The organism is Helicobacter bilis (assembly GCF_001999985.1).
Classification (GTDB): Bacteria; Campylobacterota; Campylobacteria; order Campylobacterales; family Helicobacteraceae; genus Helicobacter_A; species Helicobacter_A rappini.
Genome location: NZ_CP019645.1, coordinates 1,036,595 through 1,094,265, shown reverse-complemented (window position 1 = coordinate 1,094,265; position 57,671 = coordinate 1,036,595). Strand labels below are relative to the sequence as shown.

Sequence of the window (57,671 nt, the reverse complement as noted above, 5' to 3'; positions counted from 1 at the left end):
TGCGGAAATGTCAGCCCTTTTAGGCAGGATTCCATCTGCGGTTGGTTATCAACCTACACTTGCAAGTGAAATGGGTAAATTACAAGAGCGTATCACTTCAACAAAGAATGGCTCTATTACTTCAGTGCAGGCTGTTTATGTCCCAGCAGATGACCTTACTGACCCAGCACCTGCGTCTGTTTTCTCTCACCTTGATGCTAAAACCGTTCTTAATAGAAAGATCGCTGAAAAGGGTATTTATCCTGCTGTGGATCCACTTGATTCTAGCTCTAGAATCCTTGATCCACAAGTTGTTGGCGAAGAGCATTATAAGATTGCAACAGGTATTCAGCAGGTGTTGCAAAAGTATAAAGATTTGCAAGATATTATCGCCTTGCTTGGTATGGACGAGCTATCAGAAGAAGACAAACGAACTGTGGAGAGAGCAAGAAAGATTGAGAAATTCCTATCTCAACCATTCTTTGTTGCTGAAGTATTTACAGGCAGTCCGGGCAAATATGTAAGCTTACAAGAAACGCTTGAGGGCTTTAAAGGCATTTTAGAGGGCAAATACGATCATATACCAGAAAATGCGTTTTATATGGTTGGCAATATCCAAGAAGTGCTTCAAAAAGCAGAGGATATGAAACAAGCAAAATAATAAGGAGCATTCATGCAGGATTTTCAACTCGATATTGTTACTCCTTATGGTGAGATTTTTAATGGCAAGGTAAATTCTGTCTATTTGCCGGGTAAAGAGGGTGAGTTTGGCGTTCTGCCCGGACATTGCGATATGTTAGCGCTTTTACAAACAGGCGTGATTGACATTCGTTCAGAATCAAGTCATGATCTTGTAGCAATAAACTGGGGACATGTTTCCATCAGTAATAATAAAGTGAGCGTATTAGCCGATGGTGCAGTGTGCGTTCGTGGTGGTGATAGTAAGCTATCAAAGGCGCTAGAACAAGCTAAAAAACTGCTTGAAGATGCTTCAAGTGATACTTCTATGATTGCTGGGGCATTGCGTAAGCTTGAAGAGACAAAGTAAGGTAGTAGTTGGCTATCCTTTTGGCTAACCACTCTAGCCATACATTTGTGTAATCAAAAGATTATGTCTCTTATCTTTCCCTATAAATTTCTCTTAGTCTAGAGTCTTTTAGATTTTAATAAATGTTATATTGAGTGCAACATGGATTCTAATTAGAGAGATTTTACCTAACATCTCTCATAATCTACAAAGATTTTGCAGGGTTAAATTTAGTGCTTTCCGCTAAATGCCTATATCTACAAACAATAAAAAGCCTTGCAAGTCTCACGCATATTTAATTTACAAGGATTTTCATGACAAACACAACTACAAAAACACTAAGCTACACTACACTTTTTCAAACATTATTGTTTATTATAATTTTGCTTATAATTTGTTCTTCTGCTAGGGCTATTATGGTGGCACATTTTATCCCCGAAGAACTCTTTACGCATAAAGATTTTTATGCAATGTGGATTATGGGCTTTAAGCTTGATATGCGTAGTATTGGCATTGCGATGCTTGTTTTTGTTGGACTAAAACTTATTGCTTTTATTATAGAATCTATTCTTAAAATATCTGTGAAATTAAGCGGGGGGGGGGGGGTAATCTCTAGAGTCTTTGTAGCTTTAAACTCTTTTTTCTCTTCTTTTAGTCGCTTTTTCTTTTCATTTTACGCATTTTTACTTGGCTTTATTTTTATGGTGGCAGCCTTTGTAAATTTCTATTACTTCCAAACCTATGGCAATAAGATTGATATTTTCATTTTTGGATTAAAAGATGATGATACTTTAGCCGTTCTCTCTATTATGTGGCATGACTATCCGCTTGTGTGGGGGATCTTAATGTCTTTGCTGTGCGGGATAATCACCCTTTTTGCCTACAAGATTCCATTAAGATACAATGCAATAAAAGAAAGACTAAACACCACATTTAATGCTATCAAGCTTTTTATTTATGGGACTATTCATTTTTGCTTAATTATTCTACTTATCATCGCAGCGCGTGGGACTTTAGGGACTTTCCCTATAAAAGCAGATAATTTTCATATTTCTACATTACCTATTTTTAATCATATCGCCACAAATCCACTTATGGCATTTGAATGGGCGTTAAAAGATTATAGAAATAATGCGACCTTTGAAGAGCCAAATATCGAAAGAGGCAAGGAATTGCAAGAGAGACTTTTCCCACTTTTTCATACCACAGCAAATTCTAACTTTCTAAAAGATAACCCACCGCATGTTGTCTTAAATGTTATGGAGAGCTTTGGTATAAATGCATTAGTGCATGATAGAAAGGATACAAATGATTTGCTTGGGAGTTTAAGAAAGCATTTTGGGAGTGATTTTGTATTTTATCGCTTTTTGAGTGCTGCAGATGGCACAGCCCCATCATTTGTAGCCCTTTTCTTTGAGAGTCCAAATGAGCAAATCACGCTTGGTTCATATAAGAATATAAAGCTTCCCTACAATCCATTCTCAATATATGCAGATTCTGGATACGAAGTCTTTTATATCACTTCGGGCTATGGGCAGTGGCAGGGACTAGAAGACTACACAAAGACACAAGGGGCGCATAAAGTCTATGATGCCCTTACGCTGATGGAGAAGTATCCAGAAAGTAAGCAAGATTCTAACTCATGGGGTGTGCCTGATGAGTATGTATATAGACTTGCGTTTGAGATTCTAAGTAGTGCTACAAAGCCAACCTTTATTGCTATCCTTACCACAAGCAATCATCCGCCTCATCTATTACCGCACACTTTTTCGCCTATGCCACTTTCATTTCCTAGCGAATTGGCAGATAAACTAACACAAAAAGAGCAAGACAATCTCATATTGCCGATAAAACTATATCAATATGCTAATAATGCCTTTGGGGATTTTATGGATAGAATCAAGCAATCAAATCTCGCAAAAAATACAATTATAAGTGCAACAGGCGATCATCGCTTAAGAAATCTTGGACCAAATCCAAGCACCGATAAAGCCCTAAACTTCAGTGTGCCTTTTTATATCTATATCCCACAAGCCTATCAAATAAACCTGCATTATAATCCATCTCGTGTGGGTTCGCACAAAGACATACTGCCTACACTCTATGCTTTGAGCCTATCAAATGCGACATATATGAGTGTGGGCGGACGCAATATGCTAGGCAAGGTGGATAAAAAGCAATATGAGTTTGGATTCAATAGATCAGTATGGATTGATGATAATGGGATTTATCCCACACAAGCAGGGGTTGGGTATCTATGGAAAGATAAAGAGATAAACACAGATTCTAAAAAAGCCTTTGGCTTACATGCATTAGATGAAAGCTTTCTGCTACAAGACAATAAAGACTTTGAGAATCTGTATCGAGAACTCTTTAATTACTCCATATCATGGAGAATATATAATGCTAAATGATTGGATTTTTCTTCTAAGATTCTATAAAAGCAAAAAGCTGTGTTTGTGTTATAGAAGCCCTAATTCATGAGTTAATTTATATGATAATTTGTTAGAACACCACAAGACTAAATCACACTAACACAGCTATTAATCGTTATGCTTCCAATTTTTAGTTATAAAACTCGACTTCTTGTTGCATTTGAGATGGCTGCAAAGGAAATAGAGATTTAGCCTTATCGAATCTAATTTTTTTAAATGATTGGACTTCAAGCATCGTTTTTAATTGATACTAAATTTTAGAATCTACTTGGTAAGAAGTGGTGGATACAAAAATTCTGACTGCATTACACTATAAAAAAGGTAATGCAGCTAGAAAGCCAACCTTGTGAGAGAACTTAAAGAAAATATGTTTATTTTGCTTTGAAAGTAGCTGCTCGTCCTGTAACTCTTATGATATTTTTACCAAAAGTTTTTGATACGACTTCATAGCGAGGTAAAAGTATCGTATCGCATTTGTTATCGACAATAGCTTTATTAAGCACCATAGCAGCTATATTTGGATTTTTAGCATCATAGGGCATTTCCGCACTTACAACATCGCCAACATTAAAATCATTGCCATTAAACTGCACTAAATAGCCTACATTAGAATCCATCTTTGTAGCAACAGTTGATGAACAACCGCGTTTTTGAATGTCTTTGTGATTCCAAAAAGATTCCAAAGAAAAGTTTGAATCTTTTTCAAGTTCTTTAAAGAGATTCCCTAAAGGCATAGTGTCTGCATGGAAAGTGCAACATGGTAAGACATTGCCTTCAGCCGTGATTACAAGCAATTGATTGGGATAGGCACAATGAAATGTTTTCATTTTGGTTGTAGTGTGGCTTTTAAGGTCTCGCGCGGTTTTTATCTTTATCATCTCTTGTGCGCCAATCATATCGACTTTATCACGCCAAAAGGCTATGAAGTCATCTAATTCATGTTCGTTAATTTCCGTCCTTACGAAATTTACGCGAATAAGCGGAGTTATGCTTTGCATTTGCTTTTTTAGCTCAATGAGTTGTAATACATGCTCTTTTACTTTTGTATAATTGCTACCCGGTCGCATTTCTTTATAAATAGATTCTGAAAAAGCATCAAGTGAAATTTGGATTCTATCTAGTCCAGATTCTATAAGTGATTTTGCTCTTTGTTGTGTAAGAAGTAAGCCATTTGTGGAAAGATAAATATCTAAAATTCCTTTGCGTTTCGCATATACAATAAATTCTTCTAAATCATTGCGTAATAGTGGCTCATTGACATGATTTAGCCGTATTGCTTTTAAACCTTTACTTACGCCTTCATCAATGACTTTTTTATAAATCTCAAATGGAAAAACAAATTGCTTTTTATCGCTATTAGATTCTAGCGATATGGGACACATGGGGCATTTTAAGTTGCAAGTTGCATTTAACTCAAAATTTATTTGCAATGGAAATGTAGGCTCTATCTCAAAGCGTGCGGATTTACTCCATGCACTTCTGTATTCATGCCAAGGGTTGCCCCCCCCCCCCCATATTAGCAAATTTTAATTCACCAAGTTTATCAAAGCTTTCACTACCTAAAACACCGGTAAAAGATGTCATGTCGCGTTTAATTTCTGTCATACAATATCCTTTTTGTCAAGTTGTTTCAATCTCTCATAGTCCCGTGGTGTTCCGCAAAACACTACTTCGCTAAGATTGATTGTGAAAAATCGTATATCCATGCCCCATTCTATCAATATATTATAGAGTGGGGCAATGTAGTATTCATTCTTTGTTGTTATGTTGTTTTGCATGGAAAACTTCAAGGCTTCTTTAAAGTCTCTAGTGCGTTTAAAATAGTATAAACCACTACTACATAATGATGAGATTCTATCTTTTTCACTTGTTTTTAAGACTTTATTGCTATTTTTATCAGGTAAAACAAAACTCCATTCATTCCCTTCAGCGTGAAAGACTTCTAAATAGCCATCAATCTCGCTAAAATCAGTTGTTATGGGTAGAGAAAAATTTGGTCTAAAGGTATCTATGTTAAAAATGAGTAAAGATTCTGTGTCTTTAGTCTCACTTTTTTCTAAGCCTAGCAGCGTAGTATGGGCTTGTCCCATCGTTTCTTTTTCGAGTGTTATTGTTTCATAGAATTGCAATCCTAACTTCTTGCATTCACCATCGATAAATGCCTTTGTATTGCAAATATCACGGCATACAAATAGAATCTTTTCCTTGTTAAAATATGCTTTAAAGCTATGTATCGCATGATAAAACACGCTTTTATCCCATAAGGAAAGCATATATTTTGGCTCATTGTAGCCGCTTTGTTTGAATCTGGAGCTAAGTCCTGCCATTGGGATAACAATTATCATATCTTGCCCCTTTTGTCCGTATTGAGTGAATTGGGATAGAGTGTTTTAAACTGCTTGTAAAGGCGAAAAGCATTTGCAAATAAAGCGTCTTGTCTTTTTGGATTATCAGCATGCAGCGGGAGTGCGGATAAAAAGAGATGGATTGTGATCGCATAGATTTCTGCGGCATTTTGTGGGCAAAAAGATTCAATAAAATATTGTTGCAAACTTGAAACTATGCTAGGTTCTTGTATGTTAAAGTAAATGTGTGATTCAGCAATTTCACATTTATAAAAACCAGCAATGATAAAATCATACAACCCAACAAGCGAATGAAATATCTTTGCATAATCATATCTTTTGTCGCCATAAGGAGTTATTGTGTCGCTAAAATCAATACCTCGTGGATCATAGGTTTTAATGCGATTTGAGCGGAAGTCAAACATAATATTGCTAAAACAAAAATCACCATGTATAAAACAAACATGAGAAGATGGGGTAATATATGTGTCAATATCTGCAAGCATGTCTTGCAAAGTAACGCTAAATGCGGCAGTGCTAAATAGAGGCATATCGCCCCCCCCCCCCCCATAGTTGTTGATAGAGTTGTCGATAGGGGTGTTTTGGCATTGCTATCAACAAAACAAAAAGGCTGTGTGAATGAAAAATTGCGTTCTTTGCAAAAATCTTTTAATCTTTCAAATGTTTTTTGCGTATAATTAAAATTTGTTTGGCTAGTAGAAGTTTTTGCATGGAGTTTAGAGAGAAAAGAATGCAGGGAATTAAGGATATTTTTCCACACAATTATACTTAATCGCCCAAATACAAAAAGCTCTGCCAAAGTATTTAAATACAAATACTCAACCTTATAGCTATTTTTATCTAACTGCATAAATAGTGGAATATGCAGGGATAAGTCTTTTGGAAACTCTAAAAACCAGTTAATCTCGCCTTGCAGTTTTTTATGCAATGATGATGTTTTGAGATAAAAGCCATCTTGAAAGACTAATTGATTAAACGCTCTTTGTGTGGTAATAATCTGTTTGGCATGCAAATAACTTGAAAGCAGCCCAAAGTCCTGCCAACCATTTTGCTCCACAACACGAAATGGATATGCTTGTGAATATAGCTTTAAACCGCTGATATAGTCATACTTGCTACACACTATTGATTGTATCAGCGTGTAAGGATTTTGTATATGAAAGTAACCACTTAGAGCAAGCTGATCGCCACATGATTGCTTAGAATCACAAGCAATACGATAATCACTGCTTAAATATTCCCACTCATAATTATTATCCACATGCATAACGCCGATGGCATTTTCTGTGCTATCTATCTTTTCTAAGTAAATATCGCCATGTAGAATATGTAAAGACTGATTAAGGGGCAATTTCATGTTCAACGCATAGACAATAGATTCACCCAAACCTAAATTATCAGGGACAAATAGAATCTCTATATTATGTTTTGCTAGATTTGCAATATCAAAGCTATGGAGTGTAAAACTTTCAGGTAATGTTAAAACAATAGGTTCATTATAGGCATGAAAAAGCCGTGCGTAATACTCATAGAATCTTTTTTGCCCAAGCGGCAGAAATGCAGGTGGCAGTTTTCCAAACTCAATTTGAAATTCTGCAACCAAATATTGTGCCGATGTAATAAGTATCACTGCTTATCCCTTTAGCTATTTTTGCTTTTATCGCATATTATTTGTTTATAAGCTACTTCTTGTGATAGCATATCTTGTATTTCTGTATAACTCTTTTGCACAAATTCAGATGGGCGAATTGCCTTATCATCAATGTAGAATCCATCAAAGCCACACCAAGCCTTACCCACCATAATAGAATCATAGGGGATATTATGCTTATTTAACCACTCTACAATATCTGGCAACACCTTAGCGTTAATTTTGCCTATATCACCATTATAAGTTCTCATGCCCCTACTTGTTGAAATGATAATATTAAAGCCCATTGCCTTATATTCTTTTAGTTTTTTCACAACCTCAACTCGCACAGGCTTATCACTATATTCTACATCTATATCTTCTGTAAGTGTTCCATCAAGGTCAATAACGATATTTTTCATTTATTCTTATCTTTATGTGTTATTTAGGGTAGAGATTATAACAAAATAATTGCAAACTATAAATTCTTTATGTAAATAGAACAAAATAAATAACCATGCAAACTAAACTTTGACAAGGTTTATATTTTTACACAAGACAGAAGCTAGATTTTTAAGTAAAAATTAAGCTTTTATTAGATAGAATCCTGCTTTTATTTCTGTTTGAAAATTGTTTTTTGGCAGACTTGTTTTTATTGGAAATCTACAACAAGGACAGGTGGGTGAGTTGGCTGAAACCACATCCCTGCTAAGGATGCGTAGTCGCAAGATTACCGAGGGTTCGAATCCCTCCCTGTCCGCCACTCTATGAATAAATTTTTGTTATGTTGATTATTTGTTTGTATAAGGCACTCATTCATAGACTTTATTGAATCTAAGATCTCGTTAATGTGTTGCATTCAAGAATAAAGCTTGCTTGGTTGCTTTAGTTATTCACTCAATATGCTTAGAATTGATACTGACTTTAGAATCTAGCTCAATTAGATTTTTAGCGGAGTATAGCGCAGCCTGATAGCGCGCACCCTTGGGGTGGGTGAGGTCGTGGGTTTGAATCCCGCTACTCCGACCATTACTTTTTATCTACCTTATCTACTTAATTTTTGATATATTTTTATTTATTTGTTTTATAGAATATTGTAGGGCTTTATAAAGATTCTATAAAAGCCAAAAATAATTGTAGAATCTCGACCAAATTTATGTTGGCTTAAGCATTAGGGCACAAATACTTAGAGCTGTTTCTATGTAGTGTCGTATCGAGCCTTTGAAAAGGCAAAATATCTTTCTTACATTCTGAGTTGTTAGGTATTTTACTATCTCAACATGACAAGTTGTTTTAGTGTTTAGATTTGTGCTTTTTGTGCCACAAGCCATGCATTCCAATCATAAGACAGAGAATCTTAACTTCTAAAACACTTAATAAAGCTTAAAATAAAACAAGATTTCCTCTCATTTTATGTAAAATTATTACTAAATCCCATAAAAATGTTACATTTTTTCCATTGAAATGCAGAAAAATCGTTTTTTTTTTTTTTGTAGTTTGCGATTTGTTTGTTTTTATTAAAATTTTAAATCCTTTGAGCTTTTTATCAAAGTTAAAGGAAATTTAAATTATTTTAAAGGATAAACAATGAGAAAAACTCTTAGTATAATGGCTGCAAGCACATTACTTGCAATAGGGCTTGGTAATACTGCCTTAGCAGATGAGGGCGGAGAGAAAAGCGGTCTATTTGTAGGTGTGCATGGCGGTGTTTCACTTTTTGGTGTGGGAATATATGATGAAACAGGTAAAAAAGCAACCGACAGGGAATTAAAGGATAATTTTGGTGTAAATGCCTCAACTACTTCATTTAATGTTGGCTTAAAAGCTGGTTATCAATACTTCTTTATGCCGATAGTGGGCGTGAGAGGCTATCTAGGTTATGACTTTAATGGTAGTAGAGCGCTTATGAAGCTTGGAATGGGAATGAAAGATGTGAATGTATCATTCCAAAATATTACATTAAACGCTGATGTAATGGTGAATTTCTTAAATACAGATAGCTTCACGCTTGGTGCGTATGTAGGCTTTGGGCTTGGCTATGGTATCACTGGATTAACTGGTGAAAAAACGATCGTTGATACTTTGAATAAAGGACAGGATTATAATGGATTCAATATCCCTATAAATGTAGGTATCGCAGCAACTTTTGCAGGATCTCATAAAGTAGAAATCGGTGCAAAAATCCAAGCCCTATCAGCTGGATATAGCTCAAAGACTAAGAATGATAAAAGCGAAATACTAATGAATACACATGTGATTAATGTAGGTTATTCTTACATTTTCTAATGTTTTATAGGGCATAACCTTTATTTATTCTGCCCTACTTTGTTTCAACCTATTTGTTCAGTCTTACAACCTTACATTATTAAAATTCCATTCCCACTTTTAAAGTGGGAATCTTTTGTATTTCACAGATATATTTTTGTATGTATCTTAGATAAAAAACGCTTCGTATTTTTACAGAATATATATACGAAATAAATCAAAATCCATTTACATAAGCACAAAGTTTAGTGCGTGAATGAAGAAATTTTAACTCCACAGATTCTATATCCACGCAATTTTATAGAATCTAGCTTCAAGATATGCTTGTCATTTTGCCTTGCGTAATGCTTTGATATATTGTTTTATAATTGCGATTTTGAAACCAAGAAAAATCTCATTATAATCGCATTCACATAAAAAACGCTATGAAATAAAAACTAAGCGCGTTTAAGATTGATCGCTTCTTTAATCAAGTCATCAGAAGTTGTAAAGGCTTTTGCATTCATAGAATAGCCTCTTTGCATTAAGATAAGATTAGTTAAAGCATCTGCTACATCAACATTGCTTGTCTCAACATAGCCTTGCAATACTTTCCCTTGCTTAAGGTTAGAATCTTCCCCCCACACAAGCTTTGGATTCCCACTAAGTTGCGTTACTTCGCCATTAATCGTACTAGGATTTAGGGCAAAAAGATTCCCGCCGACCTTTTTTAACCCTTGATCGTTTGCAAACATAGCAAGTCCCACACGACCGATCGCTTCTGTCTGCCCATTTGTGAAAGCAACAGAGATAATGCCCTCATTATTGATTCTAATATTAGACATTTCGCCGCGATTTTTACCATCTTGCTCTGTATCATTCACACCAGAATCTTTATATACTTTATTCGTGCTTCTTGATAGCGTTAGCTTAACACTTTTTTTGCCTAAGAATGGAATCTCCATATCATCAGCTTCTGCCTTACCGCTTGGGTCAAAGAAAATTTTGCCCTCTTTTACTTCGCTACTAATAAGCATGCGATTGCCTGAAAATTCATGTATATAGCTACGCACATTCCAAGTCTCTGGCATTTTCTGTGTGCCTTCAGAATCTCCCGCATTTACAAGGAAGTATTCATTATGCATAGCATATTTTTTACCACCTTCATCAAAGATTTCAGTTGTATTTGTAAAACTTGGCACACTAAGATTTGTGCCTGCTAGATAGTCGTTTTTACCCATATTCTCCATTTCACCGCTTAAATGCAGTCGCTCAAAGAAATTCCCGCTCAATTTAACTTTTACTGGCGTATTTGTATTATTTTTTAGCACAAGCACACCTTTTGGATCGATTGATCCATTTGGATTTCTATTTAATTCTAAATCAAGTCCTGTATCTCTTTTGATAAGATATTGCAACTGCCCTATTGTGTGGAATTTACCCTGCGATGAAGTCCCATCACCATATTCATAATGTGCGATTTGCACCGTGCCATCTGGCATTGTTACTTCAATATCTGCTTTTGGAAAAGTATTAGGGCGTATCATATCGCCGTCTCTGTTTGCAAGGGCATTAAAGTCTTGGTTAAAGAAGCTTGCTTCATTAAAGACTCCATTGCTTGTGTGTGCTAACACTACATTTTTAAGCTCACCTGTGCGATTTAGATTCACGCTTAAATCCACTTTTGTTGTCTCTACGGGCTGATAGCTAATTTGTGGTGGTATAGAGATTGGCTTCATTACACCTTTCGCGAGTTCTTTATAATCTTTTTCTGGGTCTTGTGAAGCTTTGAAATTATTTCCATTGATTTTTCCAAGATTTACGCCATAGAGATAATACCCTTCAGAATTTACCAAATATCCATCAGAATCTATCGTAAAATCCCCGTTTTTTGTAAAGTAGTTTTCATCGCTGACATCAAAATTATCTTCGCCTATTTCAAACTGCCCCTCTTTATTTTTCCCAACGACAAACCAGCCCTTGCCTGTATAAGCCACGCTTGTATCACTATCTGCTTTTTTGAGATTCCCCATTTTTGTAATCACATTGTTACTAGCTCCAGTTACACCATAGCTGAAGTCATTGTTTGTAACCGTCGAAGCATTCATAGAATCCATACTGCGAGAAAATAGTGTCTTAAACTCTGGATCATTTGCCTTGTAGCCTAGCGTATTAACATTGGCGATATTGTTTGAGATACTATCAAGCCCAAACTGATGCGTTTTAATCCCGCTCACAGCGTTTAACATCGTGTCATTCATTCTATGCCTCCTGCACTTTTATGGAATCTTTTGATAAATATAGCCTTTAATCCTAATGTAATACGGCTTTTTGATATTTTTAATATGTAGTTTTTAGCAAATTCTGTGCCATTTGGGCATTTTGTGTGTGAATAAATATGGGCTATAGAATCTTTGAAATAACAAAAGTTACAAATCAGTTTCTAAAATTCTTTATTCATCATGCAAAATCTTTCTTCTTAATAAAAATATGCTAGAATACTTTCTTTGCTGTTATCACAGAACGAGTGGGGTTGTATGAGATTCTTAAAATTCAAGTTGCGACCAAAAAGCTTTATAGTGTTTGTCTTAGCAATAGCTTTTATTTTTGCAAGTCAGTATTTTACTATACGAAATGTTGCTAAAAGCCATGATGAAGATTCTGCAAAAAAGCTTGATATGTTAGCCAAACAATGTAGGGAGGGGGATCAAAAATCATGCGATGATTACCAAACATTGCTAGATAGAGAATTGCCTATTAAAACAAAATAGATCGTTATTTTATTTTAGGATTTTATATAGGCGTATTAAAGCCGATAATTTTATGTTAAGCTATTTTTTAGGATATTTGCAGTTGCAAATATTTAGCCAAAACTTGTAAAGGAGAAAGTATGACAGAAGAAAAAGAAGTGCATACCACTTTAAGCAATCATTTAGAAGATAGAAGTATCGCACAGGATATTAATTTTAGATTATCTGGTGAGCTTATGGGATTGGGACATAATATCTCACAAGTGCGATTTGCACCAACTGAAGATATGTGTGTAGATTCTAGACTTATTCATAGTGGCTTTATTTTCAGTGCGGCTTCACATTGTGCTTTAACTGCTTTAAATAAGAAAAATAGCCTTGTTATCGGTGCGGATATTAAGTTTCTTGCACCTATAGAGCTGGGGCATGAAATTATCTTTAAAGCAGAAGCCCTGCAAGATGATACAAAAAAATGTGAAGTAAAGGTTGAGGGCTTTTTGCTTGATATTAAAATCTTTTATGGCATGTTCTATATCGCCGTGTTTGATAAAAAAATCTTTAAGCTAAAGTTTGATTGATGGTTATCGTCTTTGTTGTTGATAGTTATAAAAATAGAAGTAATGGCACTTCTATGACAGCCTTTCGCTTTGCAAGAGAGCTTATCAAAAAAGGACATGAAGTCCGCATAGTAGCTACCAATATCACTGATGATAAAGGGGAGATGGCAAGGGGAGCAATAGGAGAAGAGGGTGAGAGACTATATGGGGTAAAAGAGCGGTATATCCCGCTTGTTACAGAAGTGTCTAAACGACAGCACATGATATTTGGAGCGGCAAATACAGCGGTATTGGAAGAAGCATTTAGCGGTGCAGATATCGTGCATTTATATATGCCTTTTCGCCTTGAGATTGTATCATTGCATCTTTGCAGAAAAATGCGTATCCCCTATATCACCGCATTTCATGTGCAACCACAGCATATAAGCTATAATATGAATATGGATTTTGAATGGTTTAATCACTATCTCTACAAGCGTTTTTATCGTGCATTTTATCGCTATTCACACCACATTCATTGCCCAAGTAAGCTTATGGAATCTGAGCTTAATCGTGTCGGTTATGGTGGTAAAAAGTATGTAATAAGCAATGGCTTTAAATTTAAGCAAACATCGGCAATAGAAGAGAAATTTAATGACTCTTATTTTCATATCGCATCTGTTGGTAGGCTATCAAAAGAAAAGCGGCAAGATATACTCATTAAAGCGATTGCAAAAAGCAAGTATAAAGATTCTATAAAATTGCACTTGCATGGATTAGGACCTAGAGAATCTTATCTTAAAGGGCTTTGTGAAAAGCTACTAAAAACTCCTTATGAGTTTGGATATATTGAAAATAGTTTATTAATGGAAAATATTGCTAAAATGGATTTATACATACACCCCGCTCAAGTTGAGAGTGAAGCGATCTCTTGTCTTGAGGCGATTTCATTTGGGATTGTGCCTGTGATAGCTGATTCTAAAATCTCTGCTACAAATCAATTTGCCCTTGATGAAAGAAGCCTATTTCAAACAAATAATATTGATGATTTGTGTGCTAAGATTGAATACTGGATTGAACATAAAGATGAACGCCTAGCTATGCGTGATAAATACAAAGAATCTGCAAAACAATATGCCCTAGATTTAAGCATAGAAAAGATTGAAAAAGTATATGAAGAAGCGATAAAAGACTTTAAAGATAGCCCTATGCTTTTTACACAGATTAATCCACTAAAGCAATCTTAGATTTTATTAAAAAACACCCTATTAATGATTGTATAGACATAAATGCTAAAATAATGGGGAAAAAGGCACAAGCTGGATTAAAATCGACACAGAGTATTGTTTGTATAAATAGCCCAACTCTCTATATGCTGCAAAAACAACGCGCAGTAAAACAAAATAAAAAGCAAAAAAGCTTAGATATTTCAAAGTGTTCTTTATTGGTATTAAAAAGTGGGAAAAAAGTTAGATTCTATTCTTTAAAGTAACTTATTAATGAAAGATAACAAGAAATATATGTGCAGAGAAAGTGGCGGAACGGACGGGGCTCGAACCCGCGACCCCCTGCGTGACAGGCAGGTATTCTAACCAACTGAACTACCGCTCCAAAATGGTGGTCGCTACAAGACTCGAACTTGTGACATCCACCTTGTAAGGGTGGCGCTCTACCAACTGAGCTAAGCGACCTAAAGAAATTATTATGTAGTGTAGAAAATATCGTAAAGCTTGGTGACCCCTAGGGGATTCGAACCCCTGTAGCCACCGTGAAAGGGTGGTATCCTAACCGTTAGATGAAGGGGCCACAGCTTAGACTAAATGGTGACCCGTGTTGGATTCGAACCAACGGCCCATTCCTTAAAAGGGAATTGCTCTACCAGCTGAGCTAACGGGTCTTTTAAAGCTAATCAAAAATAAAGACATAATCATATCTTTTTTTTTCTGTAAAGTCAATATATTTTTACATTTTTTCTTATTTTTGTATAAAATATGTAAAATACATATCGCTTTAATAATTTTGTATGACTAAAATCTACAAATCTATTTTAAAATAGACTGCCTACATAGCCTTTAAGATAGAAAGCAAATTTAGAATCTATCTTTAATTTAAGGCGTATTTGCCCTAAATCGTAAAAGAAGCTAAATATAACCTATTTAATATCCGTATAATATTTGTCAAGGTTATTTAGAATCTCATCAAGTGGCTTTTTCATTTCGCACGAAACTAGGTCGTAGTCTTTAATTTTACATTTATCGCTTACTACACAACCATCTTCTATAAGTTTAGTCCTAAAAGTGTAGAGTTTTTGCTGCCAAGATTCAAAATCTTTTTTTATTGCACTAGCTAAAGCCTCTGACTTTTTCATATACTCAAACTTCTCTACTTCTTTTAATCCATCACGCAAAGAAAATTCACGCAAATCACCATCACTTGGCACTATTTCATAAAACTTTCTCCAATTACCACTAATTATTGTACTAATATCCTTATAACAATAATGTGTTATACTCTTACCTGCATTATCATCATAATACGCCTTATACAACTCATCTCCACCCACCTCAACAGCATACGCATTTGAGATAAATGCACCAAGCACCAACGCTATTAAACCTTTTTTCATATTGCAACCTTTTGTAAAATATTTGCTTTTTACTGCCCTAAATCTTAGAATCTACATAAAATCTTATTATGCAATATCCTAAAATCTCACATAAAGCATTCAAAAGCCTATGCGTAATTTACAAAAAAAACAAAGTCAAGGCTAAAAAGCTATTTTCTGCCCCTTTGCTTTATTTCATATCATGTTATAAACCAAAACAACCCACCAAACATTCCCATATTTTCTTAAACATGCTAGAATCTCATTCTCATATCAACACAAGGCTATCAATGGAACAACAACTCATGTCGCTTGCCATACAAACCTATAAAATCACGCTATTTTTATCCCTGCCTGTCTTGCTTGTCGCGCTCATCATGGGTCTTTTGATTAGCATTTTTCAAGCTACAACGCAGATTAATGAAATGACACTTGCGTTTGTCCCAAAGATTCTAGCCGTTGTTGCTATGATTATTTTCACTATGCCGTGGATGCTAAACATGCTTATGGACTTCACTAAAATGGTGATTAATATGATACCTACTATTATCTCCTAAATATGCAAGAAATACTTATTGACTTTCAAAAATACTCAAGCCTAAAGATTGGCACAAAGCTACCTGTAAAAGTCTTTGATATAGCTGATGTGGGGGCGTATTTTAGCAATAAAGATTCTAAGATAACAAGTAAAAAAATCACATTTTTTGAAAATACAACACTGCAATTTAGCACGCCTCTCACTCACACAAAACGCACATTTTTAGAGCTAGATTCTAAACAATGGCATATCATTGGCAAGGCAAATAATCTGCTTGTATCCCCAAACGCAAAGAATCTTGCGATACTGGGTGATAGCTTTAAGTATATCGCATTGAATGAGGACTGCGTTGAAATGGGCGCGAGTGTGTCAAGTTTGCAAGCATTTTTATTCTTTAAAAAGCATGATTTAAGTGGGCTTGAATTTCTTAAGAATCTGCCCGGAAATATCGGTGCATTATGTAATATGAATGCAGGTATGAAGCAATATGAGATAGCACAGATTTTGCAAAGCTTAAATATCAATGGCGAGTGGATTGATGTGGAAAAAGCAGGGCTTTTATATAGGACAAGGGAGAGTAGTGGCGTGATATTTGCGGCAAGATTCCATAAAATACCGGGCTTTCGATATGATTTATTGCCGCTTTTTACACAAATGAGAAGCACTCATCCGCATGACCCAAGCTGTGGGAGCTGCTTTAAGAATCCACCAAATGACTATGCAGGCAGACTGCTAGAACTTGCTGGTATGAAAGGCTTTTATATCAATAATGTGGGCTTTAGCGATAAACATGCAAATTTTTTAGTAAATCTAGGTGGTGCAAGGTTTGAAGACGCGATAGAAGTTATAGAGCTAGCTAGACAAAAAGTCTATGAGATAAGTGGCATAAGGCTTGAATGCGAGGTGCAAATATGCGAGTAGAATGCGATGATAGCTTTTTTCTACTAAAGCCTTGTAAAAATTTATGGAATCACTTTAAGACAACGCATATTTTCCCATATATGCAAGAGAAAATGAGGGGGCTTAATCATGAAAGATTGTTAGATTCTAGTAATTGTCATGTTGAGCGAAGTGAAACATCTCAAAGTCTAGATTCTGTGTCAAATCTGGGTGAAGCACAAGACTTAGGGCATAACCTATGGAATCTAGATTCTATAAAAATGCACCCTAAACCCTGCACCCACCCAGATTTGGTGGAGAATCTAGATTCTAATCAAAACGCAATGGATAAACTCCCCTACACAGAGATTCTAAAAGCATGGCAGGATTTAAAGCAAGATTCTAAAAATGATTTAAACGCAGATTTAACACAAGATTCTAGCATAGAGATAAATGGCTATATAGAGTTTTTAGCTGATTTTATCATGCAAACAATACGACTAGATTCTATAAAAAAAGACTTAAAACTACAAGAAAGTATCTATAAATATATAGAATCTTTAGATAAACAAAATCTCTATATAGAATTAATCTTTGTAGATAGTGAATCTATGCAAGAGCTAAATAAGCAATACATGGCAAAAGATTATCCCACAGATGTGCTAAGCTTTCCTTTAGAGATACAGGATATAGAATCTAGCGATATGCCTCAATGCTTAGGCGGTATCATCATAAATATCTATGAAGTATGCGATAAAGCTGCGTTATATAAGCATAATCCCTATGCGGAGTTTTCATTACTTTTTATCCACGCATTTTTGCATTTATTGGGCTTTGATCATGAGAGAGACAATGGCGAACAAAGGGCAGTGGAACAAGCAATTATAGAATCTTTAGGTTTGCCAGATAGTCTCATTGTGCGGGTAGATTCTAAAAACAAGTTTAATTAGATTATATTTCTAAAATACTTTTAGTTAAAAATACTGGACTTTTATGATACAATGACGACTTATCAAAATAAAAGGGAATATATGTCCGGTCAAAAATGTCCAAAATGTGCTAAATTGACTTTCTTTATAAAAGGCGTTGAGGGAAAATGTAATGAATGCGGCTACAAAATGAGTGTCCCCCCAAATGATGGAAAAGGTGGAAAGGGTGGTAAATGCCCGTTTTGTGGCAAATATAGAGTGTTTAGTGGAATATGTAGTGAATGCGGAGCAAAATAAAATTTCATAAAAAAATAGCTTTTTTTAATTGTTGCAAAGAGATTATTAACTTTACTTTTACACCGCGATTTCACGCATGTCGCCAAATTCCATAAACGCCTTAAATACAAGTGTGATTAAGCCAATGCGATTTTGCTTTAACTCTGCATTATCAGTCATTATTAAGACATTATCAAATACAGAATCTAAATCGCTTTTGAGTGCAAATAAGCTCTCTATCTGTGCTAAATACGATTCAGAATCTAGAGTATTGTTTGTAATTTCTGTTTTCTTGCTTTTTGTATATGCCATGAGATTATTATAAAGTTTTGTCTCACTCTCTTCAAATAGGCTTGTGTTTAGCGTTATGTCCTTAGTAAGATTTGCATTATCTAAAATATTTGCTACTCGCTTGAAAGTGCCTATCACAGATTTGATATCCACGCTTTCAAAATATGATGCAAGTGCTAGAATCTTATCAAAGCTTTGTGTGATACCAAATCCCATAAGTAGCACACAACGCACAATGCTAGGATTTACGCCCGGAAAGATTCCATATATTCTCTCCATCATAAAGTCTATAAGCATATTTTGCTTTGCGTTGCTATAATCTTTACTTGCTAGATCACATATCTCTTTTATGCTTAAGTCAAAGCCAAATTGATGTGCTATTTTTAGAATCGCCGTAGCTTGTCGTCTTAGTGCAAAGGGGTCTTTTGAGCCACTTGGAATCTTATTAATATTAAAGAGTGTGAAAATGGTATCAAGCTTATTTGCCATATTTACAAGTGCGCTGATTTTGCTGCTAGGAAGTGTTGCTTGTATGCCATTTGGTAGATACTGCTCTCTTATTGCAAGGCAGACTTCAGATTCCATGCCACAATCTTTTGCAAAGTATGATCCCATAATGCCTTGTAACTCGGGGAATTCCCCTACACTTTGGGATAATAAATCGCATTTTGCATATTTCAAAGCTTGTATTACAAGGGCTTTTTCATTTTCACTGCATTCTATTTGCTTTGCGTTAAGCAAGGCTATAAGGCTATTTGCCATGTTTTGCTCTCGTGCAATCTTATCTGCAAGGCTTCCCGCCCCCTCCATAAAGCTAATAGAATCTAGACTTCCAAACTGCATTTTAGAATCTATATCTTGTGTGTAGAAAAACATAGCATCTTCAAGCCTTGCTCTTAATACCTTTTCATTCCCCTTTGTAATGAGAGAGAAATCACCGCCAAAAGAATTACTCACAACTACAAAGCCATGAAAAAGTTCTGAATCTTTATATACCGCAAAATATCTTTGATTCTCTTTCATAGAGGTTATAATCATTTCTTTTGGAATCTTTAGAAACTTCTCATCAAAGATTCCTAGCATTGCATGTGGATATTCTGTAATCGCTACTATCTCTTGCAATAAGTCTGTATCAATCTCTACTTTTATATTATGTTTATTTTCAAGCTCTTTTATCTCTTGTAGTATTAAGTCTTTACGCCTCTCTTGGTCTAGTATCACGCCATTTTGTGAGAGAAAATCAAGGTAAGATTCTATGCTTGTAGCATAATGGCTTTTTTGCTCTCCATTTGTATCTTTTGCTTGTCTGTGTGCAAAAATAAGATTGTTTCCTTGAATATTATAAGCATTGCAAGGGATATTTTTATTATCTAGCATAATGCAAATATTTCGTATTGGTCGTATAAAGCTATCCTTGCAATCACCCCAACGCATACTTTTACCAAAATGCAGTGAATGAAGCAGAGTAATCACCATAGATTCTAAAAGCTTACTTGATTCTATCCCTTTTACTTCTTTTTCATAAAATAGCACTTCCTTATTATCTTTAATCGCTGTTTTTACCATATCTTTAGTGATATTATTTTTTTGCAGAAAGCTTTGCATTGCCTTTGTGGGGTTATTATTAGAATCATAGGCAATAGCAAGTGGTGGTCCATAGGATTGTGTCTTTGTGTCAGGTTGTTTTAATGCAAAATCTCTATGGATAAAGCTTAGTCTTCGTGGTGTGTAGAAAAAGTCAAAAGGGGCGTCAAGATGATTATCTTTTAATATCTTTTTCCAATTTTCTTTGATATTACTTAGATTTTTTAAAAGTGGAATTGCGGGTAATTCTTCTGTGAAAATTTCAATAAATAATTCTGCCATTATACTCATGCCTTTTTAAATTGATTGTATAATTTTAGCAAATAAAAGTGAAAAAGGCTAAAAGGTGCAAAGAATATTTATCACTACGATTTGGTGCTATGCTATCTCTGTGCTGCTATGTCAGAATCTAGTAGCCCAAGAAAAAATCACTATAAAGATAGAAGGCACTTGCGTAGCATTGCAAGACTTTACTAAAGACCAAAAAGATGTATTAATGTATGCTTATTATTATGGTAGAGATCATGGCTTTGGCTATCTCATGGCAGCAATCGCATGGAAAGAATCGTGTGCAGGGGAGTATTTGTTGAATTTCTCTGATCCATCTGCTGGGATTTATCACGCACATATTCCTAATGTGATTAGAAAATATACAAGCTATCAAGATTCTTCATTTTTGCGTAATGTTGTAGGGCAAATGCTTATTTCTGATCCTATGTTTGCATCATCTATCGCACTAGATAATCTTAGATATTGGCATAAAGTCCATAAGGGCGACTTACACAAAATCATAAAGTCTTATAACAAAGGCTTTGCGTGGAGAAATAGAGAGAATGTAAATAGACAAGCCCAAGCCTATTATATAGATATTATGCGGAAGATAAATGAGCTTGAAGTCTTTATCCCGCAATATATTCATACTTATAAATTGCAAGCACCTTATAGAGATTTTAAGGTAAAGTTTGATGAGAAAAAAGGTAAAGAAACACAAGCTAAGTAGTTTGAAGGAAAATATATGCGATTTAGCCAAGCAAATAATTCACAACCGCAAACACCACTATCACCGCCGATAAATCACACATTAGCAAAAGATAGTATAAGCACAGATTCTACACAAAATATAGATTCTGCTTGTCATGTTGAGCGAAGCGAAACATCAAAGATTCTAGAATCTATACGACTCTCTATCTCTGGTATGCGTTGTGCGAGTTGCTCTGCAAGTATTGAAAATGAGTTAAGAAAAAAAGAGGGTATAAAAGAAGCAAATGTATATATCCTAAATAATACAGCAATAATAAAATTTGATAAAGAAACTTGCGATATAGATTCCATAATAGCATGTATAGAATCTTTAGGCTTTAAAGCAAAACTTGCCCCAAATTCTAGCTTTACTTTAGCAAATAACAAAAATCAAGCAAATACAAACTTTAGTCTAAAACCATTACATACAACTTCTAGCCCCACTTTCAATATGCTAAAAGATTCTAATCCGCTTGAGTGTGCCACTGAATCTAAAACACAAAAAATAGAGAATACAAAACCTACACAAAACAACACAATAGAATCTAATCCCCACGATACTAAAAAACATGAAGTAACTTGTATAGAATCTGAATCTAAAAGCACAGATTTTGTCTGTCATGTTGAGCGAAGTGAAACATCTAAAACAATGGATAATTTAGATTCTACAATTCATACAAATAACGATATAGAATCTAGTAAAGATATTTCGCCTTTTTCAAAGGCTCAATATGACAAGATTCTAGATTCTATAAATTTTGCACCCTTAAACCCTGCACCCACCCAAATGGATAAGATTCTAGATTCTAAAAACTCCAAAATACAAACTGCGGAAGTATCTTGCAATGATTTTGTGGGTTATCAAGGTGAGGGCGAAGGGAGTGTATATAAAATACATGACCAAGCCCTCGCCGCAGATTCCCGCAAAAGCATGCAAGAGACACCGCAGCAAAACATTCTACAAAAATTAAATCACTACATAGAACACACCCTTTTAAACGATAAAAGGCGATTAATCTTTAGTATTATCTTATCTCTAGTGATAGTGTATATAAGCATGCTACATGATATGTTTAGCCTTCCCTTGCCACAAATTTTGCATAATCCTATCTATAATGGCTTGACACAGCTTTTCATCACGCTTTGTGTTATGCACTTTGGGCGGAGTATATATTTTCATGGATTAAAAGCGTTGTTTGCCTTGCGACCTAATATGGATTCACTTGTGAGTGTGGGGAGTTTATCAGGCTTTTTATATAGCTGCTTTAGCTTAGCACAAATGCTAAAAGGCATAGAGAATCATTTATATTTTGAGAGTGTTTGCGTGATTCTAAGCTTTATTATGCTTGGCAAATTTATAGAAGAAAACGCAAAAAATAAAGCTATAAATAACGCAAAATCTCTCTTGCAAAGACAAAGTGAGATTGCCCTAAAAATCATAAATCCACACGATATAGCCGCCCTAAAGACTGAAGAAATCTCACCCTATAATCTTCAAATAGGCGATTATATACACATACTTCCACACAGCTTTATCCCCATAGATTCTATACTTTATTCAAATGAATCTCATATCGATGAGAGTATGTTAAGCGGTGAGAGTATCCCTATCAAAAAGGAAAAGGGCATGCAGCTTTTTGCAGGGACGCTAAACCTTGATACGCCTTTAATTGCTCGTGTTAGCCATACCTTAAGTGATTCTAAAATCAGCAAAATGCAAAGCTTATTAGAGCAAACCCTTGAGAGCAAGGCACAAATAGCAAAACTTGCGGATAGAATCTCACTCATTTTTGTCCCGCTTGTCATGTTTCTTGCTACTTGTAGTGGAATCTTTTGGTTTATATATGAAAACTTAGAGAGTGCTATGCTATATTTTTCTAGCACACTTCTTATCTCTTGCCCTTGTGCCTTAGGACTTGCCACGCCAATGGCAATACTCTTTGCAAACGCTAGGGCAAATCACTTTGGAATCTTTTTTAAAAACGCACAAAGCCTTGAAAGTCTAAGCAAAACAGATTATGTAGTCTTTGATAAAACAGGCACTTTAACAAAAAGGGATTTTAGTCTGCATAGCATATTCTTACAGGAAAATATAAATGAAAACGAGCTATTACGCATTGCTTCTTCTATTGAAATTTCAAGCAATCATATTATCGCTAAGGCAATTTGTGAGAGTTTTCATAATGAATCTAGTGATACACAACTCTATAAACAGCTAGATTCTAAACACTACATGAACGCAGGGATAGAATCTAAACTGCTTATAGATTCTAAAGAAAGAGTGTTTTTAATCGGGAATGCGAAACTTTTAAAGGATAGGGCAGGGCTATCTGTTGAGACAAATTCTATAAAGGGTTGTGTTTGTGTGTATATCGCTGAGGTTATGCAGGATAGGGCGATTTTACTAGGGCGTATATATCTAGCAGAAGCATTAAAACCATACGCACAAGAGATGATAGCTATGCTTAAAACAGGCGGTTTTCAATGTGAGATTCTAAGCGGGGATATGAAAGAAAATGTGAGCTATATCGCTGATATTTTAGGCATTCCTTACAAGGCAGAATGTCTGCCAGAAGATAAAATGCGATATATAGAATCTCTGCAAGAAAAAGGGCATAAAGTGATTATGATAGGCGATGGGGCAAATGACTCTATTGCGATAGCAAAGGCTGATCTTTCACTCGTTATGGCAAGTGGGAGTGAAGTAAGTATTGAGTATGGCAATATTATCTATTTTAGAGATGATTTGCTAGGCATTGTGGAAGCACTGCATTTGGGTAGAAAAACACTACATAATATCAAACAGAATCTAGGCTTTGCATTTTTATACAATATCATTTGCATACCCATTGCTATGGGAATATTTAGTCCTTTTGGAGTTATGCTAAACCCAATGCTTGCAAGCCTTGCTATGAGCCTTAGCTCTATTAGCGTTGTGGGCAATGCAAGTAGATTGTATGGGGTTTGGAGATCGTAGAATCTATTTTTAGATTAATATAGTATAATTTTATTTACTATTATTTAATTATTGTTTAAGGGAGATTCTATGTTTCATAAGTTTTATTCAATGCGTAAGCACACAAAGATACTTGATCGCTCACCTTAATGCCTTAGGTATTGGCTCTGGTGGAGAAGTCTTTGATAGCGGGGAAGAGATAGCTTTTAATATCTTGCTTAAAAATTCATATTTTAGCAATAAGATCTCATTTTGTATTTTTGATGTAGGTGCAAATGTGGGCAAATACACAACATTATGTTTGCGACATATGGGGGGGGGGGGGCAAACCTCTCAAAATAAGAATACGCTAGATTTTAAAATCCATTGTTTTGAGCCATCACGCTACACTTTTGAAAAACTCTTACAAACACATAGCAATAACGAAAAAGTAATTCTTAATAATTTTGGTTTATCAAATGCTGAAACCAAAGCAACCCTATATTCAAATGCCGATGGTTCAGGACTTGCAAGTCTTACAAAAAGACGACTCGATCATTTTAATATTGACTTTAACAAAACAGAGCAAATTCAACTTAGCACACTTGATACATATTGCAAAGCACAAAGCATCTCGCACATAGATTTATTGAAGCTTGATGTGGAGGGACACGAGCTTGATGTATTAGATGGTGCGAAAGTTATGTTTGCAAACAAAGCTATTGATATGGTTACTTTTGAGTTTGGTGGTTGCAATATTGACACACGCACATTTTTTCAGGATTTTTGGTATTTCTTTAGTAAAAATGATATGGCAATTTATAGAATCTTGCCTAATGCGACTTTATATCACATTGATAGTTACAGGGAAACCGATGAGCAGTTTATCACTACAAACTATATTGCAATTACAAAGAAATGCAAGATTGATAAAGACATGTTGGTAAGATAGCATAATAGACATTTAAGATTCTCATTACTGAAATATCAATAAACTATCTTAGCATATAATAGAATCTTTCCTTGCTTAACATTATTACTTAAGCAAAGCAATTGCATAAAAGATTCCTAAAAACTATCTATATTCTTCTTTTTTCATAGAATCTATTTCTTGCTCTTTTTGAAACTCTTCTTTATACCACACAGGGATTTGCTGCATACCAGAGCGATATAACATTTTTGTTTTATTTTTTACCTTGCTGATATTCCACATGCTTATATCTTGATTAAAGGACTTTGCATTATGAAACATATCACGCATGGTTAGCACCTTTTGCGTGTCCCATCTATCTAGCGGTTGATTAAAACTACTTGCCCCAGCAAACATACTTCCCATACCCTCTACATTGCTGACATTCCATGAGTTTAGCGGCTGATTAAATGCCTTTGCATTGAAAAACACGCCAAACATAAAACGCACTTTAGACACATTCCACTTATCTAGTGGCTGATTAAAACTACTTGCTTCATAAAACATGCCACTCATACTGACTACACTACTGACATTCCAGTCATTAATATTGTGATTAAAAAACTTCGCATGAGAGAACATATAGCTCATATCCACCACATTAGACACATTCCAAGATTCTATACCGCTAAAATCCTTGCGAGTCGTATTCTCAAAAAGTCTGCTCATATCTGTAATATTACTTGTATCAATCGCACTTAAAGGAATGCTTGGGTCTTTCAATAAACGAATAAGATATTCTTTTGTCTTTGGGGCATATATCTCTTGTGCCACTGCCAAATGACCACACATAAAACATAACAGATAAGCACACATTATAACCATAATATTTTTTCTCATATCACACCTTTAAATAATCTAAAACTACATTATAGCAGAAGCTAATAAAATCTAATCACATGAATATGGCGATTTGTTAAGATGAGATTTTAAGTTTTAAAACTACCTATGGAATACTTCTTGCATGTGTTATTATGAAAATCTTTAACAATTGTGATTTTGGAGTTTCTTTTATGGCGTAGCGTGGATTTCTATGACGATAGCGTTTGTTTCTGGTGATAAATTTATTAATTTTTTGCTAGAATCTTGCTTTCGGTAGAATCTTGCAATAATGAAGAACAATAGGAAATTTAATTTGATGAATACACCCTTTTTAGGCAAGGCAAGGAAGTCGAATGATTGAAAATCAGGCAAAACAGCTAGAAACCATGATGAGAAACAAAGCGAATACAAAATATGTCGCTATTACTTCAGGTAAGGGTGGCGTAGGCAAATCCACTCTTAGCGCAAACCTTGCCTATAAACTCAATAAGCTAGGCTTTAAAGTCGGCGTGTTTGACGCAGATATTGGACTAGCAAATCTTGATCTTATCTTTGGCATTAAAACTGATAAAAACATTCTTCACGCGATGAAGGGCGAGGTAAGTATCGATGAGGTCGTGTATGAAATAGAGCCAAATCTCTATCTCATACCCGGCGATAGCGGCGAAGAGATTCTAAAATATGCGGGGAATAATCTCAACATTGTGGAGAATTTCATACATGAGAGTAATATCCTTGATACGCTTGACTTTTTGCTAATTGACACGGGGGCGGGTATCGGTCCGCTCAATCAATCTACACTGCAAGCATGCGAGCATATTATCGTGGTTACCATGCCAGATCCTTCAGCCATTACAGATGCGTATGCGACTATCAAGCTAAACGCACATACAAAGAAGCAGATCTTTATGGTGATAAACATGTGTAAAAGTCAAAAGGAAGCCCTTGCGGTGTTTGATCGCATGGAGAGCATTACAAAAAAGCATATACCACATCTCACGCTAAAGTTTCTAGGTGGGCTTGAGCTAAACGCTGCGGTGAACAAGGCTACAAGAAATCGTGCGTTAATTACAAAAGTAGAGCCATTTAATAGCGTATCGGTAGGCATAGGTGATATTGCAGCACTTTTAGCGCATGAGATTACAGACATGGAGCATAATATGCTTTTAGAATCTAAGGGCTTTAAGAGTTTCTTTAAGCGTATGCTTGGGTATTTATAGGCTTAAAGAAAATAATTGATGAATATAGGATTCTACCGAGCAGGATTAATCGGTGATAACATAGTAGTGCTACATGCTATATATGCCCTGCGACATTTATATAGAGATTCTAAAATCATCGTTTATACTAATTCTTGCGGGGGGGGGGGGGTAACTTTATACGCACAATTTGAATTTATAGATTCCATAATCAATATAGAATCTATGGATAACGAAAGTCTCATTAAAGATATCAATGCGAATAATTTTGATATATTCGTTCTCACACAGCCAAATAGAGCTAAATGCAAACTTCTAGCACAGACGACATGCAAACGCATAATTACTTTTATGACTTTTGCGAATGCCCTGCATTTCCGCTTTGAGAGCGTGTTTATTCCAAAGCATTTAAACCACACTCCACAATATCAACGCATGTTGCAACTTGTTAGAAAAATTAACCCCAAGCATTATGATAAAAATATAGCTACGATAGACTACTCTTATATTAGATTCAAAAGTAGCGACAAAAATAAGGCAAAGGTTAAAGAATTTATAGAATCTAGACACATACAACAAAAAATCGTGGTAGTTAATCCATTTGTGCGTAGCACATTTTGCAATCTCACCTTGTGCGGATATGAAAAACTTCTATATAAACTATCAGGGCTATATCCAAACCTGCATTTTGTTATACCAACATATAAAGGCAATGAAGCGGGCAATACAGAATTATTAAAACTTCAATCTTTACATAATGTATCTATATTTTATAATGATGATGATTTAATAAACCTTGTGGCTTTACTGGAGCAAAGCATAGCCCTTATTAGCCCTAGCACAGCAATTAGTCATCTTGCAAATAATCTTAATACACCTTTAATATGGCTATGCAGCAAGAGAGATAGCTATCTTTGGTCTGGTGATAATATGGATTCTAAATATTTTGTGATTTTGTATAAAACAACGCAAAATATGAATGAAACTGATGAGATTGTAGCCATCAATGAAATTATAGAAAAGTTACAAGATATAGTGAGTCGAAAATAGCCTTGTAAAGTTTTGGTGAATATTGTATTCCCAACCAATGTTTCACTCAAATTTAATACAACAACTAACTTTTTAATAATATCAAAGCGTAGAAAAGCATTAGAAGTTACACAATAGCCTTATATTGCTAAATTTGCTCGATAAAGACAAGCAAATTGCTTACAAGCAGATATGACAAAAAACATAGAATCTAAACACAATAAATCTTGTTTTAGATTCAAATAGCCATTGTTGATAGCCAAGTTTACAACACAATAAACTATTATGCCACTTATCTTAGAGTATTTGTCGCTTTCACATTCGATACCCTTTGTGCTATTGCAAACTAGCTATCTTTGCTTTCTTTTTTACTTGCTTTAGAATCATTTACAGAAGAAGCTCCTATTGGCTGTCCTTTTGCAATTATACATTGTCTGCCAAAAATAATAATATTCCAAGAGCTTGAACGAATATCCACATTTACAAGCGCGTCGTTTGGTTGTCCTTTCTTCGTCGCCATATCTAACGCCTTGCCAACAGCATTACTTACCCTATTATTCCTATTGCCAAATGGGATTCCAAAAACTCTAGTAATACAATCCTTGCCCTCAACGGTTGTGCCTTTTTGTAAATTTGATGGCATATTCATATTACCTGTCGTTGCAACTGAAAACTTTGCGATATTCTGTGAACAACCGGAAATAAAAAACGCACCACCTAAAAATGTGCCTACAATCAAAGATTTTGATAATCTCATGTTTATCCTTTCATAAAAAATAGAAAGCCGATTTTACAAAAAAAACGAGTCAAGTGCATTTTAAGAAGTGATTAAATGTTGAATTAAAATAGAAAAATAGAAAGATATTTTGTTGTTGTAAATATAGAATTGCGAATTATGGCGAATAACATTTATGTTTTTGTAAACTAATTGTTGTGCGGGTATGAAGCATAAGATTATAAAATTTGTTGGGGTTCAACTCATTCATTTTCATATCCAAAGATTAAATCCAATATCACTCTCTCTAACTTATATATTCCAATAATCAAATGTTTATCCCATAAACTTCTTTCCCTCAATCTCCCTAGCAAGTTCCTTTGTGCTTTTTAGATCTACTTTACCACTGCCAAGTATTGGAATCTTATCTACGATAAAATATTCGCTTGGCTTTTTAAGCGGGATAATATCAGATTTTTTAATACTCTCAATTGCTATGGCACAATGCTCTTGTGGGGATTCTATAAGTAATACTACTTTTTCGCCTTTTTTGCTATCTTCGAGTGCTACTGCACAAAACTTTACTTCACTTGAAATCTCTTTATGTTTAAAGACTTTTGCAATCTCTTCTTCAACGCTTGATAAGCTAATCATCTCACCGCCAATTTTTGCAAAGCGAGAATATCTGTCTGTAATATGTAAGAAACCATCAGAATCTAGATAGCCTTTATCCCCGCTTTTATACCAGCGGATTCCATGTAAATCGATAATCACTTCATTTGTTTTTTCTTCATCATTGAGATAGCCTACCATGATTTGATGTCCGCCTATAAGGATTAGTCCATGCTCTCCTAATGGCAGCTCTTCTAGCGTGTCATAATCTACGATTCTAATAGCAGTCCCAGGAAGTGGCATACCTACACTGCCCTCTTTATTTGCTCTGTGAATCTGCCAGAATGTAACATCAAATTCATCAGGTAGATTCACACTTGCAACAGGCGTGGTTTCAGTCGCACCATAGCCTTCATAAATGGGCTTATTAAACTTCATCGTGTAAGCCTCACGCACTTCTTTTTTTAGCTTTTCAGCCCCTGCCACAGTTAAACGAATGCTATCAAACATTACTCTATCAATCTTTGGATTTCTCGCATAGATTCCAAGTAGGGTAGAAGTCGCACACATGATTGTTACATTATTTTGTGCTATTGCCCTTGCGATACCTAATGCGTCTGTTGGATCAGCATGTGAGATGACAAGCATATTTTCAATAAGTGGCATAAGCGTTGTAACGGTTAAGCCAAAAGCATGGAATGGTGGCAGAGAAGACAGCATGGTCTCATCATTTCTTGCATGGATTACATCAGCGATTTGTGCGATATTACTCATAATGTTTAAATGACTAAGCATAACACCCTTTGGCACGCCCTCACTCCCGCTACTAAAGAGAATGGCACATACAGATTCTATCTTGCTTTCCTTTGCAAACAAAAGCTTTAAAAGCCAAGTAGGTGCAAGTGTGATAAAAGAAATATTGAGTATAAAGGCTACTTTTTGCTTACGAATCTGTGCGACAATATCTTCCATAAAATGCAGGGTAACACCGCTAAAATCAATCTCTATGCCTTTGTCTTTTAGCTTTTCTAAAAACTTTTTTGAAGTATAGATATGTGAGATATTAGAAGACACTATTGCGCTTTTAATCGCCTTTGGTCCGGCAGTAAAGTTGAGATTGACAACGATTTTTCCAGCCATCATACTTGAGAAATTACATAACACACTTGCTAAAGAAGCAGGCAGCATAACACCTATGCAATCATTTGGAAGAGAACAGCTATTTGTCCTTTTTGGTAGTGGCTTATAGCTTAACTCTTTCATATCTTGACTAAGCATAACACAAAGTGTAAGCAATTTACGATAAGACATACTGCCTGTTTGTGTATCAATGATAGCAATATCGCCTCCACCGCGTTTGCAAGATTCTATAAAAGCAGCAGGGATAGTTGGCGAGTTTTGACACTGATGTTCCCATGCTTTAAAACTCATCTCAAATACTTTTGCTTTAATCTTTTCTTTTTGTGTATGAAGTGGCAGGGGCATACCAAAGGCAATGCTTACACTTCTTTTTGTAAAGCTTTTTTTACGCTCTCTAAACTGCTCATTGCTACGACTAAAGATACTGCCCCACATACCGCGAATGTAAAAAGGCAGAACAACTGCAAGACTCTCATCAACACCTTGTGCGATTTTCTCAAATCCACTTTTAAATTCATTTAAATGTCCATGCCGACTAATCACACCTTCAGGGAATAAACACACAATATCTCCATTGCTTAATCTCTTTTGAATCTGCTCTATTGCCCCACGACTTCCTAAGCTAGATACAGGTATCACACCAAAGAAATCAAGGAAAAACTTAATATACCAACGAGAATAAATACTTCTCTCCATTACAAAATACACTTTCTTAGGCACAGCCATCTGCACGATAGCCCAGTCGATAAATGAGATATGATTCCCAAGCAGCAATACACCGCCTTTTTGCGGGATATTATTAAAGCCCTCTACAACGAGTCTGTATCTCTGCAATATTGCCATGCTAACTAAGATTCTAACAAGTGAGAAAGGTAATAGCTTTATCATATATAAAGTAGCGACTATTCCAAGCAAGGCACTCACATAGAAAAGCCACTCAACAGGTAGATTCTGTATGCCAAATAAAGTAGCGATAAATAGGGCTAAAAGCATGCCGATATTCTGCACGAAGTTATTTCCAGCAAGGATTGTCCCCAATTCCTTATCATTGCTATAAAACTGCATTAACGCATTTAATGGCACAACATATAATGCCCCACCTAAGCCAAAAAGAAAGAAAAGAAGTGAAATGCTAAATAGAGAGTTAAAAACGCCAAATAATAAAAGGGCAATAGACATGATACACGCACCAAGCGGTATGAGACCTGTCTCAATATAGTTTTTAGAATAGCGACCAGCAATGATTGAGCCTACAATAATGCCAAGTCCAGTGCAAGCAATAAGCATATTGACAATATCTGTATCCATGATTCTTAATACATTTTTCGCATATACAGGAAAGATATTAACAAGCAGTTGTGAGATAGTCCAAAATACTGCTATAAAAAGCACAGAGAGATAAATCATTCTATGCTTTTTCATAACTGCTAGATTCTCTTTTAAAAGCTCACCTCTTAGATATTTGTCCTTATTGAATGAAATATTAGAATCTTGTCTTATTGTCGGTAGTCTAAAGCTTAGTAAAAATTCCAAACATGCAAAGAAGCAAAGCAGTATCGCTAAAAACACCATATCTTTTATAATGAGTGAGGGATCTGTAAGTCCATCTGTATAGAATCTCTCAAAAAGGGCTGAAAAAAATATCATACCACCAAGCATTGCTACAATCGCAGTTGCTTGTATAATGCCATTTCCCCATGTAAGATTCTCTTTACCTACAAGCTCTTTTATATACCCATACTTTGCAGGGGAGTAAATGGCAGCTTGCATACCCATAAGCAGCGTCATATAAAATGCCCCCCAAAAAAAGCCTATGGAGTAAAAAAACATAAGAATACATAAAAGAATGATATTAACAAAAGCCCCAATCTTTAGAATCTTATTTTTTGAAAACTTATCACTAAGAAAACCAGCAGGGGAAAAAAGCAGAACAAAAGGCAGAATCACAAGTGCATTTGCAATGGAGTTATAAAATAAATGTTCCCCCTCACTAAATGACTTATAGATAATGCTTAGCATTAGCACCTTATGCCCTAAATCAATAAAGGCATTGATAAATGCTACAATGATAAATGGAGTAAAACCTTTGATTTTATAAATCTTATTCATATATATCCTTATATTTATGCTGAAACTCTTATTGTATAAGACTTGGGATTCTAGCAGAAGTTTTGTAGTAAAGTGGAAATTGTGGTTTGTTTTAGAGTGGTGGAAATGAGAATCTCGTTTAATTATGGTGTCTCTTTGACACTCATACAACAAAGCTAGACTCCTTACTATCAATTAAAGGACTTTTTCTTATATTTTAGATTCTCACAGCCTACCGAACTGAAATTGTATTATTTATTAACAAATCGTATATTTTGTAAAGGGATATAGCCGTCTATAAAAGTTTCTTTATTGATGGCATAGCGGACATGAGCCCATGATTTTTTGGTGTCTATAACCTGCATTTTGATACCATCTTTATTAATGGCGATTATCTTTGATTGCGTGTTTGGTGAGTGGTAGATTTTTGCTTGTTTTGTGGTTGGGGTCGCCCATTGTTTTTTATCCTTTTGTGCGATTTGTATGCTTTTCACATCATAGGGATTGTTGGTATTATAGAGTTTAATATTTGTTGGGGAGTTTAGATTTGCTGAAAATGCGTTTGGTAACTCATGCGTGTGAATCTGTCTGTATGGGACATAATCTACATTATCAATTTTATTCACTTCTATTGTGCTGCGATTTTGTGGGTTACTTGGCTTCTGTTTTGGTTCTGTCTGTGCGATTGCTTTTGTGTCTTCAAACTCTATGTTTGCATAGGTGCTAATGCGATTTAGATTTTCCGATAGGGTATTGTGGATAAAATCGACATTTGAGCTTTGCTTGATTTTTTCTAGCTCTTCTTTCATACGCACTTTTTCATCAATTTCATCATTGTTTTGTGGATTTTCTACTTGGGTAATAGTAACTACGCGTTGCTGATATTGAGTGAGAGAATCAAAAACAAAATAATATACTAAAAAACATGCACATATAATACCAAGTGGTAAAGCATATAATTTCGCATAGAATTTTAGTTTCATAGAATCTACTTTATGATAACTTGCTTTTGCCCTGTCTGTATATGTCCAATGACACTAGCTTGCATACTTTGTGCTAACTTTTGCGCGTTTTCTTTTGGCACGATAACTACCATGCCAACGCCCATATTAAATACACGCCATGCCTCTTCTTTATCAACATAGGGCAGGAAAAACTGATAAATTTCTGGAATCTCTATGGCACTTTCACTAATAATAGCCTGTGTATTTTCTGGCAAAATGCGGATAAGATTCTCTTTAATCCCCCCGCCTGTGATATGGGCTAGTCCTTTTATAGAATCTTTATGTTGCAAAAATGGTTCTACATAGATTCGAGTAGGCTCTAGTATAGAATCTATGAGTGTTTTTCCTAAAAAATCCATCTCTACATTAATCTTTTTTGTATCGATAATGCCACGCACAAGGGAAAATCCATTGCTATGGAATCCACTGCTTTTTAAGCCGAGTATCACATCACCTTCTGCTATGCTTGAACGCCTTTGTATATCATCTCTTTCTGCAATGCCTACTGCAAAACCCGCTAGGTCAAAATCACCCTTTGCATATACGCTTGGCATTTCTGCAGTTTCACCGCCTATTAAGGCACATTTTGCCTGTTTGCAACCCTCTGCAATACCACGCACAATACGCAAGGCATCTTCACTCACAAGTTTATGTGTAGCATAATAATCAAGAAAAAACATAGGCACAGCAAAATCACAAATAAGATCATTCACACACATAGCAACCAAATCAATGCCTATATTATCTAGCCTATTATGACTAAGGGCTAGACTAAGCTTTGAGCCAACGCCATCAGTCGCCGCACATAATATAGGATTTTTGTAACCTGTCGGCATGGCAAAGCAACCAGAAAAGCCACCCAAACCGCCCAAAACAAGCGGATTAAAAGTTTCTTTTACAAGTGGTTTTAATGCTTGGACGAAGCTATTGCCCTCGTCTATATCCACACCAAAGTCTTTATATTGCAGTGTTTCCATATTTTCCTCATCAGTCTTTAATCGCAGGAATTGTAACAAAAAATCACTCAAAATATGCTTTAAAACATAAAAAAATCAAAGTATTGTAATAGCATTAATTTTATTTGTGTAAAAAACACGCACAAAAGTCTATCTACTTCAGCATACATACCATATCTGCTAGGCACAAGAGAAACTACACGCAATAAAACGACACACCAGCAATATTTTTTATCTTTATTTGTCCTATCGCACACATATTTTCAAGTCGATTTACACTCTCTTTTGTGAGTAAAATTTCACAATCTACATGCGTTAAAGGTCGCCTTTTTAATAGTTCTAGAATCTCTGTTTCGCTAAGGTCTTGTTGCGTAACATTTATCGCATCATTTTTACGCGTAACAACACATACATTTAGCCCTTCATACAATGTGCTTAACTCATATAACTTTTCATTACTCACAGGATATACTCTATGGGAGCTTGGTCGATCAATGGTTGAAATATCCACGCGTTTAATATCCACTTCACGCAAAAATGCGGCATTCTCCTTATTAGATTCCATATCATCATTCATGTTTGCTACAATCAATACTTCAGCGACTAACTCACCGCCATATTGCTTAGAAAAGTCTTTAATGTCTTGTTTAATTGTAACTAAATCAAGCGTTTTACTTGGCTTATCCACGCGTTTAAAATTCTTTGTAACCGCAGAATCAAGCGAAAATTTAACAATATCAAAGTGATTGAGTGCATTTTTTTGTGCGTGGAAACGAGAGCCATTGCTTAGTATAAGGGTTTTAATGTTTGGATATTCTTTTAATAATTCTTTTACTTGTAATATGAGTTTTTCTAGGTGTGGATAAAGAGTTGGCTCTCCATTCGCAGTAAAGGTTAGCACATCAATATCGGTGTGTGTTCTCAAAGCATGCTGAATAGATTCTAAGATAATCTCTAGCGGTGCGATTTGAGTTTGTGCGTCCATTGGCTTTTTTGCCTCAAGCTCACAATATACGCAGTCAAAATTGCATTGCTTTGTGTAGGGACTTAAATCTATACCCAAACTCACACCAAAGCGTCTTGATAGAATAGGTCCAAAGACAATTTGCATGTATATCCTTTTATATTTTTATAATTATATCAGTAAAATGTAGCGGGAATCTAATAATCTTTAAGGCGTAATATGCAGGGGAATGATAATATCACTTGCATAATTTTTCAAAAGATTCTGACATAAATTAGAGTTTTGAGATCTGTTAAATAGAATCTCTAAAGCACTTGTTTGGTTAAAGCGAATACTAAGGCAGTCGTTTTGAGAATCTGGCACACCATTTTTAGCAATTTTTAGAGAATCTCCACTTACAACCCATCGCTGTGGTGATAAATGCAGGTAGTTAACAAGCCATTGTGGATTAGCATTTTGCGGCATAAACTCATTTGTAATCGCATATTCTTGTGTGCTTGAAATAATGGTTTGTATATCGCTTTGGATAGCAACACTTAGGGCATTATTACGAGAAAAGCTTATGCGTGGCAATGCAAGACTCGCTAATATGCCGATTATCACAAGCACAAATAAAAGCTCCATCATGCTAAAACCTGTGCTATATCGTATGATTTTATGTAGCTTTTTAGGATCTAGATTCCATATTAGCTTTGTATCTGTCAAGGTTTTATTAGAATCTGGTGCATTGCGACATGATAAGCTAAATGTGAATTTATGGTTTAGAGCTTTTTTCACATAGGAATAAAGAGGTTTTACTTTAAAAGCACATAGGGAATGTTTAATCTTATTAAATACACAAGATACATTGAGCCATTTTAGTTTTTTCATATCCACTTCTTACATATACTTAACTATATAGCTATAAAATGTAGATTCTATACTAGATATTTCGCTACACTCAATATGACAACTACTAGAATCTACAATCCACTCATTTATACCCCATAAGCCCACAGCTCACCTGAACGATTAAATCTAAATTATCCCCCAACCTTTTTCTTTAGATTTCTGTAATTATCACAGCCATTTTGTAGTCCTGCTTCACATGCAAGGCTATACATTTGCAAAGCTTGTCCTGCATTTTGTGTAATGCCCCTGCCCTGCTCGTATAAAACACCTAGATTATTACAGCTACTTGCTACACCGCCCATACATGCGGTATTAAAATATTGTGCCGCAAGTCCATAGTTAATCGGCGCACCCTCAAGCCCTTGTGCGTAAATATAACCAAGATTTGCACAGCCTACAATATCCCCTGCATTACATGCTACATAGTTTAAATCCGCTGGATTCATATTTGCGTTATTGATTCCATACGCGCTACTTGCATTATTGAGTAAGCCTAGATTATAGCAGCCTAGCTGACTACCTGCATCACACGCAAAGCGATAGTATTGCAAGGCTTTATTCAAATCTTTTGGCACACCCGAGCCATTTGCATACGCCCAGCCGATATTATTACACGCATCGACATCACCACCAGCACAGCCTGTCATATACATTTCTGCAGCTTTTTGCTTATTATTCCCCATATTTGGTGCTTCATCATAAATCATACCAAGATTCGCACATGCAGTTGGATCGCCACCAGCACAGCCTTTTTGATAGTATTTAATCGCCTTTTGTGTATCACTCTGCACTCCAGCCCCATACATAAACATTACACCCACACCAAAGCAGCCTGCAGGATTACCTTGATCACATGCAGTATTAAACATACTCAAAGCTTGTTTATAATCGCCCTTTCTTGCCGCCTCAACCCCTGCATTTAGTGTAGCACTTGCACTTTTTGGATCTGCCAGTGCGTTTTCTGTTGGACTATTATCTGGCTTAGGGAAATTATAGCTTGGTTGCACGATATTAATGTTATTTGGTGTATAAGGCATTGGTGGCACACGCGGTGCATAGCTTATAGCAATATCACTTGGCGGCGTTGGTGCGATTTGAATCTGATTCCCACCGCCTTCATCAAACCATGCTTGATTTTGGCTTGGCACAACACTTGGGGCTTGTGGTTTCTCTTCATCGCCATTATACACAGGTTGCCCTTGACCATAGCTTGGTATAGTTTGTGGAATCGAGGGCGTAGGATATGAAGGCACAGGATAATAGAAGTTATTGCCATAATAGTATTTCTCATAGGTTCGTGGATCATAAGGGTCATAATATCGCTCATAAGTCCTTGGATCATAAGGATCATAGCGATAGTAGCCACCATAAGGTGCATAATATTGCTGTGGATAATATCCGCCTTGCATATTGTATTGTCCGCCATAATATCTTGGATCGCGTAAGTCATAGCCGCCATTTGCAGGCACATTTGTTACAGGGCTTTTCCCCGAATTGCCCGTATTTTGCTGTGCTTTTGGTTGTGCGGCTCTTGTCTCTGCCTGCTCTTCATCAGCAGCATACACGCAAAGAGAAAAGCTAATTAAAGCGAGTAAAAATATCCTTTTTTTCATCATCATATCCTTAATCTAGCAGTTTTGTATTAAAAGCAAAATATATACCAAACAATTTATGCTTCATTATAGAGTGAATGAAGCATGGCTATACCCATAGCATTTTGGCTTGAGTTATCTAGCGAATCTGTGTTAATTGACTTCTTATGCACCGCTCTTTCAGGGTGTGGCATAAGCCCGAAGACATTGTGTTCTTTATTGCAGATTCCAGCGATTTTATCCACACTGCCATTTATATCATCAGCGTATTGCAGCAACACTTGATTATTATTATATAGTGTTTCTAAGCCTTTAGAATCTATTTGATAATTCCCCTCTGCGTGTGCTATAGGCAGCATAAATTCTTCATTTTCCCCATAGTCTTTAAGCATAGCATTATCTTTTGCTTTTACACGCAAAAGGGCATTTTTAGAGATAAATTTTAAGTCTTTATTCCGCATAAGCACGCCGGGCAAAAGCTTTGATTCACATAGAATCTGAAATCCATTGCAAATGCCAAGTACCCTACCCCCATTCTCCACATATCGCTTTAATGCTTTCATGCTTTGAGATTGAGCGGCTATTGCCCCACATCTAAGATAGTCGCCATAGCTAAACCCACCTGCAATAACGGCTAACTTCGTCTCTTTTGGCAAAGTGCTTTCTGTGTGCCATATAAGCGTATTTTCTATACCCTGTCTTGTGTAAAAGTTCGCAACATCATATTGGCAATTTGTCCCTAAAAAATGCAAAATCGCTACCATAACTACGCCCCTAGATTATGCTTCTTGCACTTTGATTGTATAATCTTGTATGATTGGATTTGCTAGAAAATCTTCACACATGTCTTTTGCTAGATTCTGTGCTTCAACCTTATCTTTTGCCTCTAAAGTGAGATAGAATCTTTTATTCATAGTGAGTTTTGATACCGCGAAATCATGCCCTTGCAATGCTTGTAAAATCGCTTTTGATTCTGGATTTAAAACACCATCTCTTGTGCTAACTTCTATGGCTATATCATAACGCATTGCTATCCTTTTTTGCAATCTAGTAAAGGCGTATTATAGAATATTTTTTATAAAGTTATTGTTTATAAAGTGAAAAACTCGCTATCCTTTTAAGTTGCGTGAGACTAAACGATTCTAGATTTGTGTCATTTTGGGCTTTTGTAAAAAGTGAAACATCTTTATTTGAATCTATTTTTAGATTAATCTTTACTTAGATTTCATATTAGATATTTCGCTTCGCTCAATATGACAAGCTGTTTTGTGGAATCTAGATTCTCAATCGCTTGGGGTAGGTGTAGGGTGCAAAATTTATAAATTCTACACCCCATCTTGTAACAATCTCTTCAAAAATACAGAAAAGATTCTCTCTAATTGTTCTATATCTTGCAAAGACACCCTTTCATCTACTGCGTGGATTCTATCATTGCATAAGCCAAGCTCTACCACTTCTACGCCATATTCACTCAAAAATCTTGCATCACTTGTGCCACCACTTGTGCTAAGATCTGCTTGTATTTGTGCTACTTCATGGATAGAATCTTGTAAAAGCGTGATTAAAACACTATCTTTTGTATGAAAGCTTTTTGAGCTTTGTTTTAGCTCTAGCGTGTAAGGCAGTCCATTCAATACAGAATCTACATGCGATTTCACACTCTCTAAAGTCGTCATTGTGGAGTTTCTCACATTAAACATAATGACTAAATCATTGGGCGTTACATTCACCGCTTCAATGCCGCCTCTTATATCCGTTATCACAAGCTTTGATGCGCTAAATACGCAATCTCCACTATCAAGATTTACCCCCGCTAAAAGCCCTAGCTTACTGCCGAGTAACTCCACTGGATTGATACACTTTTCAGGATAGGCGACATGCCCCTGCTTCCCTAGAATCTTAATCACACCATTAATAGACCCTCGTCTGCCAACCTTTATCGTATCCCCCGCAAACTTCGTGCTTGTAGGCTCTGCGACAATGGCGTATGTAGGTAGCATGCCCTTTTCTTTTAGGATTTCTAGCATGTATTGTGTGCCATAGATCCCTTCACCCTCTTCATCACTTGTTAAAAGCACAGAAAAAATCATTTGAGTTTCATTCTCACTTATAAAATCTTGCAATGCCTTGATAAAACAGGCAATACCACCTTTCATATCCTGCGTGCCACGACCATAGATATAGCCATCATGTATTGTAGGGGTAAATGGCGGATAACTCCACTCACCTTTATTTTGTTCGCTATCTTGTGTGTCGTGTATATCCTTTGGCACAACTGCCCCGCCACCGGGCTTTACCACATCAATATGCCCTGCAAAGCAAAAATGCTTTAGTCTATCCCATGCACTCTTTTCATCATATCCCTTTGGAATCTTATAAAACAACACATTTTTTACACCACCTTTTTCAATATATAAAGCTTGAAATGAAGGTAAAAGTGTCTGTATATACTCATAGATTCCATGCTCTAGCGGCGTGATTGTAGGATATTGTATAAGTTTTTTTAGAATCTCTAATGCCATGTTTTACTCCATTATAAATTTGACTGATTCCAAACCTTGTGCTAAATCTTGCCTAGATTCTAACACATATTCAAAGCCATTCTGGGTTTTAATCAAAACAAAATTTTGCATTAGAATCTAAAACCCCATTTTGCACCCACCTTAAAGGTATAGAATCTAAACTTTTGTATGTTTAGAACTATCTGCTTAAGTCATGCGAGAAATCTAACGCGGTTGAATGGCGCTATTATCTGCCCTATTTGATTCTAAAAATTCAATTAAACGCAAGGCACATTCCATATAGCTTTTGCTTGTCCTGCTATCAGGCTCAAAGAAGCTAATAGGCTTACCGCTATCACTTGCTGCTACAATGCTTGGCTCTAATGGAATCTTAGCTACAACTTCTGTATGAAACTCTTGTGCTAACATATCGCTATTACCCTTTCCAAAAATCTCATAGGTTTTATTACAATCAGGGCATATAAAACCACTCATATTTTCAATGATTCCAAAAATTGGGATATTGCATTTTGCAAACATATCAAGCGCACGGAATCCATCATCAATGGCTACCATTTGCGGTGTCGTTACATTTATACCCGCACCAACAGGCACACTTTGAGCTAGTGTAAGCTGTGCATCACCCGTTCCCGGTGGCATATCAACGACCATAATGTCAAGCTCTCCCCACTCCACATCTTGCAGCAACTGCGTAATGATACGCATAACCACAGGTCCTCTCCATATAAAGCTCTGCCCTTTACCATAGATAGATTCTATACTTATCATTTTGACACCATACTGCTCTAAAGGTAAAAGCTTCTTACCATCTTGGCTAGTCTTTGGCTCAACGCCATCTAGTCCAAACATACGCGGGACATTTGGTCCATAAATATCAGCATCAAGTAAGCCTACTTTTTTACCGCTTTTTGCGAGTGAAATGGCGAGATTCACACTTGTTGTTGATTTACCAACACCGCCTTTACCGCTGCTTACCATTACAAAATGCTTGATTGATGGGGCTAGATTCTTAGGGGATTGCTCTGTTTGTGCTTTTTGTATATTTGGCGTTACAATCTCTATGTCGATATTTGCTAGTGGAAGGGATTTTGTCTTTTCTAGAATCTCTTCTTTGACTTTTTTAATGACTTCTTCATTGCTTGATGGGATATTTACCTTAAGATAGCATACATTATTGTTTATCTCTATCTTACTTACAAAGCCAAAGGTTACAATGTCTTTCTCAAAGTTTGGGTAAATTACTTGTTTTAATGCGTCTTCGACCATTTTTTTCATATTTTTCCTTTATATTGTGTTATGTGTGAAATTATAGCGTATTTGATAGAAGTTCATAGATTCTAAAACATTTAAATGCGTATGATATAATGTCGCCTTTTATTTTTAGAATCTAGCAGGGAGATTATTATGGGTAGAGCGTTTGAATATCGTAGAGCTGCAAAAGAAAAGCGATGGGGCAAAATGAGTAAAATCTTTCCAAAGCTTGCGACAGCAATCACAATCGCCGCAAAAGAGGGCGGACTAGACCCAGAAATGAATGCAAAATTACGCACGGCTATCGCTAATGCAAAGGCACAAAACATGCCAAAAGATAATATCGATGCGGCAATCAAGCGTGCAAGTGGCAAGGACGGACATTTTGAGGAAGTAAGCTACGAGGGCAAAGCCGCAAATGGTGTGCTTATATTTATAGAATGTGCGACTGATAATCCAACAAGAACGGTCGCAAACATAAAAAGCTATTTCAACAAAACGCCAAATGCAAGCTTGCTTACAAATGGGGCGATTGACTTTATGTTTGAGAGAAAGGGCGAGTTTCAAATCACTTTAAATGATGATAATGTTGATGAAGTAGAGTTAGCACTCATCGACTGCGGACTTGATTTATTAGAAAAAAATGAAGAAGAAAATAGCTATACAGCATATTCTAAATATGAAGATTTTGGGACATTAGCACTTGGTTTAGAGAATCTAAATATTGAAGTAAAGTCCGCAAAACTTGTAAGAATCCCAACAAGCCCCATAACCCTTACAGAAGAGCAAATGCAAGAACTTGATAAACTGCTCGATAAAATCGAAGATGATGATGATGTGCAAGCGGTTTATACAAACCTTGCGTAAGGTTTTTTAATGCGATTAGCCTAGAAAAAGGCATGTATTTATATAATGCTATAAGCTTTTACAATAGACCCACAAGGCTATGTTATTTTTAAATAGAGAATAGGAATAATTTTGTGTTATAAATACGGAGTTGCAAGATTATGGGGATATACATTTATATAGATTGATTATTTACCTTACAACACAAAATTGTCTCTCAAAAAGAGACAATATGGACTTGTATCAATAGTTACTGATAAGCCAAAATTGCTTTTAGCTTTTAATATACACACCTTACTCGTTTTTCATATTACTTTGCGATATGTTACTTTGCAAGCGAAAAGATTCTAAAAGATTTAATGCTTTTTTGCTTTGTAAATGCTCTCTTGCTAAATGAAATCCAGCTTCAATGCTATCAGCATAGCCATAGATATAAAGACTTGCACCTGCATTTAGAGCGACTAAATCTGCTTTTTTACTTGCTTTACCGCTTAGTATATCAAGTGTGATTTCTGCATTCATAGCGACATCGCCACCGCGTAATTCTGCGTGATTGGCGAGTTCTATACCTAGCTTTTGCGGTGAGAAAATATAAGTGTGAATCTCTCCATCTTTTAGCTCACTAACTTGTGTTGCTGCACAAAGACTTATCTCATCAATACCATCTAGCCCATGCACGACCATTGCCCTTTCAACGCCTAGAATCTTTAGGGCATTTGCAAGAAGTTCTGTATAATCTTTGCTAAACACACCTATAAGCTGATGTGTGGGTCGCAATGGATTACTTAAAGGACCAAGTAAGTTAAAAAAGCTTTTAAAGCCTAGCTCTTTACGCACACCTTGCACATGTTTTAGGGCGTTATGGATATTTGGTGCAAAAAGGAAAGTAATGCCAAGATTCTCATAACATGCCTTGCAAGTCTGCATATCCATATTGATATTAATGCCTAGATTTGTGAGTAAGTCTGCACTCCCACTTTTACTTGTAATACCGCGATTGCCATGCTTTGCGACTTTTAAGCCCATACTTGCTAACAATAGGGCAGTTGTCGTTGAAACATTAAAAGTTTTTCTCGCACTCCCACCCGTGCCGACAATATCAATGCGTTTAGAATCTTGTATTTCAAAATGCTTTGCCTTTGATATGAGAAGACTTGCAAATGCCGCAAGTTCTTCCCCGCTTGGTCCTTTGTGATAAAAGCTTGTGATAAGGCTGCCAAGTTGTGCTGGTGTGAGATCGTTTTCTGCGATACACTCCATTAAATCATAGCTTTCTACAAAGCTTAGATTCTCTAAATGGGCTAATTTTTGCAGGTAAAGCTTTATAGGTATGCTTCGCCTTTTGTAGTGAATGAAGTTTAGAATCATCTTTTCGCCATATTGTGTGCCAATAGATTCTGGGTGAAATTGTAAGCCAAAAAGTGGATATTGCTTGTGTGTTACCGCCATAACTTCGCCATCATCACTCACAGCATTAATGTGAAAGCAATCTGGTATTTGCTCTCTTTTAGCGACTAAAGAGTGATAGCGAGTGATTTGGACATGCTGGGGGATATTTGTAAAGATTCCATCTTCTGTGTGTGTGAGTGGAGATACCTTGCCATGCACTATATTTTTTGCATTGACAATAGGCACATCAAAGGCATACAAAATGGCTTCATGTCCAAGACAGATACCAAGAATAGGATATTCACCTTTTAACTGCGTAATAATATCAAGGCAGATTCTAGAATCTTTAGGGCTATTAGGTCCCGGTCCTAGTATGATATGTGTGGGTTTTAACATGCGGATTGTTTCAATATCAATAGCATCGTTGCGTTTCACAATGACACTAAAGCCTAGCTTTGCTACAAGCTGATAGATATTATATGTAAAAGAATCATAATTATCAATTAAAAGTATCACTCTATGCTCCATTAGAATAAAGATAGAATTGTAACGAAAAATTAAACAATTATATTTTTATGTTTGTTTTAAATCTTGCAATTTTGTCTCAAGCGATTCAAACTCATGCTTTAGAGATTCTATCTCTTGCATTCTCTTTTTACCTTCTAAAAGATAGCGTGGCGGTATAGAACTCGCTAGTAATTCATTAATATATACCATGCCCTCCCCACTTTGCTCATAAATCCTTTTTAAATGTGTAAAGCCCTCATTTGAAAAGAAATAGCAATAAAGTCCAATAGCTTTATTTTTATCTGCTAATCTTAGAATCAAAATCCCCGCATTTGCCACAGCAATGTGATCTTTTATACATTCTCCAAGTATGGTAACTTTTGGGACAATGCTGCGAAGTGAGAGTAAAATATCATAGGGTTTTAATCGATATTTTTGTATCTTTTGCTTATCCCCACTCATCTTTTTATGACTAAACTTTGTGCTAAATCCACATACAGAAAAATCCGCTATACCTACATCATAATATGTAATTTCAGAATCTTTACTACCCCCATGCACTCTTTGCCCACGAAAAATTGTTGCCCCCATATCAGCTAATAATAATTCATTTGTATGTATCATCTTAGAAGCAAGATAATAACTAGCCCTTAAATCATGCGTTTTTACATCTTTTATATTTGTGATTTTTGAAAATTCACTCTCTTTTTTTTGTTTAAATAGATTAGCAATTTCATCAATATGTCTTAGTCGATTATATTTGCCATCTTTGGTGTAAAAATGTGGATTATTCGCATTAATATGCAGAATCTCTTTATTATTATGAGAGATAACAAGCACAGAAAAATCACAGGCTTGGTGTGGGAAGATATTTTTAGGTAATTCAATAACAGCTTCTATCATACGCTCTTTTACAAGCTTATCGCGAAGTTTTTCCTCTAAAAAGCTTTTTTGCAAGGTTTGATTGCGGACAATGAAAACTCCCCTTTGCTTTAAATGTGCTAGGGCGTGTGTTAGAAACACTAATTCTGGGTAATTTTTAGCAAGTATGCCAATTTTACTGAATCTTTCATCGCCTTTTAATTGTTCTACTCCCATGTGTGCGTAAAGCGGTGGATTACAAATCACCTTATTAAATTGTCGCAAGATACTTCCCGCTTTAAAGACAGGTTGCTTTAAAATATCATTCACATAGAGTTTATAGTCTTTTATTTGCGTGAATCTTGCGATTAACCTTGCGATATTTGATAGCCTTTCATCTAACTCTTCTCCATATAAATGGATATTTGGATTAAGATTCCCTAAGGATAAAAAGATACTGCCAATACCATAGCATGGATTATATACCTCATCATTATCTTGTAAATCTAGCAATAATGCTAATAAATCATTAACTTCTCGTGGTGTAGAGTAGTAATAGAGTTTGTTTGTCGTGCGTTTCTGTGAGATAATATGTAGGAATTGCGTGATATTATGCAATTCTGTGCTACTTTGTAAAAGCGTTTTTAGAATCTTAGAGATATTTGCATTACTGCTTATAGGCACATATAATTCTTCTCCTATGAGATTGTGTAATATTGCATGAAAGTCTTCTTTAATTGTCTTTCTTTTGCTAGATTTTGCAATCATGTCTTCTAGCATTTTAGCATTTTCCCTCTTAAAGATAAAAAGCTCAAGCATAATGCTTACAACATCAAGCAAATCAGAATGATAGCGTTTGAGATAGTCAAAACAATCAAGCAATTTTTTCACAATATACCTTTTGGTCTTATGGGTTTGGTTTTAATGATTCTCATTTATATGATTTTAAATGAATGGGTAAAAACAAGAGTTGTATTATAGCTAAATTTTATGGATAAAGATTCTAAGGTAAAACTAAGATAATAGAGAAAAATAAATGCCCTACTTAAAATAAATACCTTACTTGGTGCTATCTTGTAAGGGGAGAAATAAGATAAAACGCCAGTAAAGTCAATTTCATTTTGAAAGGATTAACATGAGAACAATTTTCACTTGGAAAATCAGTATTATTGCATGAGAATAAGCTTCACTTGCAGAGAATGGTTGCGGAGGAGGGATTTGAACCCCCGACCTTTGGGTTATGAGCCCAACGAGCTACCTGGCTGCTCTACCCCGCGTTACTCAAAAATATCAAAGATAACTTCACATTAAGCAAATCTATTAGAAGTAAATTTGGTAGTAATTTGCATATTTGGCTGGGGTACAAGGATTCGAACCTCGGAATGCCTGGACCAAAACCAGGTGCCTTACCGCTTGGCGATACCCCAACGCTTTGCTTCTTTTGCTTGAAGTTAGAAGTTAAAGGCGAAATCATATCATAGTTTTGCTAAAAAGTCAAATAAAATTGATATAATTTTTAAAAATGTTATTACGGAGTATTTAATCTAATGTATCAAACGCGTATGAAAGACGCCATAGAGGCGATTAAAAAAGGTGAAATGATCATCATAATGGACGATGAAGATAGAGAAAATGAAGGCGATTTGGTAATGGCTGGAATCTTTTCCACACCAGAGAAAATCAATTTTATGGCTCAAGAAGCAAGGGGACTTATTTGCGTATCTATCACGCAAGAGCTAGCCCATAAGCTAGACCTGCCCCCAATGGTAAAAAGAAATGATAGCAACCACGAAACCGCCTTCACCATATCTATTGATGCCAAGGAAGCAAAGACAGGCATTTCTGCGTATGAGAGGGATTTAACAATCCGTCTTATGTGTGATAACAACGCAAAGCCAAGCGATTTTGTGCGTCCGGGGCATATTTTCCCGCTCATTGCTAAGAGTGGTGGCACACTTATCCGCACAGGACATACAGAAGCGAGTGTAGATATTTGCAGACTTGCGGGGCTTGCACCCATTAGTGTGATTTGTGAGATTATGAAAAAAGATGGCACGATGGCAGGGCGGGGGGATAAATTCCTACTTGATTTTGCTAAAACTCATAACCTAAAGATTCTCTATGTCAGCGACATCATTCAATATCGCTTAAATTTTGAAAATCTCGTGCGTGAAACTTCGCGTGAAAAGGCGGTGTTTATGGCACAAGAGTGCGAGAAAATCACATTTTTAGATCATTTAGAAAATGAACATATTGCCTTTAGCTTTAGCCCACAGGCTACAACGCCGCTCATTAGATTCCACAATACAAGTAGCGATATTGCCCTTTTGACAGATTCTAGTGAATGGCAAGCCCTGCAAAAAAGTATAGAGTTGCTCTCCCAGCAGGGTGGCTATCTTGTGTGTCTTAATAGCGATAAAGATAACGCAAATGGCAATATCGCAAAAAATTGTGGTGATATTAAAGACTTTGGAATCGGTGCACAGATTCTAAAATCACTTGGTGTGAAAGACTTCACACTTCTTAGCTCTCATTGTGCAAATGCAAATAAAAGCTATAATGCCCTAAGCGGCTTTGATTTGCATTTGCAACAAAGCATTGAAGTGTGAAAGAATCTTGATTGTATGTTTGCTTAGAGAGTAAGATGCTGGTAAAAATGGCATGTAAGGATTAAGCTGTATTTTATAGTTTTTCCTATATAATCCGCCTTTTTTGAGTAATTAACTAATAATAATTGTTGGGGTTTTGTGTATGAGATGTGTTTTTATTTTGTTTGTGTCTATTTGTGCTTTTGCGTATGCTTTAGAAAATAATGAAACTCATAATGAAGTAAGCAAGGAAAAGTCTCGTTGGATAGATTATAATGCAAATTTTAATGATAAAAAGCATTTAGCAAAGATCGTGTTTGCTCAAGATTTTTCAGGAAGTGGCTTTTCAAGGCTTAGTGCAATAGGGCTTCATTATGGACAGCCTAATACATTTTTTGGATTACCTGCTAGAATGGTTTTAGAGCTTGAGGGCTTTCTTGGTAGTGGGAGTGAAAAAGCCCTTAATCAATTAATCTTTGGTGTATCACAAGATATTGTGTTATCAATACCACGCACAAACTTTTATGCTGGAGTTGGTATTGGAATCTACATTCGCACACTTTTAGATTCTCGCATGAACTCTGCTTTTACTTTTGGGGAAAAAGTCTTTATTGGTTATAATTATGCCGTGGCAAATAAGGGGGGGGGGGGTATATCCTGTGAGATTTTTGTGAAACATTACTCAAATGGCGATTTAACTCCTTTAAACAAAGGCTTTAATTTCTTTGGCGTGAGTGTTGGATATAGTTTTTAACTATTTTATGAATTGTAAGTATAAAATATAGATTTTGCATTAATTGAGCTATAGAATCTTATCTTAATTTCACAATTTCAATAGGCGGTTAAACATGAAAGTTTTAGAAATTTATGGGATACTTGATTCAATAAGTCCTTTTATCATGCAAGCAGAATGGGATAATAGTGGATTAAATATCGGTAATATGCAAATAGAGTGCAAACAAGTCTATATTGCATTAGAACTTGATATGCAAGTGGTTAATGCGATAGAAAATGAAAGTTTGCTTATCGTGCATCACCCCTTAATCTTTAAAGCATTAAAGACCATACAAACTGATACATATCCTGCAAATCTCATTGAGCTATGTCTGCAAAAGAAAATTAGCGTCATAGCCATGCATACAAACTTTGATAAAACGCATTTAAACAAAGCCTTTGCTACAAAATTATGCTTAGAATCTCTAAACTTTACCCCAAATGGTGAGAAAGATTTTAGCCTTATTTATAGCACAAGCACACCATTAAGCACCTATTCTCTTGCTACGCATATAAAAAATATATTGGGATTAGATACACTTCGCTATACGCAAAAAGATAATATGATACATAACCTCTACATTACATGTGGGAGTAATGCCACTGCCTATAAAATCGCAAATAAGGGGGATTGCATTATCACAGGCGATATTAAATATCATGATGCTATGATTGCTGCAAGTGAGGGCATTAGCTTTATTGATGTTCCACACTTTGAAAGTGAGTGTATTTTCAGTGATTTACTAGCAAAAGCTTTACAAAAACACTATATTCAAGCTATAATTACAAATTCACACAATCCATTTTGCTATATTTAGGAGCATTGCATGAATAAAAATCTTGAAAAACTCATTGAAGTAAATCGCCTTGATTTAGAGGTGTCAAAATATGATCCTCTTATCGAGCAAAAAAAAGCCCCAATGAACGAAAAAATATCTGAAAAAACAAAAGCTTTAAAAGAAAAGCAAGAATTAGAAGCACTCATTGCAAGGAATGAAGAATCTCTTGCAAAAAATAATGATGAATTTGCTGTGATTACTGCAGATATTGAACGCATTCGCAATAAAATCCAAGAAAGCAAAAGCGAAAAAGAGATGAAAAATCTTGATATGGAAGAAGGCATATTGCGAGAAAAAAGCATAAGCTTTAACAATGAGATTGAAGCCCTTGAGAAAGGCATACAAGCGGCAAAAGATAAGATTGCTACACTTGATTCTAATGTCATAAAGCTTGATGAAGAGATTAGCGGTATGGAATCTGGCTGCAATGAAGCAGTCCAAGAGATTAAAAAGCAACAAGATGAGGTGAGTGCCAAACGGACAAAAGCTGCATTAGATATGGAAACAACGGTGCTAAGATTGTATGAAAAGATTCGAAAATGGGCGGGAAATACAAGCGTTATCTCCATGTATAAAGAAGCTTGTGGTGGTTGCTTTATCAAGCTAAATGATAAAAATATTGCAGATGTTAGAAGGGGCGATGAGATCGTGCATTGCCCACATTGTGGTCGCATTCTTTATGATTCTGCTCTAGTTGAAAGCAAGAGTTAAAGACCTAACCAAAGACAAGGCATAATGACTTTTATTTATTACACTCTTTTATGTTTCTTGCATGTTCTTGCATTGCCCTTGCTTTGTGTTTTATCATTAAGAGAAAAATATAAAAAAAGCATTCCACTTCGTTTTTTAATCCCCAAAAATCACTCAAAAGAAAGCTATGATATATGGCTACATGCTTGTTCTGTGGGCGAGGTGCAGTCCCTGCAAACCCTTATAGAATCTATCCCCAAAACACAAAGCATATTTCTTAGTGTTATCACACAGACTGGATATAAACAGGCACAAGACCTTTATGCAAAATATGAGAATCTTAGCATTGATTATTTGCCTTTTGAGACCTTTATCCCATTATTTACACCGACATGTAAAAAGCTTTTTGTGTTTGAAGCCGAACTTTGGCTTATGCTATTTGTATATGCAAAGCATAAGGGGGCGACTACAAAATTAGTTAATGCTAGAATCTCAACGCGTAGCGTAAAACGCTATCAAAAGCTTAGAATCTTTTATAAACATTTTTTTTCATTTGTTGATTCTGTATTATCTCAAAGCGATGAAGACACAGAAAGGCTAAAGAGTTTGGGGGCAAAAAATGTAAAAACAATCGGGAATCTCAAGCTATTAAACCCTATAAAACCAAAGATAGCGTATAAAAAACCAGAATCTTTAATCATTGTTGCAGCAAGCACACATGCAAACGAGGAAGAATTTGTGCTAAATGCGTGGAGTAAGGCAAAGGCATTATGGGAAAGTGATAGTGAAGTTTTAGAAAATATGGAATCTAAACCTTGTCATATTAAGCAAAGCGAAATGTCTAAAAATACAGAATCTAAAAAAGATTTTTCACTCGTTTTGGATACTCAAAATGACAAGAATCTAGATTCTATAAAGTTTGCACCCTTGCACCCTGCACCCACTCAAATGGTAGAGAATCTAGATTCTATAAATAATCACAATAAAGAATATGAATGTAAAACCCATCTTCACAACGCCACTAAAGACTATACGACAATAAAAAAAGATTCTAAAAAAAATCTATTAGTCATTGTGCCACGACACCCTGAGCGGTTTCAGTCTGTATTTCAGCTTTGCAAACAATATGGAAAGACCATGTGTCTTAGTGAATTGCAAAATGATTCTACACTAGACTTAGATCTGATTCATGCGGATATTTTGCTTGTTGATACGATGGGTTCTCTCATTAATTTTTATGCAATCAGCGATATTGTGATACTTGGTGGGGCATTTGCAAAAGTTGGGGGGCATAATCCGCTTGAACCAGCCACTTTCGCCAATGTGCTAATAAGTGGCACAGAGATTTTTAATCAAAAAGCATTGTTTGCATATATTCAAAATTACTATTTGATAGATAACTCTCATTCATTGCAAATGTTACTTCATCATTACAAACAGCTTATGACTTCTTCGGTTAATAAAGATTTGTGTCATAATATGATTGAGAGTATTTTAGAATAAATTAGACTTAATAAAACATTCAATAAGAGTTGATATACAAATAAGCATTGCAAGAAAATATTATAATATTTTGTTATATAGCTAAGTTTATAGATATTATTAACACTTATTATGTATAATTTTGCTTTTCTTAAGCAGTGAGTATGACTACAATATGACTTAAGAAGTAATTTAAAATTAGGAGTTTAGGTATGGATTCTATCGAAGTTTATAATCAAGTGAAAGATTTAGTAGCAAGTGAGCTTAAAGTTGCAGCAGATGAGATTAAGCCGGAGTCTGATTTTACAAAAGATTTGAATGCAGATAGCCTTGATGTTGTTGAGTTTATCATGGCATTGGAAGAAAAATTTAATATTAAGATTCCAGATGAAGAAGCAGAAAAAATTAAAACCGTGCAAAATGTTGTAGATTATATTCTTGCGAATAAGTAAGTCGAGTTACTTAAACTTTATACTTATTTGTGCTTAAGGAGCCATATTGCGAAGAGTTGTAGTAACGGGCATTGGCATGGTGAATGCTTTGGGGCTAAATAAAGATGTTGCATTTGACAATATTGTAAAGGGAAATTGTGGCATTAGAAGAATAGAATCTTTTGATATTACAGATTTTCCCGTGCAAATTGCAGGCGAAGTCGTTGGCTTTGATCCAGAATCTGTCCTTGATGCTAGAGAAGTGAAAAAGGCACATAGATTTATCCAGCTTGGTTTGTTATCTGCTAGGGAAGCCTTGCAAGATAGCATAACACGAGGTAAGCAGTCGTTTGCGAATGCAAACTTAGAAGTTTTGCCAGATGTTGCCGACCGCTTTGGTATTAGCTCTGCTTCAGGCATAGGTGGCTTGGAAAACATTCAAAACAATGCTATTGCATGGCATACAAAGGGTGTAAGACGCATTAGCCCCTTTTTCATTCCATCTGCACTTGTGAATATGCTTGGCGGCTTTGTATCTATCGCACATAGGATTAAAGGACCGAATCTTTCAAGCGTTACTGCATGTGCAGCAGGCACACATGGCATTATTGAAGCGGCTAAGACTATTATGCTTGGCTGTGCTGATAGAATGCTTGTTGTAGGTGCAGAATCTTCTGTTTGTGAAATAGGCATTGGTGGATTTGCGGCTATGAAGGCTTTGAGTGTATGTAATGATACGCCTAGCAAAGCATCAAGACCATTTGACAAAAAACGCGATGGTTTTGTTATGGGTGAAGGTGCAGGTGCATTGGTGCTTGAAGATTATGAGAGTGCAAAATCGCGTGGTGCATATATTTATGGTGAGTTATGTGGCTTTGGTGAGAGTGGTGATGCAAATCATATTACAACCCCTGCTCCAGAAGGCGAGGGTGCGTATCGCGCTATGAAACAAGCCTTGCAAATGGCAAATATTAAGCCCGACTATGTGAATGCACATGGCACAAGCACATATTATAATGATGTGCATGAAACTCAAGCATTAAAGCGTGTATTTGACAACGATGTCCCACCTGTCAGCTCTACAAAAGGACAAATAGGGCATTGTTTAGGTGCAGCTGGTGCTATTGAAGCGGTTATATCGCTTATGGCTATGGAAAAAGGCGTAATACCACCAACTATTAATCAAGAAGAAAAAGATGATCTCTGCGATCTTGACTATGTCCCAAATGTCGCTCGTTCCGCTACACTTCAAAGTGTTATGAGTAATTCATTTGGCTTTGGTGGCACAAATGGTGTTGTGATTTTCAAAAAGTGTCAATAATGGCTACATATTTAGATTTTGAGCAGCGTTTAAAGCTTTTACAAGAAGATATAGAATCAGCAACATTGCGAAATGATAATGCCGCAGTGTCAATTCTACAAAAAGACTTGCAAGATGAAATGAAAAAAATCTATGCAAATTTGAATGACTATCAAAAATTACAATTAGCAAGACATCCAGACAGACCCTACGCCCTTGATTATATTGAATTGATTATGCAAGATTCTTATGAGATTTTTGGCGATCGCCATTTTCGAGATGATAAGGCAATAGTATGCTTTTTGGGAAAGATTGAGAACGAACGCGTTATTGTTATCGGCGAAGAAAAGGGGCGTGGCACAAAAAATAAGATTACAAGAAACTTTGGTATGCCCCACCCAGAAGGCTATCGCAAGGCGTTGAGAATAGCAAAAATGGCAGAAAAATTTAATATTCCTGTGCTTATGCTTGTCGATACTGCGGGGGCTTATCCCGGGCTTGGAGCTGAAGAGAGAGGGCAGAGCGAAGCTATCGCAAAGAATCTGCAGGATTTTGCCATGCTACAAGTGCCAACTATATCCATTGTTATTGGTGAAGGTGGAAGCGGTGGTGCTTTAGCTATCGGCGTAGCAGATAGGTTAGCCATGATGGAGTATTCTATCTTTAGCGTTATATCCCCAGAGGGTTGTGCTGCGATTTTGTGGAATGATCCAACAAAGATTGAAGCCGCAACAAAAGCTATGAAAATAACTCCACAAGAATTAAAAAAAGCTAACTTAATCGATGATATCATACAAGAACCTTTGAGTGGCGCTCACAGAGATAAAGTAGCAGCTGCAGAGAAAATCAAGGCTTATTTTCTTGAATCTTTAGAACAAATAAGAAACACTCCAAACCATCTTGCAAAACGCTATGACAAGCTTATGCGTTATGGCTCTTTTCAACAATAGCTTAAATAGCAAACATCACAAACTCATTTAGACTTATTGAGTCGCCCCCTATTTACTCACATTTTTATTTTTTTTAATAACACACAGAAACTAATTAGCCATATTTCAATAGATTAAAAAAGTAACATTCTTTATATTTTTTGTAATTTTTTATATATTACATATTGTATTTTCATTTTTTTGTGTTAATATGCCTATTAATTTAGAACTTAATTTCTAAAGTAAGATTCTATATTTTAAAGTTTAGAATATTTTTTAAAAATAATTCTATATTACTTTAATGTGAAATAAATAAAGTCTCACAAGGTTAGAATCTTTAAAGCAAAAACAAGGTTTTTTAGGTAAAAGCTAGTAGAAATGTAGATTCTAAATCGACAAAGATTCTACAAGCACCAAAGAAGCGAAAAGTAGTTTTGCGGCAGTATTTTTGAGTGATTTTTCTAAAGAAACTTCGTTTTGTAGTTTTCAAGGTGGAGGCGAAGGGAGTTTGCTAAAGGCAAATGACCGAGCCGACACCGCAGATGCAGTTGCGGAGCAACAAATCCACACTTGCAAATCTGCAAAAAACACCAAAAAGACAAACACAAAATAAGGAGAACAACAATGGCAAATTTAAAGCATACTCACTACACCCAAGACACACTCGCCCTGCACGCAGGATACACCTATGACACGCAACGCACAATGAGTGTGCCAATCTATCAAAACACCGCTTATTGCTTTGAGAGTTTAGAGCAAGCCGCAGCACGATTTGGACTAAAAGAGCTAGGCAATATCTACACGCGTTTGACAAACCCAACAACCGATGTGCTAGGTGCGAGACTTGCAGCGGTTGAGGGTGGAATCTTTGGCGTGCCTACTTCAAGTGGGAGTGCGGCGATTTTCTATGCGATAGCAAATTGTGCGGAGAGTGGCGATAATATCATCTTTGCGAATAAAATCTATGGCGGTACACAAACGCTTTTTACCCATACGCTGAAACGCTTTGGCATTGAGGCTAGGACATTTGATATTGATAATATCGCTTCTTTAGAATCTGTGATAGATTCTAAAACAAAGGCGATTTTTTTTGAAAGCATTTCAAATCCCATTATTTCAATCGCTGATAGCACCGCTATTACCGCCATTGCTAAAAAGCACGGCATTATAAGCATTTGTGATAACACGGTGGCGACTGCCTTTTTACACAAGCCTTTTGATTTTGGCGTGGATATTTCCGTGCATAGCCTTAGTAAGTATGTCAATGGGCAGGGCAGTGCATTGGGCGGAGCTGTGATTGAGCGAGCAGGACTCAACGAGCTACTTAAAGATAACCCACGCTATCCTGCGTTTAATACCCCAGATGCGAGTTATCACGGGCTAGTCTATGCTTCACTACCCCTGCCTTGCTTTAGCATTCGCCTTATCACTGAATGGCTTAGAAATATCGGTGCGACACTCTCCCCGCAATCAGCGTGGATTCTATTACAAGGGCTAGAAACTTTGGAACTTCGCATTAAAAAGCATAGTCAAAATGCCTTAGATGTAGCAAGATTCTTAGAATCTCATAGCTTGGTTAAAAGTGTAGCCTATCCGGGATTAGAATCTAGCCCATATCACGCCCTTTTGCAAAAATATTATGCAGATTCTCAAAGCTCCGGGCTCATTAGCTTTGAAGCACAAAGTTATGAGGCGGCACAAAAGATTTGCAATAGCACAGAGATTTTTGCTATGGTGGTAAATATCGGGGATTCAAAGTCTTTAATCATTCACCCCGCTTCTACTACGCATTCTCAACTAAGTGAAAAAGAGCTTCAAAGCGGGGGTATCACACCCTGCACGATTAGACTAAGCATAGGGCTAGAATCTAGCAAGGATTTAATCGCCGATTTAAAACAGGCAATAGAAAAATAGAATCTAAAAGGAGCAAAAATGCCCATTGTTATCCCAGAAGATATTCCAGCCTATTCCCTGCTTAGTCAAAATGCCTTTATTATGGGGGCAAAAAGGGCTAAAACGCAAGATATTAGGACGCTTGAAGTGCTTTTAATCAACCTTATGCCTACAAAGATTGAAACAGAAAATCAGATTCTAAGTCTGCTTGCAAACTCGCCTTTGCAGGTGAAAATCACGCTTTTATCCACAGCAAGTTACATCGGCACAAACACGCCAAAAAGCCATTTAGATAGATTCTATGTGAATTTTAGCGAAGTTAAAGGGCGGCGGTTTGATGGAGCGATTGTTACAGGTGCGCCCATTGAGCATTTGGAGTTTGAAAATGTGGCGTATTGGAGTGAGATACAAGAGATTATGGACTATCTCAAAAGCCATTGCACAAGCACGATGTATCTATGCTGGGGGGCTATGGCAGGGCTATATCACTTCCATAACATTGAAAAGGTTATGCTAGATAGCAAAGTGTTTGGTGTGTTTCCACACAAAATTGTTACGCAAGATTTGCTTTTAAATGGGCTAGATTCTATTGTGAGAATGCCCCATTCAAGACACGCTGGGATTGATGAAAATGCGGTTAGAAACTCTAAACTTAAGATTCTATTAGAGAGCGAGCTTTGTGGCATTAGCGCGTTAAAAGATGAAAAGGACTTTTATATCCTAGCCCACCCAGAATACGCTAAAGACACATTGCGTTTGGAATATGAGCGAGATATAAATAAAGGCTTAGAGATAGCAAAACCGCTTGATTATTTTGGAGAAGATGGGGAGCCGATACTCTCGTGGAAGTCAAGTGCGAGTGTGCTTTTCTCAAATTGGCTTAATTTTTCTGTGTATCAGGACACGCCTTTTGTGTTATAGGGTGTGTATCAACAAATAGAATCAAGTAAAAATCGTGCAAAAATGCAAGACACAAAAGCAAAGCTGCAAGCATTAATAAACCTACAAAATCCTAAATATCATCATCGGGGTGCAAAAAATGGCTTTCAGAATCCAATATATATAAAGTCAATTTACAAACAAGATTCTAAAAAACTTTCGCATTTTTAAGTGAGCTGCGACAATCATTAAATTTTTAATCAATGTAAAAAGCTACAAGTAAGAGAATACACTCATTCTCTTATATGTATATCGATGTGCTTCATCAGTCTTTGAAAAATAGTAGAAAAAGTAGATTGTGGGATTACAATCTCCCACATAGATTGACAGATATAAATCTATTGCAATTCTTCTGGTGATAATTCTTTTAAGAATCTTTCTTTATCAAAGTTTGCGTGTAAAAATGCAACGATTTCTTCAGAAT

52 protein-coding genes and 8 tRNA genes (2 of these 60 running past the window's edge) are annotated in these 57,671 nt (G+C 36.0%); 31 read left to right on the top strand and 29 right to left on the bottom strand.

The features are described 5' to 3' along the window. The 3 genes from atpD to XJ32_RS05180 form a co-directional block, all read left to right on the top strand. Window positions 1–640, top strand: partial view of a F0F1 ATP synthase subunit beta gene (atpD, locus tag XJ32_RS05190; RefSeq protein WP_005216492.1) — the end only. The gene continues 770 nt to the left of window position 1, outside the view; 640 of the gene's 1,410 nt are visible here — the last part of the coding sequence; its start codon lies off the left edge, out of view; its stop codon occupies window positions 638–640. A 12-nt stretch (window positions 641–652) separates the two neighbouring features. Then, entirely contained in the window at window positions 653–1,027 is a 375-nt protein-coding gene (gene atpC, locus XJ32_RS05185; RefSeq protein WP_004086510.1) for an ATP synthase F1 subunit epsilon, read from the top strand. 293 nt (window positions 1,028–1,320) lie between these two features. Next, entirely contained in the window at window positions 1,321–3,420 is a 2,100-nt protein-coding gene (locus XJ32_RS05180; RefSeq protein ID WP_254422499.1) for an LTA synthase family protein, read from the top strand. A 392-nt stretch (window positions 3,421–3,812) separates the two neighbouring features. Here XJ32_RS05180 and XJ32_RS05175 read toward each other — a convergent pair whose 3' ends face one another. The 5 genes from XJ32_RS05175 to XJ32_RS05155 all read right to left on the bottom strand — a co-directional run bounded on the left by XJ32_RS05175 (window position 3,813) and on the right by XJ32_RS05155 (window position 7,859). After that, window positions 3,813–4,964 carry a radical SAM/SPASM domain-containing protein gene (locus XJ32_RS05175; protein WP_254422498.1) on the bottom strand — a complete coding sequence of 384 codons (1,152 nt, stop codon included), beginning with the start codon at window positions 4,962–4,964 and terminating at the stop codon, window positions 3,813–3,815. A gap of 78 nt (window positions 4,965–5,042) precedes the next feature. After that, window positions 5,043–5,786 (bottom strand): glycosyltransferase family 2 protein, encoded by a 744-nt coding sequence (locus XJ32_RS05170; RefSeq protein WP_077388573.1) that lies wholly within the window; start codon window positions 5,784–5,786, stop codon window positions 5,043–5,045. After that, window positions 5,783–6,211, bottom strand: coding sequence for a hypothetical protein (locus tag XJ32_RS05165; RefSeq protein ID WP_077388572.1), 429 nt, complete (start codon window positions 6,209–6,211; stop codon window positions 5,783–5,785). The genes XJ32_RS05170 and XJ32_RS05165 overlap by 4 nt, the downstream gene beginning before the upstream one ends. After that, on the bottom strand, window positions 6,142–7,437 hold the full coding sequence (locus XJ32_RS05160; RefSeq protein WP_077388571.1) for a capsular biosynthesis protein: 1,296 nt from the start codon (window positions 7,435–7,437) through the stop codon (window positions 6,142–6,144). Before XJ32_RS05160 ends, XJ32_RS05165 begins: the two co-directional genes overlap by 70 nt. An 11-nt stretch (window positions 7,438–7,448) precedes the next feature. Continuing rightward, window positions 7,449–7,859, bottom strand: a complete 411-nt coding sequence (locus XJ32_RS05155; RefSeq protein WP_077388570.1) for an HAD family hydrolase — start codon at window positions 7,857–7,859, stop codon at window positions 7,449–7,451. A gap of 250 nt (window positions 7,860–8,109) precedes the next feature. On the opposite strand from XJ32_RS05155, the gene XJ32_RS05150 reads away from it, so the two are divergent. The 3 genes from XJ32_RS05150 (at window position 8,110) to XJ32_RS05140 (ending at window position 9,723) form a co-directional block, all read left to right on the top strand. Next, window positions 8,110–8,200: transfer RNA gene (locus tag XJ32_RS05150), tRNA-Ser, on the top strand. 189 nt (window positions 8,201–8,389) lie between these two features. Continuing rightward, a tRNA-Pro gene (locus tag XJ32_RS05145) sits at window positions 8,390–8,466 on the top strand. 558 nt (window positions 8,467–9,024) lie between these two features. After that, a complete protein-coding gene (locus tag XJ32_RS05140; RefSeq protein WP_077388569.1) occupies window positions 9,025–9,723 on the top strand; it encodes an outer membrane beta-barrel protein in 699 nt (232 codons plus the stop codon). 416 nt (window positions 9,724–10,139) lie between these two features. On the opposite strand, the gene XJ32_RS05135 is transcribed toward XJ32_RS05140, so the two are convergent. Beyond that, window positions 10,140–11,942 carry a flagellar hook-basal body complex protein gene (locus XJ32_RS05135; RefSeq protein ID WP_077388568.1) on the bottom strand — a complete coding sequence of 601 codons (1,803 nt, stop codon included), beginning with the start codon at window positions 11,940–11,942 and terminating at the stop codon, window positions 10,140–10,142. A 276-nt stretch (window positions 11,943–12,218) separates the two neighbouring features. Between XJ32_RS05135 and XJ32_RS05130 the strand changes: the two genes are divergently transcribed. The 3 genes from XJ32_RS05130 (at window position 12,219) to XJ32_RS05120 (ending at window position 14,214) form a co-directional block, all read left to right on the top strand. Further along, window positions 12,219–12,452, top strand: a complete 234-nt coding sequence (locus XJ32_RS05130) for a hypothetical protein (RefSeq protein ID WP_005216548.1) — start codon at window positions 12,219–12,221, stop codon at window positions 12,450–12,452. Window positions 12,453–12,571: 119 nt separating this feature from the next. Then, window positions 12,572–13,009, top strand: a complete 438-nt coding sequence (locus XJ32_RS05125) for a hypothetical protein (RefSeq protein ID WP_005216553.1) — start codon at window positions 12,572–12,574, stop codon at window positions 13,007–13,009. After that, window positions 13,009–14,214, top strand: coding sequence for a glycosyltransferase (locus tag XJ32_RS05120; protein ID WP_077388567.1), 1,206 nt, complete (start codon window positions 13,009–13,011; stop codon window positions 14,212–14,214). Before XJ32_RS05125 ends, XJ32_RS05120 begins: the two co-directional genes overlap by 1 nt. 287 nt (window positions 14,215–14,501) lie before the next feature. Here the strand turns inward: XJ32_RS05120 and XJ32_RS05110 are convergent. The 5 genes from XJ32_RS05110 to XJ32_RS05090 all read right to left on the bottom strand — a co-directional run bounded on the left by XJ32_RS05110 (window position 14,502) and on the right by XJ32_RS05090 (window position 15,593). Beyond that, window positions 14,502–14,578 (bottom strand) — tRNA-Asp (locus XJ32_RS05110). 4 nt (window positions 14,579–14,582) lie between these two features. Continuing rightward, window positions 14,583–14,658: transfer RNA gene (locus XJ32_RS05105), tRNA-Val, on the bottom strand. A 40-nt stretch (window positions 14,659–14,698) separates the two neighbouring features. Further along, window positions 14,699–14,773: transfer RNA gene (locus tag XJ32_RS05100), tRNA-Glu, on the bottom strand. Window positions 14,774–14,788: 15 nt separating this feature from the next. Beyond that, window positions 14,789–14,864: transfer RNA gene (locus tag XJ32_RS05095), tRNA-Lys, on the bottom strand. Between the two features lie 255 nt (window positions 14,865–15,119). After that, window positions 15,120–15,593, bottom strand: a complete 474-nt coding sequence (locus tag XJ32_RS05090) for a hypothetical protein (RefSeq protein WP_077388565.1) — start codon at window positions 15,591–15,593, stop codon at window positions 15,120–15,122. Window positions 15,594–15,862: 269 nt separating this feature from the next. On the opposite strand from XJ32_RS05090, the gene fliQ reads away from it, so the two are divergent. The 4 genes from fliQ (at window position 15,863) to XJ32_RS05070 (ending at window position 18,215) form a co-directional block, all read left to right on the top strand. After that, window positions 15,863–16,129, top strand: a complete 267-nt coding sequence (fliQ, locus tag XJ32_RS05085; RefSeq protein ID WP_004086408.1) for a flagellar biosynthesis protein FliQ — start codon at window positions 15,863–15,865, stop codon at window positions 16,127–16,129. Between the two features lie 2 nt (window positions 16,130–16,131). Continuing rightward, the gene (locus tag XJ32_RS05080) at window positions 16,132–17,031 is read left to right on the top strand and encodes a UDP-N-acetylmuramate dehydrogenase (protein ID WP_077388564.1); all 900 of its coding nucleotides are present in this window, start codon (window positions 16,132–16,134) and stop codon (window positions 17,029–17,031) included. A gap of 443 nt (window positions 17,032–17,474) precedes the next feature. After that, complete coding sequence (ybeY, locus tag XJ32_RS13405; protein ID WP_437339618.1) at window positions 17,475–17,939, top strand: rRNA maturation RNase YbeY; 465 nt, start codon at window positions 17,475–17,477, stop codon at window positions 17,937–17,939. An 81-nt stretch (window positions 17,940–18,020) separates the two neighbouring features. Next, the gene (locus tag XJ32_RS05070; protein ID WP_077388563.1) at window positions 18,021–18,215 is read left to right on the top strand and encodes a hypothetical protein; all 195 of its coding nucleotides are present in this window, start codon (window positions 18,021–18,023) and stop codon (window positions 18,213–18,215) included. 57 nt (window positions 18,216–18,272) lie between these two features. On the opposite strand, the gene glyS is transcribed toward XJ32_RS05070, so the two are convergent. Then, a complete protein-coding gene (gene glyS, locus XJ32_RS05065) occupies window positions 18,273–20,351 on the bottom strand; it encodes a glycine--tRNA ligase subunit beta (protein WP_077388562.1) in 2,079 nt (692 codons plus the stop codon). Window positions 20,352–20,415: 64 nt separating this feature from the next. Between glyS and XJ32_RS05060 the strand changes: the two genes are divergently transcribed. The 3 genes from XJ32_RS05060 (at window position 20,416) to XJ32_RS05050 (ending at window position 24,976) form a co-directional block, all read left to right on the top strand. After that, window positions 20,416–21,069: a hypothetical protein gene (locus XJ32_RS05060; RefSeq protein WP_077388561.1), complete on the top strand. Its 654-nt coding sequence runs from the start codon at window positions 20,416–20,418 to the stop codon at window positions 21,067–21,069. 15 nt (window positions 21,070–21,084) lie between these two features. Further along, complete coding sequence (locus tag XJ32_RS05055; protein ID WP_077388560.1) at window positions 21,085–24,066, top strand: heavy metal translocating P-type ATPase; 2,982 nt, start codon at window positions 21,085–21,087, stop codon at window positions 24,064–24,066. Window positions 24,067–24,178: 112 nt separating this feature from the next. After that, the gene (locus XJ32_RS05050; RefSeq protein ID WP_077388559.1) at window positions 24,179–24,976 is read left to right on the top strand and encodes an FkbM family methyltransferase; all 798 of its coding nucleotides are present in this window, start codon (window positions 24,179–24,181) and stop codon (window positions 24,974–24,976) included. 123 nt (window positions 24,977–25,099) lie between these two features. Here the strand turns inward: XJ32_RS05050 and XJ32_RS05045 are convergent, their stop codons facing one another. Next, window positions 25,100–25,834 (bottom strand): BspA family leucine-rich repeat surface protein, encoded by a 735-nt coding sequence (locus XJ32_RS05045; RefSeq protein ID WP_077388558.1) that lies wholly within the window; start codon window positions 25,832–25,834, stop codon window positions 25,100–25,102. A gap of 335 nt (window positions 25,835–26,169) precedes the next feature. Between XJ32_RS05045 and XJ32_RS05040 the strand changes: the two genes are divergently transcribed. Continuing rightward, on the top strand, window positions 26,170–27,036 hold the full coding sequence (locus tag XJ32_RS05040) for a P-loop NTPase (RefSeq protein WP_005216607.1): 867 nt from the start codon (window positions 26,170–26,172) through the stop codon (window positions 27,034–27,036). Between the two features lie 18 nt (window positions 27,037–27,054). Continuing rightward, entirely contained in the window at window positions 27,055–28,065 is a 1,011-nt protein-coding gene (locus XJ32_RS05035) for a glycosyltransferase family 9 protein (protein WP_254422519.1), read from the top strand. A 325-nt stretch (window positions 28,066–28,390) separates the two neighbouring features. Here XJ32_RS05035 and XJ32_RS05030 read toward each other — a convergent pair whose 3' ends face one another. The 11 genes from XJ32_RS05030 to XJ32_RS04980 form a co-directional block, all read right to left on the bottom strand. Then, window positions 28,391–28,801 (bottom strand): hypothetical protein, encoded by a 411-nt coding sequence (locus XJ32_RS05030; RefSeq protein WP_077388557.1) that lies wholly within the window; start codon window positions 28,799–28,801, stop codon window positions 28,391–28,393. 294 nt (window positions 28,802–29,095) lie between these two features. Continuing rightward, on the bottom strand, window positions 29,096–32,626 hold the full coding sequence (locus XJ32_RS05025; protein WP_437339617.1) for an acyl-[ACP]--phospholipid O-acyltransferase: 3,531 nt from the start codon (window positions 32,624–32,626) through the stop codon (window positions 29,096–29,098). Window positions 32,627–32,850: 224 nt separating this feature from the next. Further along, window positions 32,851–33,582, bottom strand: coding sequence for an SH3 domain-containing protein (locus tag XJ32_RS05020; protein WP_077388555.1), 732 nt, complete (start codon window positions 33,580–33,582; stop codon window positions 32,851–32,853). A gap of 5 nt (window positions 33,583–33,587) precedes the next feature. After that, a complete protein-coding gene (gene purM, locus XJ32_RS05015; RefSeq protein WP_077388554.1) occupies window positions 33,588–34,580 on the bottom strand; it encodes a phosphoribosylformylglycinamidine cyclo-ligase in 993 nt (330 codons plus the stop codon). A 175-nt stretch (window positions 34,581–34,755) separates the two neighbouring features. Continuing rightward, the gene (locus XJ32_RS05010) at window positions 34,756–35,670 is read right to left on the bottom strand and encodes a radical SAM protein (RefSeq protein ID WP_077388553.1); all 915 of its coding nucleotides are present in this window, start codon (window positions 35,668–35,670) and stop codon (window positions 34,756–34,758) included. A 60-nt stretch (window positions 35,671–35,730) separates the two neighbouring features. Further along, window positions 35,731–36,393 carry a type II secretion system protein gene (locus tag XJ32_RS05005; protein ID WP_077388552.1) on the bottom strand — a complete coding sequence of 221 codons (663 nt, stop codon included), beginning with the start codon at window positions 36,391–36,393 and terminating at the stop codon, window positions 35,731–35,733. Window positions 36,394–36,545: 152 nt separating this feature from the next. Next, window positions 36,546–38,033 (bottom strand): tetratricopeptide repeat protein, encoded by a 1,488-nt coding sequence (locus tag XJ32_RS05000; protein ID WP_254422495.1) that lies wholly within the window; start codon window positions 38,031–38,033, stop codon window positions 36,546–36,548. A gap of 50 nt (window positions 38,034–38,083) precedes the next feature. Further along, window positions 38,084–38,770, bottom strand: a complete 687-nt coding sequence (gene purQ / locus XJ32_RS04995) for a phosphoribosylformylglycinamidine synthase subunit PurQ (RefSeq protein ID WP_077388550.1) — start codon at window positions 38,768–38,770, stop codon at window positions 38,084–38,086. Window positions 38,771–38,785: 15 nt separating this feature from the next. Next, window positions 38,786–39,034, bottom strand: coding sequence for a phosphoribosylformylglycinamidine synthase subunit PurS (gene purS / locus XJ32_RS04990; RefSeq protein ID WP_005216732.1), 249 nt, complete (start codon window positions 39,032–39,034; stop codon window positions 38,786–38,788). Window positions 39,035–39,331: 297 nt separating this feature from the next. Continuing rightward, window positions 39,332–40,528 carry a succinyl-diaminopimelate desuccinylase gene (dapE, locus tag XJ32_RS04985; RefSeq protein WP_077388549.1) on the bottom strand — a complete coding sequence of 399 codons (1,197 nt, stop codon included), beginning with the start codon at window positions 40,526–40,528 and terminating at the stop codon, window positions 39,332–39,334. A 204-nt stretch (window positions 40,529–40,732) separates the two neighbouring features. Beyond that, window positions 40,733–41,803, bottom strand: a complete 1,071-nt coding sequence (locus XJ32_RS04980) for an Mrp/NBP35 family ATP-binding protein (RefSeq protein WP_077388548.1) — start codon at window positions 41,801–41,803, stop codon at window positions 40,733–40,735. 129 nt (window positions 41,804–41,932) lie between these two features. Here XJ32_RS04980 and XJ32_RS04975 point away from each other — a divergent pair, with 129 nt between their 5' ends. Next, window positions 41,933–42,646: a YebC/PmpR family DNA-binding transcriptional regulator gene (locus tag XJ32_RS04975; RefSeq protein WP_077388547.1), complete on the top strand. Its 714-nt coding sequence runs from the start codon at window positions 41,933–41,935 to the stop codon at window positions 42,644–42,646. A 273-nt stretch (window positions 42,647–42,919) separates the two neighbouring features. On the opposite strand, the gene XJ32_RS04970 is transcribed toward XJ32_RS04975, so the two are convergent. From XJ32_RS04970 to XJ32_RS04955, 4 genes are all read right to left on the bottom strand, one after another. Further along, the gene (locus XJ32_RS04970; protein ID WP_077388546.1) at window positions 42,920–44,530 is read right to left on the bottom strand and encodes a bifunctional anthranilate synthase component II/anthranilate phosphoribosyltransferase; all 1,611 of its coding nucleotides are present in this window, start codon (window positions 44,528–44,530) and stop codon (window positions 42,920–42,922) included. Between the two features lie 57 nt (window positions 44,531–44,587). Next, a complete protein-coding gene (locus XJ32_RS04965; protein ID WP_077388545.1) occupies window positions 44,588–46,273 on the bottom strand; it encodes an N-6 DNA methylase in 1,686 nt (561 codons plus the stop codon). 309 nt (window positions 46,274–46,582) lie between these two features. After that, window positions 46,583–46,659 (bottom strand) — tRNA-Met (locus XJ32_RS04960). Window positions 46,660–46,734: 75 nt separating this feature from the next. Further along, window positions 46,735–46,809 (bottom strand) — tRNA-Gln (locus XJ32_RS04955). Between the two features lie 120 nt (window positions 46,810–46,929). Between XJ32_RS04955 and XJ32_RS04950 the strand changes: the two genes are divergently transcribed. The 12 genes from XJ32_RS04950 (at window position 46,930) to XJ32_RS04900 (ending at window position 57,418) form a co-directional block, all read left to right on the top strand. After that, on the top strand, window positions 46,930–47,991 hold the full coding sequence (locus XJ32_RS04950) for a bifunctional 3,4-dihydroxy-2-butanone 4-phosphate synthase/GTP cyclohydrolase II (protein ID WP_077388544.1): 1,062 nt from the start codon (window positions 46,930–46,932) through the stop codon (window positions 47,989–47,991). Window positions 47,992–48,133: 142 nt separating this feature from the next. Beyond that, window positions 48,134–48,724 (top strand): acyloxyacyl hydrolase, encoded by a 591-nt coding sequence (locus XJ32_RS12770; protein WP_254422494.1) that lies wholly within the window; start codon window positions 48,134–48,136, stop codon window positions 48,722–48,724. Window positions 48,725–48,818: 94 nt separating this feature from the next. Beyond that, window positions 48,819–49,562, top strand: a complete 744-nt coding sequence (locus XJ32_RS04940; RefSeq protein WP_077388543.1) for a Nif3-like dinuclear metal center hexameric protein — start codon at window positions 48,819–48,821, stop codon at window positions 49,560–49,562. Window positions 49,563–49,571: 9 nt separating this feature from the next. Then, on the top strand, window positions 49,572–50,294 hold the full coding sequence (locus XJ32_RS04935) for a zinc ribbon domain-containing protein (protein ID WP_077388542.1): 723 nt from the start codon (window positions 49,572–49,574) through the stop codon (window positions 50,292–50,294). A 24-nt stretch (window positions 50,295–50,318) separates the two neighbouring features. Beyond that, a complete protein-coding gene (locus XJ32_RS04930) occupies window positions 50,319–51,776 on the top strand; it encodes a glycosyltransferase N-terminal domain-containing protein (protein ID WP_077388541.1) in 1,458 nt (485 codons plus the stop codon). Between the two features lie 191 nt (window positions 51,777–51,967). Then, a complete protein-coding gene (gene acpP, locus XJ32_RS04925) occupies window positions 51,968–52,207 on the top strand; it encodes an acyl carrier protein (RefSeq protein WP_004086276.1) in 240 nt (79 codons plus the stop codon). A gap of 46 nt (window positions 52,208–52,253) precedes the next feature. Continuing rightward, window positions 52,254–53,507, top strand: a complete 1,254-nt coding sequence (locus tag XJ32_RS04920) for a beta-ketoacyl-ACP synthase II (RefSeq protein ID WP_077388540.1) — start codon at window positions 52,254–52,256, stop codon at window positions 53,505–53,507. Continuing rightward, on the top strand, window positions 53,507–54,436 hold the full coding sequence (gene accA / locus XJ32_RS04915) for an acetyl-CoA carboxylase carboxyl transferase subunit alpha (protein ID WP_077388539.1): 930 nt from the start codon (window positions 53,507–53,509) through the stop codon (window positions 54,434–54,436). Before XJ32_RS04920 ends, accA begins: the two co-directional genes overlap by 1 nt. Window positions 54,437–54,863: 427 nt before the next feature. Continuing rightward, on the top strand, window positions 54,864–55,028 hold the full coding sequence (locus tag XJ32_RS11815; protein WP_155761460.1) for a hypothetical protein: 165 nt from the start codon (window positions 54,864–54,866) through the stop codon (window positions 55,026–55,028). A gap of 11 nt (window positions 55,029–55,039) precedes the next feature. Continuing rightward, on the top strand, window positions 55,040–56,329 hold the full coding sequence (locus XJ32_RS04910) for an O-acetylhomoserine aminocarboxypropyltransferase/cysteine synthase family protein (protein WP_077388538.1): 1,290 nt from the start codon (window positions 55,040–55,042) through the stop codon (window positions 56,327–56,329). 18 nt (window positions 56,330–56,347) lie between these two features. Continuing rightward, a complete protein-coding gene (locus tag XJ32_RS04905) occupies window positions 56,348–57,229 on the top strand; it encodes a homoserine O-succinyltransferase (protein ID WP_077388537.1) in 882 nt (293 codons plus the stop codon). 3 nt (window positions 57,230–57,232) lie between these two features. Then, entirely contained in the window at window positions 57,233–57,418 is a 186-nt protein-coding gene (locus XJ32_RS04900) for a hypothetical protein (protein WP_077388536.1), read from the top strand. A gap of 167 nt (window positions 57,419–57,585) precedes the next feature. Here XJ32_RS04900 and XJ32_RS04895 read toward each other — a convergent pair whose 3' ends face one another. Then, window positions 57,586–57,671: the 3' portion of an FAD-dependent oxidoreductase gene (locus XJ32_RS04895; RefSeq protein ID WP_077388535.1), read on the bottom strand. It continues 1,261 nt past the right edge of the window; 86 of the gene's 1,347 nt are visible here — the last part of the coding sequence; its start codon lies beyond the right edge, outside the window; its stop codon occupies window positions 57,586–57,588.

Coding starts and splice junctions, on each gene's coding strand:
- atpC (WP_004086510.1), top strand. CDS start 653: ATGCAGGATTTTCAACTCGATATTGTTACTCCTTATGGTGAGATTTTT.
- XJ32_RS05180 (WP_254422499.1), top strand. CDS start 1,321: ATGACAAACACAACTACAAAAACACTAAGCTACACTACACTTTTTCAA.
- XJ32_RS05170 (WP_077388573.1), bottom strand. CDS start 5,786: ATGATAATTGTTATCCCAATGGCAGGACTTAGCTCCAGATTCAAACAA.
- XJ32_RS05165 (WP_077388572.1), bottom strand. CDS start 6,211: ATGTTTGACTTCCGCTCAAATCGCATTAAAACCTATGATCCACGAGGT.
- XJ32_RS05155 (WP_077388570.1), bottom strand. CDS start 7,859: ATGAAAAATATCGTTATTGACCTTGATGGAACACTTACAGAAGATATA.
- XJ32_RS05140 (WP_077388569.1), top strand. CDS start 9,025: ATGAGAAAAACTCTTAGTATAATGGCTGCAAGCACATTACTTGCAATA.
- XJ32_RS05135 (WP_077388568.1), bottom strand. CDS start 11,942: ATGAATGACACGATGTTAAACGCTGTGAGCGGGATTAAAACGCATCAG.
- XJ32_RS05130 (WP_005216548.1), top strand. CDS start 12,219: ATGAGATTCTTAAAATTCAAGTTGCGACCAAAAAGCTTTATAGTGTTT.
- XJ32_RS05125 (WP_005216553.1), top strand. CDS start 12,572: ATGACAGAAGAAAAAGAAGTGCATACCACTTTAAGCAATCATTTAGAA.
- XJ32_RS05120 (WP_077388567.1), top strand. CDS start 13,009: ATGGTTATCGTCTTTGTTGTTGATAGTTATAAAAATAGAAGTAATGGC.
- XJ32_RS05090 (WP_077388565.1), bottom strand. CDS start 15,593: ATGAAAAAAGGTTTAATAGCGTTGGTGCTTGGTGCATTTATCTCAAAT.
- fliQ (WP_004086408.1), top strand. CDS start 15,863: ATGGAACAACAACTCATGTCGCTTGCCATACAAACCTATAAAATCACG.
- XJ32_RS05080 (WP_077388564.1), top strand. CDS start 16,132: ATGCAAGAAATACTTATTGACTTTCAAAAATACTCAAGCCTAAAGATT.
- ybeY (WP_437339618.1), top strand. CDS start 17,475: ATGCAAACAATACGACTAGATTCTATAAAAAAAGACTTAAAACTACAA.
- XJ32_RS05070 (WP_077388563.1), top strand. CDS start 18,021: ATGTCCGGTCAAAAATGTCCAAAATGTGCTAAATTGACTTTCTTTATA.
- glyS (WP_077388562.1), bottom strand. CDS start 20,351: ATGGCAGAATTATTTATTGAAATTTTCACAGAAGAATTACCCGCAATT.
- XJ32_RS05055 (WP_077388560.1), top strand. CDS start 21,085: ATGCGATTTAGCCAAGCAAATAATTCACAACCGCAAACACCACTATCA.
- XJ32_RS05045 (WP_077388558.1), bottom strand. CDS start 25,834: ATGAGAAAAAATATTATGGTTATAATGTGTGCTTATCTGTTATGTTTT.
- XJ32_RS05040 (WP_005216607.1), top strand. CDS start 26,170: ATGATTGAAAATCAGGCAAAACAGCTAGAAACCATGATGAGAAACAAA.
- XJ32_RS05035 (WP_254422519.1), top strand. CDS start 27,055: ATGAATATAGGATTCTACCGAGCAGGATTAATCGGTGATAACATAGTA.
- XJ32_RS05030 (WP_077388557.1), bottom strand. CDS start 28,801: ATGAGATTATCAAAATCTTTGATTGTAGGCACATTTTTAGGTGGTGCG.
- XJ32_RS05020 (WP_077388555.1), bottom strand. CDS start 33,582: ATGAAACTAAAATTCTATGCGAAATTATATGCTTTACCACTTGGTATT.
- purM (WP_077388554.1), bottom strand. CDS start 34,580: ATGGAAACACTGCAATATAAAGACTTTGGTGTGGATATAGACGAGGGC.
- XJ32_RS05010 (WP_077388553.1), bottom strand. CDS start 35,670: ATGCAAATTGTCTTTGGACCTATTCTATCAAGACGCTTTGGTGTGAGT.
- XJ32_RS05005 (WP_077388552.1), bottom strand. CDS start 36,393: ATGAAAAAACTAAAATGGCTCAATGTATCTTGTGTATTTAATAAGATT.
- XJ32_RS05000 (WP_254422495.1), bottom strand. CDS start 38,033: ATGATGATGAAAAAAAGGATATTTTTACTCGCTTTAATTAGCTTTTCT.
- purQ (WP_077388550.1), bottom strand. CDS start 38,770: ATGGTAGCGATTTTGCATTTTTTAGGGACAAATTGCCAATATGATGTT.
- purS (WP_005216732.1), bottom strand. CDS start 39,034: ATGCGTTATGATATAGCCATAGAAGTTAGCACAAGAGATGGTGTTTTA.
- dapE (WP_077388549.1), bottom strand. CDS start 40,528: ATGGCATTAGAGATTCTAAAAAAACTTATACAATATCCTACAATCACG.
- XJ32_RS04980 (WP_077388548.1), bottom strand. CDS start 41,803: ATGAAAAAAATGGTCGAAGACGCATTAAAACAAGTAATTTACCCAAAC.
- XJ32_RS04975 (WP_077388547.1), top strand. CDS start 41,933: ATGGGTAGAGCGTTTGAATATCGTAGAGCTGCAAAAGAAAAGCGATGG.
- XJ32_RS04950 (WP_077388544.1), top strand. CDS start 46,930: ATGTATCAAACGCGTATGAAAGACGCCATAGAGGCGATTAAAAAAGGT.
- XJ32_RS12770 (WP_254422494.1), top strand. CDS start 48,134: ATGAGATGTGTTTTTATTTTGTTTGTGTCTATTTGTGCTTTTGCGTAT.
- XJ32_RS04940 (WP_077388543.1), top strand. CDS start 48,819: ATGAAAGTTTTAGAAATTTATGGGATACTTGATTCAATAAGTCCTTTT.
- XJ32_RS04935 (WP_077388542.1), top strand. CDS start 49,572: ATGAATAAAAATCTTGAAAAACTCATTGAAGTAAATCGCCTTGATTTA.
- XJ32_RS04930 (WP_077388541.1), top strand. CDS start 50,319: ATGACTTTTATTTATTACACTCTTTTATGTTTCTTGCATGTTCTTGCA.
- acpP (WP_004086276.1), top strand. CDS start 51,968: ATGGATTCTATCGAAGTTTATAATCAAGTGAAAGATTTAGTAGCAAGT.
- accA (WP_077388539.1), top strand. CDS start 53,507: ATGGCTACATATTTAGATTTTGAGCAGCGTTTAAAGCTTTTACAAGAA.
- XJ32_RS04910 (WP_077388538.1), top strand. CDS start 55,040: ATGGCAAATTTAAAGCATACTCACTACACCCAAGACACACTCGCCCTG.
- XJ32_RS04905 (WP_077388537.1), top strand. CDS start 56,348: ATGCCCATTGTTATCCCAGAAGATATTCCAGCCTATTCCCTGCTTAGT.